This window comes from Halomonas sp. M1 (assembly GCF_029581375.1).
Classification (GTDB): Bacteria; Pseudomonadota; Gammaproteobacteria; order Pseudomonadales; family Halomonadaceae; genus Vreelandella.
On sequence record NZ_CP121119.1, the window covers coordinates 690,690 to 747,265 of the forward strand.

The 56,576-nt window shown below is 53.5% G+C and carries 55 protein-coding genes (2 of these 55 cut by a window edge); 27 read left to right on the top strand and 28 right to left on the bottom strand.

Annotated features, from left to right (window positions below; genetic code table 11):
- Positions 1-556: the 5' portion of an acetate--CoA ligase gene (locus tag P8S54_RS03125; protein WP_281443189.1), read on the bottom strand. Its footprint begins 1,622 nt before the window's first position; 556 of the gene's 2,178 nt are visible here — the first part of the coding sequence; its start codon is at positions 554-556; its stop codon lies beyond the left edge, outside the window.
- A gap of 35 nt (positions 557-591) precedes the next feature.
- A complete protein-coding gene (locus tag P8S54_RS03130; RefSeq protein WP_281443190.1) occupies positions 592-1,401 on the bottom strand; it encodes an enoyl-CoA hydratase/isomerase family protein in 810 nt (269 codons plus the stop codon).
- Between the two features lie 180 nt (positions 1,402-1,581).
- Between P8S54_RS03130 and P8S54_RS03135 the strand changes: the two genes are divergently transcribed.
- Positions 1,582-2,478, top strand: coding sequence for a MurR/RpiR family transcriptional regulator (locus P8S54_RS03135; protein WP_281443191.1), 897 nt, complete (start codon positions 1,582-1,584; stop codon positions 2,476-2,478).
- 80 nt (positions 2,479-2,558) lie between these two features.
- On the opposite strand, the gene P8S54_RS03140 is transcribed toward P8S54_RS03135, so the two are convergent.
- Positions 2,559-3,536 carry an NADPH:quinone reductase gene (locus P8S54_RS03140; RefSeq protein WP_281443192.1) on the bottom strand — a complete coding sequence of 326 codons (978 nt, stop codon included), beginning with the start codon at positions 3,534-3,536 and terminating at the stop codon, positions 2,559-2,561.
- Positions 3,537-3,696: 160 nt separating this feature from the next.
- On the opposite strand from P8S54_RS03140, the gene P8S54_RS03145 reads away from it, so the two are divergent.
- On the top strand, positions 3,697-4,464 hold the full coding sequence (locus P8S54_RS03145; protein WP_281443193.1) for a glycerophosphodiester phosphodiesterase family protein: 768 nt from the start codon (positions 3,697-3,699) through the stop codon (positions 4,462-4,464).
- An 8-nt stretch (positions 4,465-4,472) separates the two neighbouring features.
- Positions 4,473-5,333 (top strand): deoxyribonuclease IV, encoded by an 861-nt coding sequence (nfo, locus tag P8S54_RS03150; protein ID WP_009099494.1) that lies wholly within the window; start codon positions 4,473-4,475, stop codon positions 5,331-5,333.
- Here the strand turns inward: nfo and P8S54_RS03155 are convergent.
- Positions 5,303-5,890 (bottom strand): helix-turn-helix domain-containing protein, encoded by a 588-nt coding sequence (locus P8S54_RS03155; protein ID WP_281443194.1) that lies wholly within the window; start codon positions 5,888-5,890, stop codon positions 5,303-5,305. The two genes, nfo and P8S54_RS03155, sit on opposite strands and share 31 nt — an antisense overlap.
- Before the next feature lie 159 nt (positions 5,891-6,049).
- Here P8S54_RS03155 and P8S54_RS03160 point away from each other — a divergent pair, with 159 nt between their 5' ends.
- Entirely contained in the window at positions 6,050-7,468 is a 1,419-nt protein-coding gene (locus P8S54_RS03160) for an amidase (RefSeq protein WP_281443195.1), read from the top strand.
- A 116-nt stretch (positions 7,469-7,584) separates the two neighbouring features.
- On the top strand, positions 7,585-8,808 hold the full coding sequence (locus P8S54_RS03165; RefSeq protein WP_281443196.1) for a benzoate/H(+) symporter BenE family transporter: 1,224 nt from the start codon (positions 7,585-7,587) through the stop codon (positions 8,806-8,808).
- Positions 8,809-8,921: 113 nt separating this feature from the next.
- Here the strand turns inward: P8S54_RS03165 and P8S54_RS03170 are convergent, their stop codons facing one another.
- Entirely contained in the window at positions 8,922-9,356 is a 435-nt protein-coding gene (locus P8S54_RS03170) for a hypothetical protein (protein WP_281443197.1), read from the bottom strand.
- Between the two features lie 266 nt (positions 9,357-9,622).
- Here P8S54_RS03170 and P8S54_RS03175 point away from each other — a divergent pair, with 266 nt between their 5' ends.
- Entirely contained in the window at positions 9,623-11,356 is a 1,734-nt protein-coding gene (locus P8S54_RS03175; protein ID WP_281443198.1) for a proline--tRNA ligase, read from the top strand.
- Between the two features lie 48 nt (positions 11,357-11,404).
- Complete coding sequence (locus P8S54_RS03180) at positions 11,405-11,941, top strand: transglycosylase SLT domain-containing protein (RefSeq protein WP_281443199.1); 537 nt, start codon at positions 11,405-11,407, stop codon at positions 11,939-11,941.
- Here the strand turns inward: P8S54_RS03180 and P8S54_RS03185 are convergent.
- Both P8S54_RS03185 and P8S54_RS03190 read right to left on the bottom strand, forming a co-directional pair.
- Positions 11,938-13,167: a PqqD family protein gene (locus P8S54_RS03185; RefSeq protein ID WP_281443200.1), complete on the bottom strand. Its 1,230-nt coding sequence runs from the start codon at positions 13,165-13,167 to the stop codon at positions 11,938-11,940. The two genes, P8S54_RS03180 and P8S54_RS03185, sit on opposite strands and share 4 nt — an antisense overlap.
- 9 nt (positions 13,168-13,176) lie before the next feature.
- Complete coding sequence (locus P8S54_RS03190) at positions 13,177-13,512, bottom strand: hypothetical protein (protein WP_281443201.1); 336 nt, start codon at positions 13,510-13,512, stop codon at positions 13,177-13,179.
- Positions 13,513-13,733: 221 nt separating this feature from the next.
- On the opposite strand from P8S54_RS03190, the gene P8S54_RS03195 reads away from it, so the two are divergent.
- Genes P8S54_RS03195 through P8S54_RS03210 form a run of 4 tightly spaced genes read left to right on the top strand, consistent with a single transcriptional unit; the run spans position 13,734 to position 18,180 of the window.
- Positions 13,734-14,414, top strand: a complete 681-nt coding sequence (locus P8S54_RS03195; RefSeq protein WP_281443202.1) for a Cupredoxin — start codon at positions 13,734-13,736, stop codon at positions 14,412-14,414.
- A 38-nt stretch (positions 14,415-14,452) separates the two neighbouring features.
- Positions 14,453-16,798 (top strand): EAL domain-containing protein, encoded by a 2,346-nt coding sequence (locus tag P8S54_RS03200; protein ID WP_281443203.1) that lies wholly within the window; start codon positions 14,453-14,455, stop codon positions 16,796-16,798.
- Between the two features lie 18 nt (positions 16,799-16,816).
- Positions 16,817-17,674 (top strand): DUF3034 family protein, encoded by an 858-nt coding sequence (locus P8S54_RS03205; RefSeq protein WP_281443204.1) that lies wholly within the window; start codon positions 16,817-16,819, stop codon positions 17,672-17,674.
- 41 nt (positions 17,675-17,715) lie between these two features.
- On the top strand, positions 17,716-18,180 hold the full coding sequence (locus P8S54_RS03210; RefSeq protein WP_281443205.1) for a group 1 truncated hemoglobin: 465 nt from the start codon (positions 17,716-17,718) through the stop codon (positions 18,178-18,180).
- On the opposite strand, the gene P8S54_RS03215 is transcribed toward P8S54_RS03210, so the two are convergent.
- The 4 genes from P8S54_RS03215 to P8S54_RS03230 form a co-directional block, all read right to left on the bottom strand.
- Positions 18,164-19,315 carry a GGDEF domain-containing protein gene (locus P8S54_RS03215; protein WP_281443206.1) on the bottom strand — a complete coding sequence of 384 codons (1,152 nt, stop codon included), beginning with the start codon at positions 19,313-19,315 and terminating at the stop codon, positions 18,164-18,166. The two genes, P8S54_RS03210 and P8S54_RS03215, sit on opposite strands and share 17 nt — an antisense overlap.
- A complete protein-coding gene (locus P8S54_RS03220) occupies positions 19,309-19,821 on the bottom strand; it encodes a hypothetical protein (RefSeq protein ID WP_281443207.1) in 513 nt (170 codons plus the stop codon). The genes P8S54_RS03215 and P8S54_RS03220 overlap by 7 nt, the downstream gene beginning before the upstream one ends.
- A 195-nt stretch (positions 19,822-20,016) precedes the next feature.
- Entirely contained in the window at positions 20,017-20,142 is a 126-nt protein-coding gene (ccoM, locus tag P8S54_RS03225; protein ID WP_257790892.1) for a cytochrome c oxidase subunit CcoM, read from the bottom strand.
- A gap of 204 nt (positions 20,143-20,346) precedes the next feature.
- On the bottom strand, positions 20,347-20,865 hold the full coding sequence (locus tag P8S54_RS03230) for a peptidylprolyl isomerase (RefSeq protein ID WP_281443208.1): 519 nt from the start codon (positions 20,863-20,865) through the stop codon (positions 20,347-20,349).
- Positions 20,866-20,992: 127 nt separating this feature from the next.
- On the opposite strand from P8S54_RS03230, the gene P8S54_RS03235 reads away from it, so the two are divergent.
- The gene (locus tag P8S54_RS03235) at positions 20,993-22,360 is read left to right on the top strand and encodes an MFS transporter (RefSeq protein ID WP_281443209.1); all 1,368 of its coding nucleotides are present in this window, start codon (positions 20,993-20,995) and stop codon (positions 22,358-22,360) included.
- Between the two features lie 7 nt (positions 22,361-22,367).
- Here P8S54_RS03235 and P8S54_RS03240 read toward each other — a convergent pair whose 3' ends face one another.
- Complete coding sequence (locus P8S54_RS03240) at positions 22,368-24,188, bottom strand: SEC-C domain-containing protein (protein WP_281444054.1); 1,821 nt, start codon at positions 24,186-24,188, stop codon at positions 22,368-22,370.
- 98 nt (positions 24,189-24,286) lie between these two features.
- Positions 24,287-25,534: an AarF/ABC1/UbiB kinase family protein gene (locus P8S54_RS03245; protein WP_281443210.1), complete on the bottom strand. Its 1,248-nt coding sequence runs from the start codon at positions 25,532-25,534 to the stop codon at positions 24,287-24,289.
- Between the two features lie 227 nt (positions 25,535-25,761).
- Here P8S54_RS03245 and P8S54_RS03250 point away from each other — a divergent pair, with 227 nt between their 5' ends.
- The 9 genes from P8S54_RS03250 (at position 25,762) to P8S54_RS03290 (ending at position 36,820) form a co-directional block, all read left to right on the top strand.
- Positions 25,762-27,741, top strand: coding sequence for a DNA topoisomerase III (locus P8S54_RS03250; RefSeq protein WP_281443211.1), 1,980 nt, complete (start codon positions 25,762-25,764; stop codon positions 27,739-27,741).
- 81 nt (positions 27,742-27,822) lie between these two features.
- Positions 27,823-29,418 (top strand): type I restriction-modification system subunit M, encoded by a 1,596-nt coding sequence (locus P8S54_RS03255; RefSeq protein ID WP_281443212.1) that lies wholly within the window; start codon positions 27,823-27,825, stop codon positions 29,416-29,418.
- A 1-nt stretch (position 29,419) separates the two neighbouring features.
- The gene (locus P8S54_RS03260; protein WP_281443213.1) at positions 29,420-30,460 is read left to right on the top strand and encodes a PDDEXK nuclease domain-containing protein; all 1,041 of its coding nucleotides are present in this window, start codon (positions 29,420-29,422) and stop codon (positions 30,458-30,460) included.
- Complete coding sequence (locus tag P8S54_RS03265) at positions 30,457-31,647, top strand: restriction endonuclease subunit S (protein ID WP_281443214.1); 1,191 nt, start codon at positions 30,457-30,459, stop codon at positions 31,645-31,647. The genes P8S54_RS03260 and P8S54_RS03265 overlap by 4 nt, the downstream gene beginning before the upstream one ends.
- A 1-nt stretch (position 31,648) precedes the next feature.
- Positions 31,649-32,593 carry an anticodon nuclease gene (locus P8S54_RS03270; protein WP_281443215.1) on the top strand — a complete coding sequence of 315 codons (945 nt, stop codon included), beginning with the start codon at positions 31,649-31,651 and terminating at the stop codon, positions 32,591-32,593.
- Positions 32,569-32,868, top strand: a complete 300-nt coding sequence (locus P8S54_RS03275) for a hypothetical protein (RefSeq protein ID WP_281443216.1) — start codon at positions 32,569-32,571, stop codon at positions 32,866-32,868. Before P8S54_RS03270 ends, P8S54_RS03275 begins: the two co-directional genes overlap by 25 nt.
- Positions 32,868-32,993: a hypothetical protein gene (locus P8S54_RS03280; RefSeq protein WP_281443217.1), complete on the top strand. Its 126-nt coding sequence runs from the start codon at positions 32,868-32,870 to the stop codon at positions 32,991-32,993. The genes P8S54_RS03275 and P8S54_RS03280 overlap by 1 nt, the downstream gene beginning before the upstream one ends.
- A gap of 156 nt (positions 32,994-33,149) precedes the next feature.
- Positions 33,150-33,725 (top strand): hypothetical protein, encoded by a 576-nt coding sequence (locus P8S54_RS03285; RefSeq protein WP_281443218.1) that lies wholly within the window; start codon positions 33,150-33,152, stop codon positions 33,723-33,725.
- A complete protein-coding gene (locus P8S54_RS03290; RefSeq protein ID WP_281443219.1) occupies positions 33,722-36,820 on the top strand; it encodes a type I restriction endonuclease subunit R in 3,099 nt (1,032 codons plus the stop codon). Before P8S54_RS03285 ends, P8S54_RS03290 begins: the two co-directional genes overlap by 4 nt.
- Before the next feature lie 46 nt (positions 36,821-36,866).
- On the opposite strand, the gene P8S54_RS03295 is transcribed toward P8S54_RS03290, so the two are convergent.
- The 5 genes from P8S54_RS03295 to P8S54_RS03315 form a co-directional block, all read right to left on the bottom strand.
- Complete coding sequence (locus P8S54_RS03295) at positions 36,867-38,909, bottom strand: M48 family metallopeptidase (RefSeq protein WP_281443220.1); 2,043 nt, start codon at positions 38,907-38,909, stop codon at positions 36,867-36,869.
- A gap of 24 nt (positions 38,910-38,933) precedes the next feature.
- Positions 38,934-39,530: a LemA family protein gene (locus P8S54_RS03300; RefSeq protein ID WP_281443221.1), complete on the bottom strand. Its 597-nt coding sequence runs from the start codon at positions 39,528-39,530 to the stop codon at positions 38,934-38,936.
- A gap of 92 nt (positions 39,531-39,622) precedes the next feature.
- Positions 39,623-40,030, bottom strand: a complete 408-nt coding sequence (locus P8S54_RS03305) for a DUF2784 domain-containing protein (RefSeq protein WP_281443222.1) — start codon at positions 40,028-40,030, stop codon at positions 39,623-39,625.
- A gap of 81 nt (positions 40,031-40,111) precedes the next feature.
- A complete protein-coding gene (locus P8S54_RS03310; RefSeq protein WP_281443223.1) occupies positions 40,112-40,351 on the bottom strand; it encodes a hypothetical protein in 240 nt (79 codons plus the stop codon).
- Positions 40,352-40,434: 83 nt separating this feature from the next.
- The gene (locus tag P8S54_RS03315; protein ID WP_281443224.1) at positions 40,435-41,748 is read right to left on the bottom strand and encodes a S8 family serine peptidase; all 1,314 of its coding nucleotides are present in this window, start codon (positions 41,746-41,748) and stop codon (positions 40,435-40,437) included.
- A 384-nt stretch (positions 41,749-42,132) separates the two neighbouring features.
- Between P8S54_RS03315 and P8S54_RS03320 the strand changes: the two genes are divergently transcribed.
- The 4 genes from P8S54_RS03320 (at position 42,133) to P8S54_RS03335 (ending at position 47,072) form a co-directional block, all read left to right on the top strand.
- A complete protein-coding gene (locus tag P8S54_RS03320) occupies positions 42,133-42,846 on the top strand; it encodes a Crp/Fnr family transcriptional regulator (protein ID WP_281443225.1) in 714 nt (237 codons plus the stop codon).
- A 101-nt stretch (positions 42,847-42,947) separates the two neighbouring features.
- Positions 42,948-43,952: an AI-2E family transporter gene (locus tag P8S54_RS03325; RefSeq protein WP_281443226.1), complete on the top strand. Its 1,005-nt coding sequence runs from the start codon at positions 42,948-42,950 to the stop codon at positions 43,950-43,952.
- Positions 43,953-44,347: 395 nt separating this feature from the next.
- Complete coding sequence (locus P8S54_RS03330; protein ID WP_281443227.1) at positions 44,348-46,102, top strand: AMP-binding protein; 1,755 nt, start codon at positions 44,348-44,350, stop codon at positions 46,100-46,102.
- Between the two features lie 73 nt (positions 46,103-46,175).
- Positions 46,176-47,072: a bile acid:sodium symporter family protein gene (locus P8S54_RS03335; protein ID WP_281443228.1), complete on the top strand. Its 897-nt coding sequence runs from the start codon at positions 46,176-46,178 to the stop codon at positions 47,070-47,072.
- A gap of 165 nt (positions 47,073-47,237) precedes the next feature.
- Here the strand turns inward: P8S54_RS03335 and P8S54_RS03340 are convergent, their stop codons facing one another.
- The 6 genes from P8S54_RS03340 to P8S54_RS03365 all read right to left on the bottom strand — a co-directional run bounded on the left by P8S54_RS03340 (position 47,238) and on the right by P8S54_RS03365 (position 50,246).
- Positions 47,238-47,639, bottom strand: coding sequence for a GFA family protein (locus tag P8S54_RS03340; RefSeq protein WP_281443229.1), 402 nt, complete (start codon positions 47,637-47,639; stop codon positions 47,238-47,240).
- Positions 47,640-47,734: 95 nt separating this feature from the next.
- Positions 47,735-48,028 (bottom strand): HigA family addiction module antitoxin, encoded by a 294-nt coding sequence (locus P8S54_RS03345; RefSeq protein WP_281443230.1) that lies wholly within the window; start codon positions 48,026-48,028, stop codon positions 47,735-47,737.
- Complete coding sequence (locus tag P8S54_RS03350; RefSeq protein ID WP_281443231.1) at positions 48,028-48,306, bottom strand: type II toxin-antitoxin system RelE/ParE family toxin; 279 nt, start codon at positions 48,304-48,306, stop codon at positions 48,028-48,030. The genes P8S54_RS03345 and P8S54_RS03350 overlap by 1 nt, the downstream gene beginning before the upstream one ends.
- 85 nt (positions 48,307-48,391) lie before the next feature.
- Positions 48,392-49,090: a hypothetical protein gene (locus P8S54_RS03355; RefSeq protein ID WP_281443232.1), complete on the bottom strand. Its 699-nt coding sequence runs from the start codon at positions 49,088-49,090 to the stop codon at positions 48,392-48,394.
- A gap of 88 nt (positions 49,091-49,178) precedes the next feature.
- Positions 49,179-49,766, bottom strand: a complete 588-nt coding sequence (locus tag P8S54_RS03360; RefSeq protein ID WP_281443233.1) for an SEC-C metal-binding domain-containing protein — start codon at positions 49,764-49,766, stop codon at positions 49,179-49,181.
- A gap of 78 nt (positions 49,767-49,844) precedes the next feature.
- Complete coding sequence (locus P8S54_RS03365; protein WP_281443234.1) at positions 49,845-50,246, bottom strand: hypothetical protein; 402 nt, start codon at positions 50,244-50,246, stop codon at positions 49,845-49,847.
- Positions 50,247-50,660: 414 nt separating this feature from the next.
- Here P8S54_RS03365 and P8S54_RS03370 point away from each other — a divergent pair, with 414 nt between their 5' ends.
- The gene (locus P8S54_RS03370) at positions 50,661-51,704 is read left to right on the top strand and encodes an IS110 family transposase (protein WP_281443235.1); all 1,044 of its coding nucleotides are present in this window, start codon (positions 50,661-50,663) and stop codon (positions 51,702-51,704) included.
- 470 nt (positions 51,705-52,174) lie between these two features.
- Here the strand turns inward: P8S54_RS03370 and P8S54_RS03375 are convergent, their stop codons facing one another.
- Positions 52,175-52,636: a hypothetical protein gene (locus tag P8S54_RS03375; protein WP_281443236.1), complete on the bottom strand. Its 462-nt coding sequence runs from the start codon at positions 52,634-52,636 to the stop codon at positions 52,175-52,177.
- Positions 52,637-53,179: 543 nt separating this feature from the next.
- On the opposite strand from P8S54_RS03375, the gene P8S54_RS03380 reads away from it, so the two are divergent.
- The gene (locus P8S54_RS03380) at positions 53,180-54,100 is read left to right on the top strand and encodes a 2-dehydropantoate 2-reductase (protein ID WP_281443237.1); all 921 of its coding nucleotides are present in this window, start codon (positions 53,180-53,182) and stop codon (positions 54,098-54,100) included.
- Between the two features lie 27 nt (positions 54,101-54,127).
- Here P8S54_RS03380 and P8S54_RS03385 read toward each other — a convergent pair whose 3' ends face one another.
- The 3 genes from P8S54_RS03385 to P8S54_RS03395 form a co-directional block, all read right to left on the bottom strand.
- Positions 54,128-54,754 (bottom strand): glutathione S-transferase family protein, encoded by a 627-nt coding sequence (locus P8S54_RS03385; protein ID WP_281443238.1) that lies wholly within the window; start codon positions 54,752-54,754, stop codon positions 54,128-54,130.
- Between the two features lie 112 nt (positions 54,755-54,866).
- Positions 54,867-55,766, bottom strand: a complete 900-nt coding sequence (gene mmsB / locus P8S54_RS03390) for a 3-hydroxyisobutyrate dehydrogenase (RefSeq protein ID WP_281444055.1) — start codon at positions 55,764-55,766, stop codon at positions 54,867-54,869.
- A gap of 36 nt (positions 55,767-55,802) precedes the next feature.
- Positions 55,803-56,576, bottom strand: the 3' portion of a protein-coding gene (locus P8S54_RS03395; RefSeq protein ID WP_281443239.1) for an enoyl-CoA hydratase/isomerase family protein. The gene runs 342 nt beyond the window's last position; only the last 774 of its 1,116 coding nucleotides appear in the window; its start codon lies off the right edge, out of view; the stop codon is at positions 55,803-55,805.

Here is a 56,576-nt window from a genome sequence, read left to right on the forward strand (position 1 = left end):
CGTTGTGCTGCGCTTCAAGCGCGAGCGAAAGCAGCATATTGCCCGATTGGGACACAATCCCGATATCGCCAGGGGTGACGTTATCCAGCGCCAGCAAATTAATGTGGTGGTGAAGGTTAAACATGCCTGAGGTGTTGGGTCCGATAATTCGCACACCGTGGGCGCGGGCTGCCTCCATCATTTCTGCTTCCAGCGCCGCGCCCGCCTCGCCAGTTTCACCAAAGCCGCTGGCGAGAATGACCGCCCCTTTTACGCCTCGGCGGCCACACTCGGCGATTAGCGCCGGCACCGTGGCGGCAGGGGTACACAGCAGCGCCAGCTCAGGAGTGCCTGGCACTTCACTGATAGAGGGCCATGCTTTCACGCCTAAAATCGTGTCAGCTTTAGGGTTAACGGGGTAAATAGTGCCGCGATAGCCACCTTTTACCAGCCCCACCATGGCTTTATAACCACGCTTGGTAGGGTCAGCAGAGGCGCCGACGACGGCAATGCCGGTGGGTGCCAAAATAGCGTGTAACGGGCTGCGTAACGGGAGATTGCCTTCAATGGTGTTCACGGTGTCACCTGTCTAAAAAAGAGTAAGAGGACGAACTATTTGCCTTGGAAGTTCGGTGCGCGCCGCTCAGCAAACGCATCGACACCCTCTTGCCAATCCTCGGTGGTAGAACAGGTAAACACCGCGTCTAATTCCTGCTGTAGCTGGCTCTCTAGGCTGGTGTGGCCACCACGGTTGACCAAAGGCTTTAACATGGCCATGGAAATCGGCGCCTGGTTGGCAAGCTTTTCCGCTAACGCCAACGCTGCTTGCCGCAAATTTGCTTGGGAGTGGCTGGCTAGCGCCAGGCCAATGGCGGCAGCCTCAACCCCGGTAATCTTTTCGCCTAAATAGAGCAGCCGCCGAGCCTGGGTTAGCCCTACCAGTTGAGGCAAAAGTTTAGAGACCCCGCCCCCTACACAGGTGCCAATACTGGTTTCAGGGAAGCCAAGCTGGGCATCATCTGCCATCACGATAAAATCGCAGGAAACCGCCATTTCTGCCCCGGCGCCTAAGGCATAACCGTTCACTGCAGCGACCACGGGCTTGTTAAGCTTAATGATTGCCTCGCACACGTCGTTGCCTAGCTCTAAATACGCACGGCGCTGGAAAAGCGTGCGCGCCGCTCCGCCATGGGCTTTCATATCAGCCCCCACGCAGAATGCCCGACCCTCACCGGTAAGTACTACCGCTCTTACATCGGGCGTTTGGGCAGCGTACTGCAGCACATCTAATAGCTCACGGTAGAGCGCTTCGATCACCGCGTTCAGCCGCTCCGGTCGGTTAAAGCGCACTTCCAACACACGGTTATGCTGAGAGACCAGCAGCGTTTCGTAGCAGGGCAATGTACGGTCAGCGGAGGACATCGTATTTTTAAAACCTCTAAGAACTGAGCATCAAAAAAGAAACATATGTTCTATTTTTCAAAAAAAAAGAAACATATGTTTTGCCAACAATAGGGTATTCAGTACAAATCAGTCAATACATGCGTATCAAAAACATTTATTATTGGCACAAACGTTTTATATTACTTTTGGGAGCACGCCATGCCTGACCCCCACCACCCACATCCAACGGGCTTGGACGAGATTCAGCAGCGGCTTGCTGAAAGCTATCCCACACTAAGCCCCCAGCTAAAACGCGCGTCCAGCTATGTGCTGGAAAACCCCATGGGCATCGCCTTTCAATCAATCCGCAAAACCGCCGCGGCCGCGGACGTAACGCCGTCAACGCTGGTTCGTCTAGCCAAACGGTTAAATTTTGAAAGCTATGAGCAGTTTCGAGACGTGTTTCAGTCCGCCGTCCAGTCAGCACCCGTTGAGCTAAGCGGGCGTGCCAGCAAGCTAAAACATCAGGCCAACCAGCCTGAAGATGCGCTGTTTGTTGAGGTAGGTGATGCCGCTTTCGATAACATTGGCCGCCTATTTACGGCTGATAATCAGGCGCGCGTTAAGGATGCCGCCCAGCGAATCCTGGCGGCTCGTCGGGTCGCGGTCGTCGGGTTTCGGGATACGTTTGCCTGCGCCTATCACTTTGCCTACGTAGGGCGGATTGCCATGCCTGACGTGGTGTTAATCCGAGGATTAGAAGGCGGCTTGCTTACCGAACTAGATCATTTCAATGAGCAAGACATAGTGGTAGCGTTTGGCTTCGAACCCTACTGCGCAGAAACAGTAAAAGCACTGGAAGTGACACGCGCTAACGGCGTACAGGCCATCGTAATTACCGATACGCTGCGCTCACCCCTGGTACCCGGTGCCAGCGTTACCTTTACCGTTGCCAACGCCACGCCGCACTTTTTCCCCTCGATACTCTCGGCGATTACCTTAAGCGAAGCGATATTGGCAGAGTGCGTGGCCTTTGGCCCGGACCAACTGGTTGATAACGTCGCCAGTTTTGAGAGCCGGATGCGCAAAATGGGGGCTTACGTGGAAGTGGAATAAAGAGGTAATCACCCAGGGCAGCCGCTCCCATAAGAAGCGGGTGCCGCTGAGTGCTAGGAGCGCATGCCCATCATGGACGGCTAAGGAAGCAGGATGGTTGAACCGGTCGTTTTACGGCTCTGCAGCGCATCTTGCGCTTTACCCGCATCCTGTAACGAGTAGCGGTTTGCAATATCAATCTTAAGCTTGCCACTCTCAATCATGGCAAAGAAGTCTTCACACATCATCTCTAGGCGTTCGCGGGTATCGGCGTAGCCATTCAGGCTTGGCCGAGTCACAAACAGCGCGCCTTTTTGGTTAAGGATGCCGATATTCACCCCATCCACAGGGCCAGAAGCATTACCAAAGCTCACCATCAGTGCGCGGGGTTTTAAACAGTCCAGCGACATTTCCCAGGTATCTTTACCTACAGAGTCATAGACCACATCACACATTTCGCCGTTAGTCAGCTCGCGCACCCGCTCCACGACGTTCTCTTCGGTGTAGTTAATCGTCGCCCAGGCGCCGTTCGCCATAGCAAGATCCGCTTTCTCTTGAGAGCTAACGGTGCCGATTAGCTTAACGCCTAACGCTTTAGCCCACTGACAGGCAATGGAGCCAACACCCCCTGCCGCCGCGTGGAACAAAATGGTTTCACCGCCTTTTAACGCGTAGGTTTGGCGAAGTAAATACTGCACGGTTAAGCCTTTCAGCATGCTGGCAGCGGCAGTCTCAAAATCAATAAAGTCCGGTAGCTTGACCACTTTAGCAGCAGATAGCGTATGTACCTCAGCATAGGCGCCCAGCGGTCCTTGGGCATAGGCAACTCGGTCACCCGCTTTCAGGTGCGTCACGCCTTCGCCCACCGCGTCTACCACGCCCGCACCTTCAGTGCCTAAGCCTGAGGGCATAGACGGCGCGGGATACAGCCCGGTGCGGAAATAAATATCAATAAAGTTAAGCCCTACCGCCTTGTTGGCAATACGTACCTCACCGGCACCAGGCGCTGCGGGCTCAACATCTACCCATTCCAACACCTCTGAACCACCCGTCTTTGAAAACTCAATGCGCTTAGTCATACTCAAAGCTCCTTTATTATTCATTGGCCGTACCTTGTGTCGCTATCCAACCGCGTCACAACCGATAAATCAAGCAATAGCCCATCTGTGGAGAAACATCCGTGTCATGCAGCCATGCTAAACTTCGCTATCTAATCGGTCACTTTTAGAAGGCTGTTGTATGATGCATCCCACAATCAACTTGCCCACTCTTATTGCTCACCGTGGCTATTCAGCCGCGGCGCCAGAAAACACCTTAACGGCGGTTCGTGCCGCCTATGATGCAGGCGCCACCTGGGTAGAGTTGGATGTTCAACTGCTTGGCGATGGTACACCGGTTATTTGGCACGATAGCGATGTTAGCCGCTGCTCAGACGGCCGTGGAGAGCTTGCCACGATGACCTGGCAGCAAGTCCAGCACTTTGACGTTGGCAGTTGGTTTGGCGATGGTTTTTCTGGGGAGAAAATGGCCAGCCTAGAGGCGATGCTTGCGCTACTTAACGAGCTAAACATGGGGGTGAATTTAGAGATTAAGGTCAATAAAGGCCGCGACCCCATCGCCCTCGTCGACACCGTAATGCCGAGTGTATTGGCGGCGTTACCCGCCGAGCGATTAATCGTCTCATCATTTGATCCCGCTGCCCTGACCCACTGCCGCCATTTTGCGCCTAAAGAAGCGCTTGCGCTTGGGGTGCTGTTCGGTAGCACACCAAAAGAGTGGCGCGCCCAATGCGAAGCGGTAGAAGCCTTTAGCATTCATGCACATTGGCCGCATTTAAAGCGCTCCCAGGCCGACGCCATGCGAGAAAATGGCTATCAAATTTTGTGTTACACACCCAACGACCCCAGTGCTTTTGATAGCCGCTGGGCATGGGGAGTCGCCAGCGCTATTACCGATGAACCCGCCGCCTTCCAGCGCTACCTTAATAACCGACGCCAGCACGGCTAAGGAAAACGATGAAATACCTAGGCGCCCACGTCAGTGCCGCAGGCGGTGCTGACCAAGCCGTTACCCGTGCTGTGGAAATCGGTGCAACGGCGTTTGCTCTGTTCACTAAAAATCAGCGTCAGTGGAAAGGCAAACCGCTTACCGACGAGGCCATTTCGGCGTTTAAGCAAGCCTGCAAAAGGCACGGCTTTGGCCCCGAGCAAATTTTGCCCCACGACAGCTACCTGATTAACCTTGGCCACCCGGAAACAGAGGGGCTGGAAAAATCCCGCGCTGCGTTTTTAGACGAAATGCAGCGTTGCGAGCAGTTGGGGCTCACGCTGCTCAACTTTCACCCCGGCAGCCATTTAAATAAGATCAGCGAGTCCGATTGCCTCAAGCGGATTGCTGAGTCGCTCAACGAAGCGCTAAGCCATACTCAAGGCGTCACAGCAGTCATCGAGAACACCGCAGGCCAAGGTACTAACCTTGGCTGGCGTTTCGAGCATCTCGCGGAAATTATCGAACACGTCGACGATAAAACCCGGGTTGGCGTCTGTATTGATACTTGCCACGCCTTCGCTGCGGGGTATGACTTACGCACCGCGGACGCCACCCAAGATACGCTGAATGAGCTTGGCAAGGTGGTGGGCTTTGAATTTTTGCGGGGTATGCACCTTAACGATGCCAAAAGCACCTTTGCCAGCCGCGTTGACCGCCACCACAGCCTGGGGAAAGGCAATATCGGATTAGCTGCGTTTACCACTATCATGCAAGACGCACGCATTAGCGGCATTCCCATGATCTTAGAAACTGTTGAACCTGACATTTGGGCCGATGAGCTTAACTGGCTGCGCGCTCAGGCGCCGGAAGCGGCCCCTGGTAGATAGTGAATCACATCGTGAAAGCGTAGCCGCGTGGCGGCGTTATTACGCATGGCGTGGGGCCTGTCGGCAAAAAAGCGCAGCCCCTCGCCAGCTCGAAGGGTTTGCCAGTGCTCATCAATGCGCAGCTCCATTTCGCCTTCCACCACGACGATGTGTTCCACGACCCCACTGGCGTGAGCAGATGACTCACTGATTGCTCCGGGTGCTAGCTCAATCATAAACATTTCAAAGCCCAGTAGCGGATCGTAAGGGAAGAGCAACCGCGCCTGCATCCCCACGCTATCCTCCCCCCATACCGACTCCCAACCATCCCTATGCAGCTCCCCCAGCGCGGGCTTATCACCATCAAATAACCTAGAAAACGAGACTTTAAAACCGCTGGCAATTTTCCAGAGGGTAGACACCGTCGGGCTAGATTCCCCCCGTTCAATCTGACCCAACATCGCTTTGCTTACTCCGGTAGCCCCAGCAGCACGGTCGAGGCTCCAGCCACGCTCTTTGCGAAGCTGTTTAACGGTTCCTGCGATATGTTCAGCAATAGTATGGGGCGCGCTTGCCATTGGGCTCTCCTTTAATGAGGTTAGTTAGTTTACCGACTACTTGCCCTTACAGCATGGCCCGATTGGCAACTTGGTTTTCGCCCCTATTTTGCAGACTCACGCCTGCTTGCCTAGGCTTACATGAGGTTTATTGTATTAACGAAACGCAAGGAGCGATTAATGAGCGATACCGACCTAGGCCTAATGGACGCCCGCTCGCTAGCCAAACTCTACAAATCCCAGCAGGCCTCACCCTTAGAGGCAACCCGAGCGGCCCTTGGGCGCATTGAGCAGTTTAACAAACAGGTAAACGCTTACGTATATGTGGATACAGAAGGCGCTGAAAGCGCTGCCAAGGCTTCAGCAAGGCGCTGGGGGCAAGGAAAACCGCTGAGCCCTATCGACGGTGTACCCATTTCTATTAAGGATCTTACCCAGGTAGCAGGAATGCCCTGCCGAGAGGGGTCGCTCACCACCTCAGATGCGCTCTGCGATACCGACGCACCACCCGCCAGAATGTTACGAGAAGCAGGCGCAATTATTCTTGGTAAAACCAACACCCCTGAATTTGGCTGGAAGGCTGTCACTGATAACCGGGTCTTTGGCGCTACCGTTAACCCTTGGGATACACGACTAACAGCGGGCGGCTCTTCCGGTGGGGCCGCTGCGGCGGCAGCGCTAAATATGGGCGTGCTCCACCAAGGGGGTGACTCTGGAGGGTCTATCCGAATTCCCGCGGCATTTACCGGCGTTTTTGGTTTTAAGCCCACGTTCGGCTGGACGCCCCAATGGCCGCCTTCTAAAGAACCCAGCCTTTCCCATTTAGGGCCACTTACCCGTTCGGTGAAAGATGCGGTCAGCATGCTCAACGTTATGGGCCGCTACGATTATCGCGACCCTTACGCCACCCGAGGCCAGCCAGCGTGCTGGGGTGAGGACTTGGATAAAGGCCTGGAAGGTTTGCGTATTGGCTTCTCAAGCGACTTAGGCTATGCCCAAGTTGACCCGCAGGTAGCAGCACGGGTGCGTGAGGCTGCCGATAAACTAGCGGCACTTGGCGCGGAAGTGGTTGAGGTAAATCCGGGGTTCGAATCGCCGCTGGATACGTTCCGCAAGCTATGGTTTACCGCTTCACTGGAACAGTGGTCACAAATGAGTAGTGCCCAGCGGGAATTACTTGACCCAGGCTTAGTCGCCAATGCTAAAAAAGCGGAAAGCTGGTCAGCGGTTGAGTTATTTCGCGCCCTTGCCGACCGTGCCACGCTCACCCAGCGGCTGGAGTATTTTAATCAGCAGTACCACCTATTGATGACCCCCGCCGTCACTCTTCCTGCGTTTGATATCAATCATGAAGTTCCCCCGGGCAGCAACATGCGCGACTGGGAAGAGTGGGCAGCGTTTAGCTATCCGTTTAACTTAAGCCAGCAACCCGCCGCTTCGGTGCCCTGCGGTTTTACCGAACAAGGCTTACCCGTAGGTTTTCAACTAGCAGGCGGTAAATATGACGATAAACGCGTGCTGAGAGCGTGCCACGCCTATATGCAGGCGCATCCACCTCGCTTCCCTAGCATCCCGAACCCCGCTCACTTCGCAAGCTAATCGCACCTAGCCGCCATCAAGCTTCCAACACTGCCATTGTGCGTTATGACGCACAATGGTAGCCTTACGCTTTGTGCGCTATAGCGCACATTTATGCGCGTAAGTGAGGTCCCCCAATGGAAGCGCCAAACACCACTAAGTCTTCAGCTATTACCACCCCAAAAACCGCATTTTGGCGCGACGTGAGCCTGTCGACCGTTACCGCCGGTTGCGTAGCGGTCATTATTGGCTATACCAGCTCAGCGGCGATTATCTTTCAGGCAGCGGCGGCTGCCGGTGCTAGCGCTGCACAAATTAGCTCTTGGCTATGGGCCTTGGGGGTGGGTATGGGGCTTACCTCATTAGGGCTTTCGCTCCGCTACCGCATGCCGCTGCTCACCGCTTGGTCTACTCCGGGGGCTGCCTTTTTAGCCATCAATTTACCCGGCGTGCCCATTGAAGAAGCTATCGGGGCGTTTCTATTTTCCGCGCTGCTACTCACACTTTGTGGAGTCACTGGGGTGTTTGAGCGCTTAATGCGACATATCCCTGGCGCTATTGCATCCGCGCTGCTGGCGGGTATTCTGCTGCGCTTTGGGTTAGAGCTATTTAACGTTATGGAGAGCCAGTGGCTGCTACCTCTCACTATGCTGGCCACGTGGGTAGCTGGCCGACGTTTATGGCCGACGCTCGCGGTGCCTTGTGTGCTGCTAATCGGTGTGCTGATTGCCATGTTTCAGGGGCAAATAAATGTACAGGGGCTTCCGCTCACTCCTACCGCCCCGGTGTTTACCGCGCCCGTTTTTAACCCTGCGACGTTAATAGGGATTGGCATACCGCTCTTTGTGATTACCATGGCCACCCAAAACTTACCTGCCATAGCAGTCTTAAGGGCAGCAGGTTATAAGCCTAACAGCTCACCCTTAATTAGCTGGACAGGTGGCGCAACTCTGCTTCTGGCACCCTTCGGTGGCTACGCACTTAACATGGCCGCTATTAGCGCAGCGGTGTGTATGGGGCCAGATGCCCATGCTAACCCACAGCGCCGCTATACCGCAGGCGTCGCCGCTGGCGTGCTCTACATCATAATGGGCATTTTCGGCGCAACAGTCACCGGCATATTTAATGCCCTACCTAGCGTTTTAGTGATGGCACTGGCGGGTATCGCACTCCTGAGCACATTAGGTAGCGGCCTGGCAGGTGCTTTTGAGAAAAGCGAACAGCGCGATGCCGCTATCGTGACGTTTTTGCTAACCGGGTCAGGCATTTCACTACTGGGGATTGGTGGTGCTTTTTGGGGGCTGTTGGCAGGCTTAATCGTGCTGAAACTTACCACTTTCAAGAAAAAGAGCCTTGGATAACGTGCTTTAAACTGAAACGCCCCCAGGCGCTCATTAACGGCAGGGGGCATTTCAAACAAAGGGAGAGCTCAACGAGGTGGGCCTACCCTGTATTAATCTACGTAGTGATGCGCTTACATCGTCGAAAGACGCTCTTCATCCAACACGCCAGACATCCTTACCATCGCTAGCGCTTCGTCTAAGCTGTCCACCTCTTCGATCATGACCAGCTCATTTTCCAGGCTAACGGGCTGACCGGCTTTATCTGACAGCAACTTTTCTAGTGATGCGACGTCCATGGCATCATCCAGTTTATGCACATCTACTGATGCGCTGCTATTGCTAGGCAGATAGATAGTGCCATTAGAGAAGTCGACCGCGTAAGCAATGACGCCCGGCACAATAAAGAACAGCAAACCAACGCTGTTGGCGATGGCCACTACGGGATCTACATCGCCACTTAACTGCCCTTTTCGCTCAGGATAAAAAAGCGTTCCACACCCACTGAGTGCTACGATGGAGACACCCACCATCGCCCCCGCTAGCCAACGGCGCAATGCTTGCTGCATGAAGGTTCCCTCATTGTTCCAAAGTACCGATAGCCGGTGGCAATGCCACGTAGAGTTTGAATTAACAGACGCTATCGACCCACAAATCCCGGCAAGTTTAGCACAATTCAACCTAAGCGCTGCTAAGCAAATAGCGGCAGGATTTTGCCGCGTTAACCGCTTCACCGTACAATGCCGCTTTAAACGCACATCAACGTGCTAATGTCAGCGTTAATGACGACCCAACAAACCAGCGTTACCCCTACAACCAAGGAATGCTCACGCCCATGCGCGCCAGCCAATTATTGATTGCGACATTAAAAGAAACCCCGGCCGACGCTGAAGTCATCAGCCACCAGTTAATGCTGCGCGCCGGGATGATCCGCCGTCTTACGTCGGGCCTTTATACTTGGCTACCCCTTGGCCTGCGCACTCTGCGCAAGGTGGAAGCTATTGTGCGCGAAGAGATGAACCGCGCCGGCGCCCAGGAAGTCTTAATGCCTGCCGTCCAACCTGCCGACCTGTGGCAGGAGTCTGGCCGCTGGGAACAGTACGGCCCTGAGCTTTTACGCTTAAAAGATCGCCACGACCGTGACTACTGCGTTGGCCCCACCCATGAAGAAGTAATTACCGATCTGGTGCGTAAAGAGATCGCCAGCTATAAACAGCTGCCGATTAACTTCTACCAAATCCAAACTAAATTCCGTGATGAGATCCGCCCTCGTTTTGGCGTGATGCGCTCACGTGAATTCATTATGAAAGATGCCTACTCGTTCCACCTGGACGAAGCCTCCCTCAAAGAGACCTACCAAGGTATGTACGATGCCTACACGCGCATCTTTACCCGTCTGGGTCTCGATTTCCGCCCTGTCATCGCCGACAACGGCTCCATTGGTGGCACAGGCTCCCACGAATTCCACGTGCTGGCCGACTCGGGTGAAGACGACATCGTGTTCTCTAACGAATCCGATTACGCAGCCAATATCGAAAAAGCGGAAGCACTGCCTGCACCGCTGGGCAGCAACCCTGAACGCGCCGCTCCTAGCGAAGAGATGAGCCTGGTCGACACGCCCGATGCCAAGACCATTGCCGCCCTGGTTGAGCAGTTTAAGCTACCCATTGAAAAAACCGTTAAAACACTCATGGTACACGCAGCTGAAGGTGGCCTGATCGCCCTGTTGGTGCGGGGCGACCACGAACTTAATGAAGTGAAAGCGGAAAACCTGCCCCAGGTTAAAGCCCCCCTGACCATGGCCAGCGAAGAAGAGATTCGCGCGGCCGTCGGCGCAGGCCCAGGCTCGCTTGGCCCGGTTGGGCTCAAGCTCCCGGTGATTATTGACCGCAGCGTCGCGCTAATGAGCGATTTTGGCGCCGGCGCTAACGTCGATGGCAAGCACTACTTCGGGATTAACTGGGAGCGCGATGCTGCCCTTCCCCAGGTGGCCGACCTGCGTAACGTGGTAGAGGGCGATCCTTCCCCCGATGGTAAAGGCACCCTCTCCATCAAACGCGGCATTGAAGTGGGCCATGTTTTCCAGCTTGGCCAAAAGTATTCCCAAGCGATGAATGCCAGCGTGCTGGGCGATAACGGCAAAACCAGCCACCCTTGGATGGGTTGCTACGGCATCGGCGTAACCCGCGTAGTAGCCGCCGCTATTGAGCAGAATCACGATGAATCCGGGATCATCTGGCCCAACGCCATCGCTCCCTTTCAGGTCGCACTCGTTCCCATGAACGCACATAAATCCCAGCGGGTGCGTGAAGAGTCTGAACGCCTCTACCAGGCGCTCACCGCGGCAGGCCTAGACGTACTATTAGACGACCGCGACACGCGTCCAGGCGTTAAATTTGCAGATTTAGAGCTTATGGGCGTGCCTCACCGCTTGGTCATTGGTGACCGCGGTTTGGACAACGGCGAACTGGAGTACAAAGGCCGTCGCGACAGCGAAGCCACCATGATTCCCGCCGAGAAAATCGTTGATTTTCTGCGCGAACAAGCGGGCTTTAGCAACGCACAGTAACCGCTTACGACTATGTCGCTGAGCGCAACAATAGGCCGTTTGCAGCGGATGCTAAAGTGGGCACTGGCCGTCGTATTCGTCGCCTCGCCACTGCCAAGCGCAGCAGAGCAACCGCTGCGCTTAACCTTAGAAGCCAGGCACCAACAAACCGCCTATCATCAGTGGCAGCTGGAACAGTGGCGCAGCCGAATGGATGCGCCACTATCTCGTTTTATCAGCGATCCAGACCGGCGCTATGCGCTGTTAACACGCCTCTACCACGAAGCCCACCTAGCGGGGCTGCCCCCCAACTTAGTATTAGCCCTCATTCAAGTGGAAAGCGCCTTTAAAGCAGACGCGATGTCGTCTGCCGGTGCCGTCGGCTTAATGCAGATCATGCCCTTTTGGGTAGAAGAGCTTGGCCTACCCATTGATGACCTCACCGAACCTAACCGCAACTTACGCTATGGCTGTACTATTTTGGCCCACTACTTAGCCGTTGAGCGCGGCGATTTCACCCGTGCACTGGCGCGCTATAACGGTAGCCTTGGGCAAACTTGGTACCCTGAACGGGTGCTGAAAACATGGCGTGACTATTGGCGCTAAGCGGTGGACAACGACTCGCACGCCTCATGAATTAAACCGACGTGATCAAGGTTAGCCAGCAGCTGCGCCATATCACGCTTTATCTGCATCAACCCCACCCCGCCAAAGAACTCGTCAAGCGTTTCACTCACATCTTCCAGCGTCATCGGCTCATGTTTAAGCAGCTCCCAAACGGCACGACTGGTCGCGTTCATACGGTGAACATCTCCTCCCGATTGCCCAATGACAAACAGCTCATCGCCAACTAGCCACTCGCATGCCGCCGCGCTCGTTTGCCAACGACGCGCGTCACCAAGTGAGAGCGCAGCGCATGCAGAATGACGACTCTCGGCGCTAAGGGACGGGGTTGCAGGCGTATCAGCTTGAAAGGATTGCCCTTCCCACCGCTGAGTTAGCCAGACTGCTGCCTCATAAGCATCGGGATAGCGTAGTAAAAAACAGGGCAGCCTCTGTAGAAGAGGAAGAAAGCGCTCAATCAACGCTTGGTCCGACTCGTGTTCCGCAAAATTCTGCTGCAACAGCTGCCAAAGACCATCCCCCGGCTGCAAGCGCGTTAACTGGGGGCTTGATAGTGAGTGGTCACGATCAATCAACAAAATAGCACCCAGCGGGCGTTTATCACCATGCGCGGCTAAACGAGAAGCAGGCAGCCGCAAATAGCCATAGCGCTCATCAAAGGGGCCAAGATGGCAGGCCACAAAGTGCTGAAAGTCGGTAGCCAGCGTTTCAGGCAGTGGCAGCCGAAGCCGGGGCGCAATCCCCAAAGCAATACCCTCGCCCTGTTGGTTGAGCGCCAGCACATCGTCGCCAAACACGCGGTAGCCAGCGGCTGCAAACGCGGATGTTAATGTGCTCTTACCCGCCCGATGAGCATCTGGAAAAATCACCAGCTGGCCGTTAATCTCCACAGACCCGCAGTGCAGCCCAACGAGCTCTGAATGCTTACGTAAATATGCGCCCGCGACATCGGCAATGACACTACACGCAGTCCCTACCGATGTATCCAGCAGCATGCCTTTAGGTAGCGCTGGCGCTTCCTGCCAATACCCCTCTGGATGGCGCCAAACACAAATATCAGGCGTCGCTTTCTGCGTCGCACAAGGCATGAGAGGCCAGCCCGGCATTGCTTGACGAAGTGTAGTCAGTAATGGCTCGGCCTCCACTAAGCGTAAACAGGGGCCAAGGCTTGCCAAGGCATAGTCGTTGAAAGCGGCTGATTTAGGCATAGCCTCCTCCTACCAGCGTGGCAATAAGCGGCTAAGGCGAATTTCGATCACCCCACCACTGTCGAAGCGCGAGGGCCGGGGACGATCATAGCGGGAGTAGCGCGAACGTTTATGCCGTGGCCGAGAGTAGCTCGGGCGAGAATAACTAGGGCGGGAATAGCTAGGCCGTGAGTAGCTAGGACGAGAATAGCGGGGGCGAGAACGTCGGTAATCGCGGGCCTCTGCTTGGTTCAAGGAAAGCAGCGTAGGAGCAACATAAAGCGCAGCAGCGCCTAGCCCTAAACGTGCCAATACCTGACGGCGCGAACGGCGCTTTGTTAGTAGATCATCCGTCTCGTTACTCATGATGTTTCTCCAGTCTCAGCTAGTCAACAGATTATCAAACACTGTTTCTTAAACAACTTTAAGCCCTGCACTGGAGAAGACACCATGGGGTTGAGACGACTTCCCTATTTTTTACTCTTTTTTGACCCTCTGTGAGTACATCGTTAATGCGATAACATGACTTTTCAGTGCAATAACGACATGATGAAACGCCTCAGTTGACGTTAATTAGGTCTACCGCTATGCCCCTGTTGCGTAAAAGTGCTGGTCTACGCCATTTTGCATGGCCGCTAAGTATTCTGGCTACGTTGCTTAGCGTTCAAGCTCAGGCTGCCACAGTAAGCGTTACAGATACTGAGGGCACCCCTTTAGAGCATGCTGTTGTAGAGTTATATATTGAGGGTACAGCCACCCCACCAGCCACCGATAAAAACATTATCCAACGGGATGCTGCCTTTCACCCTACCGTCACAACAGTCCCTACTGGCAGCCATGTCGCATTTCCAAATGAAGACACGACGCGACACCATGTCTTTTCGTTTTCTCCAGCTAAAGTCTTTGATCTGGAACTTTTTTTAAATGAAACGCCGCCGCCTATTCACTTTGATCAAGCGGGTGTGGTGGTATTGGGCTGCAATATTCATGACCAAATGCAGGCGTTCATCGTGGTAAGCGATGCCCCCTACGCTGCGCTCACTAATGCTGACGGTACTTTAGACGTCCCTGAACTCCCAGAAGGCCGTCACCGCATGCGGGTATGGCACAGCCGCATGGATGACCGCCAAAACGTTTGGTGGGAAGGCGATATCAGTGATGCAGACACAATAACCGTCAGCCTTGAGCTCAATGCCCTCACACCAGAACCTCCCACGCTGTCGCCACTGCAGCAGCGCTTTCGTAATGCCACGCATACTCAGCAGTAGCGGGCACTGCTGTTCACATCTTAGGTACTGAGGTAACGATGCGTTTTCGCACGCGCTTAATGCTAGTGCTTTTGACAGTGGTGATCGTTTCGCAGCTGGCCACGGGGGTGGCTTTTTTGCGTGCCACCCAAAATGATGCGTTAGCGAAGGGAAATCAGCGCCTAGAAGTAGGCGCTCGCGTGCTGGAACAGCTGCTTGATATCCGCGGCGAGCAGCTGCGCGATAACGTGGCTATCTTGGCCGACGATTTCGGCTTTAAGAGTGCTGTCGCTACCCAAGACACGGCTACGCTCTACTCGGTATTGGCCAATCACGGTGATCGAGCCAGTGCCGACATGGTGATGCTCAGTGATTTAAACGGTAACGTGCTGGCCAGCAGCCACCATGAGCAGCAGAGTGCAATACCTTTTCCCGAGCTATTTCAACGCGCTCGGCAAACGGGGAGCGGCGTTGGCGTAGTGATTGACGAGGGCCAACCCTATGAGTTTGCGCTGCTACCGGTGCGTGCCCCTAACTTAATTGGCTGGGTTGGCATGGGGTTTTTAATTGATGAAGAGGTGACACAAGAAATCAACGTCCTTACCGGGCTAGATGTCAGCATCGTAACCTACGATGCCTCTGGTGAAGTGCGCTATCTGGCAAGCTCCTACCATCAACAGCTAGCAATGCAGCTGATGGACGACAGCGAGGAGCAACTGAGGAGCGGCAGCTATACCAACCGTAGCCTGATGAGCGACGATAATCGCTATTTATCTTACTCACTGCCCCTGCTCACCGACGACCAGTATCAATCTTTTGCATTCATTCAGCTTTCCCGTGATGAGCTGCTAGGCGCTTACAGCCGTCTACAATGGCAACTATTGAGCATTGTTGCCCTTATGCTGATTCTAACCTTAGCGGCGGCTATGTGGAGTGCTCGCAGCATCAGCAAACCACTGATTGCGCTGGCCCAGGCAGCCAAGCGCATTGGTCAGGGTGAGCGTATCGAATACATTCCTGAAGGCTCAACCGTCGCTGAAACCAAACAGCTCGCCACCACGCTACTCTCCATGCAGCAGGACATCGCCAAACGCGAGGCCACCCTGCTGCATCAGTCCCGTCACGACCTATTAACCAACTTACCCAACCGCATGAGCGCGTTTGAGGATATCGAGCAGTTTATCCACCAAAGCCGAGCGTTTACGCTACTGCGCTTCTCTATTAACGACTTCCGCGATATCAACGACACCTTTGGCTATGAGCTAGGGGATCATTTGCTCATCACGCTCGCGAAACGTGTGCAGGCGTTGCCAGCCCCCATCATGAAAGCCTATCGACTAGATAGCGATGAGCTCATGATATTGATTAGCCAAGCATGTTTTGATGACGCCCAGCGCGAAGAGATGCTGGCGCTGATTGGCGGCCCCGTCAGGTTAGATAAATCACTGATCACGCCTTCTCTATCAGCGGGTGAAGTAAGCTACCCAGACCATGGTGACACCGCACAATTACTGCTGCGGCGTTCCGATATCGCGCTTGATAAGGCACAGCGTCAACACCATAGCCACAAGCGTTACGAAGAGGGCCAGGAAGAGCAGCACCTGCGCCAGCTCATGTTGATCCGGGATTTGCAGGAGGCCGTTGATAAAGATGAACTATGGATGGCTTATCAGCCCAAAGTAGACACAACAACAGGCCGCGTTTGCCAGTTTGAAGCGCTAATGCGCTGGCGGCACCCAACGCTTGGGTTTATTCCGCCGGACGAGTTTATCGAGCTTGCCGAGCGCTCAGGCAATATTGGTTTGCTCTCAAAATGGATGATGGCCCACGTCTGTGAGCAGCTACATCTATGGAAATGTGCCGGTCACCACTTATCGGTAGCTATAAACCTTTCCGCCAGCGACGTGATTAATGGGGCGCTTCCCCAACTCATCAACGAGCTGTTCGAAAGCTACGCTCTAACCCCCGACCAGCTTGCGCTGGAAGTCACTGAAAGCGCCGTGATGCAAGATATCGAAGCCGCTATGGAAACGCTCATGGCGCTCAGCCAAATGGGCTTAACCATTGCCATCGATGATTACGGCACCGGCTACTCATCCCTAGCGCAGTTAAAACGCCTGCCCGTGGATGAGCTAAAAGTCGACAAGTCGTTTGTACTTAAACTCGATTCCCAAGAAGAAGACCTCACCATCGTGCGCTCCACCATTGAGATGGGTCACAACCTAGGCCTTAAAATTGTTGCAGAAGGCGTTGAAAATCGCGCAAGCGCTGAGCTGCTTAGCTTTTTGCATTGCGACTACCTCCAAGGCTACTGGATTGCTAAACCGATGCCCGCCGATGAGGTTACCCACTGGCTAACGGCATTCACACCGCTCACCCTTGCCTCCCCTATGTCAGACCACTAATTAAAAAAAGGGAACCACATGCGTAATACCGGCTCATCAATGCGGCTCGCCATTGTAGCTGCCGCCGCGCTGGGTGCTTTCTTAGCAGCGATACCCAGCATGGCAGGCAGCCGCATTCTAGGCACTGGGGCAGTCAGTGCAATTGAAGGCGCGGCAGGTGGCGGTTTGTCGCCTTGGGCTGTTCTCGCCAGCACCGCCAGCGACGATGAAATCGGCATTACTGCCTCCGCTACCCGCGCCTGGCTCGACGATTACCGGCTTACCGTGAAAGGTGCCAGCATTAACCTACACGATCGGCTGGAATTCTCTATTGCTCGCCAAACCCTTGAACTCTCTACACTAGGCGGCGAGCTGGAACAGGATATTTACGGGGCAAAAGCACGCCTATTCGGCGACGTTCTGTATCACCCGCTAGGTATTTGGAGCGCAGGCGTTATGAATAAACGCCTTGTTGATGGCAGCGTACCCACCGCGCTGGGGGCTCATGACATTAACGGCACTGATGCGTACCTAAGCGCCAGTAAACTGCTGTTTAACGCTTTTTTTGGCCGCAACGTGCTACTGAACGGCACGCTGCGTAATACAGCCGCCAATCAAGGTGGGTTGCTTGGGTTTGGCGGAGACCAGGGCGGGCGCTCGTGGATGGCAGAAGGCAGCCTAGGCGTGTTCGTTACCCCGAACTGGGTAGTGGGCACAGAGTATCGCCAAAAACCTGACAACCTCAGCGTAGCCCAGGAAGATGATTGGCAAAGTCTCTACAGCGCCTACTTCTTCAACAAGCACGTATCGGTGACAGGGGCGTGGCTCGATTTAGGCGATATTGCCGGCCTGCCCTCCCAGCGCGGCGGCTATATCTCGTTACAGGCGGCATTTTAAACCGCTCATGCCCTTCAACAAGGCTACTAAAGGAAACCGCCATGGGACGATTTAGAGTGATGTTTAAGCTGACGCTGCGCCGCCAATTCATTGCGGGCGTATTGACAAGTACGCTGCTGCTGACGGGCTGCGCCCAGCACAACTCGCATACCACGCTTTATGAGCGGATGGGCGGTCAGCCCACTATTGATGCCGTAGTAGACAACTTGCTTTACCGCATTGCCGATGACGACGAAGTAGTGGTCTACTTTGCCAACAGTAACATTGATTTATTTGCCGCATCCCTGGCTACTCAGCTGTGCGAAATCAGCGATGGCCCCTGCACCTACGACGGCCCACCCATGGATCGTGCCCACCAAACCATGGGCATTACAGACGCGCACTTTAACCGCGTGGTGGAATATCTTGATGCCGCGATGCAGGAAGAAGGGGTAACGCTCGCCGCCCGCAATGACATGCTAGGCCGCTTAGCCCCCCTCTATAAAGAAGTTATGCGCTTGCGCTAATTTGCCAGCCATCACGTCCAGCAGTTTTTACGCGATAAAGCGCTTTATCGGCAACTTCATAGGCATAGGCGAAGGTTGTCTCAACCGCCACAAAACGCACTGCTCCAACACTCAGCGTGACGCTTTTATTATCCGGGTGGGCAGGATGCTTAAACTGCTCTGCCGCGAGACGTGACAGCAACGACTCGCAGTGCTGGGTAAGGACGGGATCATTGGGGCACGGCAAAACGGCAGCAAACTCATCGCCTCCCAGCCGATATAGTTTGGCCTCTGGGCCTAACTGGTTTTGCAGCAGGTTAGCCAAGCGGCCTAATAGTTGATCGCCTTCAGGATGGCCCAGCGCATCGTTGTACTGCTTAAAAAAATCGATATCAACCAAGATCAGCCCAAGGGATTCGTTTGCCCTTGCCATAACCTCTTGGTGAAGTGCGCTGCGGTTGCCAATCCCGGTGAGCGGGTCACGCATGGCACGCTTCATCCAAGCAAGCTTTTGCTCAGTAGCAAGCTCGGTGCGGCGCAGTTGACGCTCATGCATCAACCAAAAAAGAAGCCCCATTATAAAAATCACCATGCTTGTGTAGGTAAGCACTTGGTTATGGCGGCGGGTACTTTCTGAGAAGTTATTGATCGCCATGCCGCGGCGATCTAACTGATCCATCTCAATGTGCGTTAGGCAGTTAATAGGCCCTAACAGCTCCCTGGAGGCAGCAAACGCTGAAATGTCACCCTGTGATAGACGCGGCGCAAGGGAGCCAACAATCGAAATACTAGGCGCCGTGCAGGCGTATTCTTGATGGTAGACACTCACGTCCATTAGCCCATACGCGAGATCCAAATCCAACGAAACAGCCTCAATGTTTTCCACGCTCGTTGTCTGCTCGTTAAGCAGTGTTTGCTGGGCACGCTGCAGGTAGGCGCGGGAACGAGTGGCCAACTGCTGGCCTGTTAAGCTACCCGTCTGGCTGAAATAGGCCTGAATTTCTGGATACACCCAGCGCGATTCGTAAATAATCAGCATCATCAGCGCCATAAAGCTCATCAGGCTCAATGAAAGCCAGGTTATATAGTGCCGCTTTTCCCTGCTTCGCTTTTCCGCAGAAGCCGGGGGGTCGAAAGGCTCATTAGCACTCACCATCTAGCCTCGATGCTACGAATCATCCAAACCCAGTCGTTAAATTCGCGCAGTGAATTGACATCGCGCGCTCCATAGTCTCGCTCTACCAGGCGCAGCGGCCCGCGGGAGCGAAGGGTCAGTGGCTCGCCATCCTCTTCTAAGATCATGTACCAATTGGGGTCGTCCCACCCGCTCAGCGTGACGTCATAGTCATCCCAAGCAGTGAAGTGCAGCCCAGGTGGTATCTCGCCAAACTGCTCAATCAGGAAATCGCGAAATTCAAAGCCTCGCATTTCCACGTCTCGCCCCTGGTATGGGTCAAAAAGGGTGAAAGTGGTATCTGCCTGTTGGATTAGCGAAGCGGTAGGGATCTGACGGGTGTCATCGCCATTGATGAGGGTTAATTCTCGTGCATGTACACTTGCTAATGGAAAACTGACTATCAGTATCAATAGATACGCGAAGCCCGTTTTTACCTGCTTTTTGAAACGTTGGGCATACGCAACACGTAAACTAGCAGCGTTCATGGCAGAGAATCCCTAGTGGTAAGCACTTATTATGGTAAAAGCACTATACCAGGGCATGAACACACCTGTTTTCAACGCATATTAACTTAAGACGAAAAGACGAAAAACAAAAAAGCCGACCCAAATGGGCCGGCAACAGGAAGCTTACTGATAACAGTAAGCCCCCTCCCCTGACGATGGTAACAACCGATTGCGCTAAGGCTTTTTTCGCTCATCTTTACGAAGATGATCGCGAATAACAAAGCCTGCCCAGCCGATCATAAAAGCGATCACTAACGCGATAGTGACTAAGCTAAAAATGACAGTATCATCCCAGTACATGGCTTCCCCTCCCGCCGTGATGTATGAATTCATCATACTGGGTAAGCGTTAGGGGAAACTGACCTAGATCAAGCTTTACAAGTAGCCAAAACCGGGCCGGTAAAGAACTTGATACATGTCATTTTTTAGGATGCTCATCGCTTATTATCGAGGCAGTCGTATTCGTGGAGGGGGCTTTTAAGTTGCAAACTGAACGTCATACACTCACAACACTTTGCGATCTTCTACCTTGCTATGCTCTGTTCCGGGAGGAAGCGGATGTCCTTTAGCCAGTTCAGCCCGGGTCGCTTCTCTTACGTCTAACACGGTTACTTGGTAGCGAAGGGTATGACCTGCTAAGGGGTGGTTGGTATCCACCGTGACTTGGTCACCGTCAATACTCAGCACAGTTACAATTTGCGGGCCTGCCTCTCCTTCGGTTTGAAAGCGACTGCCAGGCGCAAGCTCAGCGCTACCAAAAGACGCCCGGCTCACCTCTTGCACCAAATCTTCATTGCGCAGCCCGTAAGCCTCAGCGGGGGCTAATGTCACGCGAAGCTCTGTGCCTGCCTCTTTTCCCTCTAGCGCGCGTTCTAAACCGGGTAAGATATTATTATGGCCGTGCAAGTACTCCAGCGGCTGACTGCGCGCCTGGGAGTCATCCAACACGTGGGTACTACCATCGTGAAGTACGTCGCTAAGTACATAGTGTAAGGTCACTACCTGATGTGCCGTAATCGACATGGAAAACTCCTCTCCGGTAAGCTGTCGGCGTTGTCATGGATGTTTGGCCTAGTCTATCACTGACCGTTTTTATAGCGGGCCTTTTTACAGCAGGCCTTTGTCCCGATTTTCTTGGAGTTTATGTAACATGCCCACCCCCACGCCCCAGCGCAGTTGGCTTGCTGCGCTTGCTATATATTTGCGTGCGCCTGTCATTACCATGCTGTTTTTGGGCTTTTCTGCTGGCCTGCCTTTTCTGCTGGTTTTCTCCACCCTTTCAGCGTGGCTGCGAAGCGACGGCGTCGAAGTAGCCGCCATCGGCTTTTTTGCCTGGATTGGCATGCTCTACTCCATCAAGTTCTTTTGGGCACCGATTGTGGATCGCCTAGCGCTACCACTGCTGACCCGGACCTTTGGACAACGGCGCGGCTGGATGCTGCTGGCCCAGGGGATGATTGCCGCCGGGCTGATTGGCTTGGCGGGCTTAAGCCCCGTGGGCAACCTGGGCTGGGTAGCGGCATTTGCCTTGCTGGTGGCGTTTGGCTCTGCAACGCAAGATATTGCCATCGACGCCTACCGGATCGAGTCTGCTGATGACGATATGCAGGCCGCCATGGCCTCTACCTATATTATTGGTTATCGCGCGGGCCTACTGGCGGCCGGTGCCGGGGCGCTCTACGTCGCCTCAGCGGTTTCCTGGAATGTCGCCTACCTCACCATGGCGGCGCTGGTGGGCATTGGCGTAATTACCGTGCTGATTCGCCCTGAGCCAAAGCGCGCCTCACTCTCAATTCAACTTATTCATGAGCCTAAAGTGCGGGCCTTTATCCGTGCCAGCCGCGGCAAACCCAAAGTGCTGCGCCGCTTTGGTGCCTGGGCAATCGGCGCTATCGTTTGCCCGTTCACCGATTTTTTCCGGCGCTACGGTGTAAAAGCCCTGGGCATTTTAGTGTTTATTGCAATGTTTAGAATTAGCGATTTGGCCATGGCGTCCATGGCTAACCCACTGTACATCGATTTAGGCTTTTCCCTGGCGACCATCGCTAATGTGACTAACGTATTTGGCATCGCCATGAGCATCACTGGGGGCATTCTTGGCGGGCTGCTGGTTGCACGCTATGGCATCGGGCCGCTGCTGGTCTTCGGCGCTGCGGTCGCTACCCTCACAAACCTACTGTTCGCAGCGCTAGCGCTTGCTGGTCAGCAACTGCCGATGCTGGTCATGGCCATTGTCGGGGATAACTTGGCTAACGGCTTGGCGAGCGCGGTGTTTATCGCGTTTCTCTCAAGCCTTACCTCGCGCGCGTATACCGCCACTCAGTACGCCCTGTTCTCATCGCTAATGACGTTACCCGGCAAGTTTCTCAGCGGTTTTGGCGGATTAGTCGTCACCGCTCAGGGATACGCCACGTTCTTTGTAGTGGCTACCCTGCTCGGCCTACCCGCGATCGCTTTAGCCATCTGGATAAGCCGAGACAAGCAATTGGTACCCGCTCCCCTGGTAAAAGCAGGCTAACGGGCGGCTAGCGGTGATTATTCAGCCACTCCAGAGCGCCTGGGGTGGTGCGCCACTGGTCACGCATTAGCGTGCGGTATTGCCATGCTTCTGCCCGGGAGCCAGGGTCAACCTGGCCATCGGCGTAAGGCAAGGAGGGCCGAGGGCTTTCGGCACAAATCAGCTCCAGGGCGTGGCGATTATGGCCAACCACCTCGGTTAGCGCTGCTTCGGCGGCATCGTGTTTTTCAAGGCGGTAAAGTGCCAAGGTACGCCCCATCAGTAACCCTAACACGAGCGAGCCGTCGTCTTTATGGGGCTCCTCGGTAAGCGCCAGTGCTTCTTCGTTACGGTCATCCCGCAGCAGTTGGTCAAGCACCAGCTCTTTTAGGCCCAGGCTATCTTCTTGATCTATTGCGAGCAGCTCTTCGGCTAGCTCGCGGGAGTGCTGGCGCGCGCCGCGCTCCATACCCACCACTAGCGCCAGCCCTGTTCGTAGCAGCATGGCGTTATCCGCATCATCCCAGCACAAGCTACCGTCACCCGCAGCACGTGCCTGCTCCAGCCAGCGAGAAAGGCGAAGCGCCAGCGGCGCTAGCAGGCTTGGCGCCATCCACGGCAGGCTGCCAAAGCGACTGGTGAGCGCAAGGGTTACGTCTTGCACCACCTGAGGGGCATCCAACCACTCTGGATGGGCACAAAGCGCCGACATCCACTCGATGGCATTGCCCCAGGGGTCGTCCCGAAACCCTAACGCTACATCTTCATCCACCAACACCTGAAACTGCTCGTGCCAAGCGGCAAACAGCGTCTCTTCTCGTGCGGTGGTGGTGTAGAGCAGCCTACCGGTTTCGCCATCTTGTTCAAAAGAGAGCTTAGGGGCAGTGGGCAGCGCGGCCAAGAGCGCCTGCAACGACACCAGCGGTGTTGCCATGTCCTCTTCAGCGCTAAGCAGCTGGTCGGCCAGCGTTGCGCCAGGGTTTTCAGCCAATGCGGCAAGAAAGTCGAGCTGTTCTTCATCCAAATCGCCCTGACGCACCAAACGACGATACCAAAAATCAGCGCGCTCTTTGGCTTCACTCTCATGCCCTTCATGCAGCAGCAGCATCGCTTCAATGTAAGCTAGCGTCGGGGAGTCCGGCAGCGCCTGCTGGGCTTTCACAAAGGCACCACGGGCGCTATCCAGATCGTCATTGTCCAAATGCATGAGGCAGAGCCGTTCAAGCGCCACGCCGCGTAAAAACAGCGGCCCGCGCTCCATTACCTCGTCAAGCAGATCGGCACGCTTGCGGGTAAAGCCCCGCTCTTGATAGATATCCAAGAGGATTTCAAAGGCAGGCTCTGCCTGTTCCGGCAGCCGCGACCAGTCGCTGCCATCAAACAGCGACTCAAGAATCTGCATTGAACGTCCGGTTTGGCCACTCTCGGCAGCAATGAGCCCTGCTTCTAGAAGCGCCTGGGGAGGCGCCTGCTGGCTCTCTAGCGCCGCTTTTAGCGTTGCTCCTTTCCACTCGCGAAGTGACAGCATCCACATCATCTGTTCGGGGATATCTGTTGGGAACTCAACGCGATAGCAGCACTGCTTAAACTTGCGACCGGAATCGCACCAGCAGGGCTCGTTACGGCCAGGGGTGGCCAAGGGTTCACTGGCAAAGTCCAACCGCTCTAACGGCGTTTGTGACCATAAAATGGGCGCTAACGCCTGAGCGGTGGCGACATTCCCATTAAATGCCTCCGCGCCTTTGCCACGTACCCAGGTCATAAAATCGGGGTAGTGCTCCTGCTGCCTGATTGCCGAGAGTGCCCCAGAGGCAAATCCCAGCAGTTGATCGACCCATACCGCCAGCATTGCCGTCTCCACTGTCTTCAAGACTATTAATCTTTATAACCCAATTGAAAAGCGCAATAGTCTAGCATGGCTGGCGGCGCTCTCGCAGCGGCAATCGCTTAGGGCTTACGCGCCCATTCAAGCAGCGGTTCGGTGCGGCTATACATATCCAGCCGCGCTTTAAGGCGCACCAAGTTCCAGTAGTGACCGTTTAGCGCTCGGGAAAGCAGCAGCGTATCGGCAGGGGGTTGAAGGCGATCCATGGCGGCCCACACTTTAGGGGTTAGCTCACGCAGGCGGCGGTGAACCCGTACATCACTAAAGTCTTGCTCGCCGGGGGCGAACAGCGGTGACACGCAATCAGCCGACTCCTTATAGAGCGCCAGCGGCGCACCCTGCCCTTGGCGCCCCCCCATTTTCATTAGCGCGTCGTCCATTGCCATGGGGTCTTTGGTTAACGTGGCATCCAATAACTGCATCATGGCTTTTAGGCGCGCTTCAGGCACAGGGATCACGGCCCCTAAATCGTAAATAACCAGACGGCCCTGGTCATCACAGGCAAAGTTGCCCGCATGGGGGTCGGCGTGAAGCTCTTGATAGGTAAATAGCTCTTCGGTAATCCAGTCGGCCAGTGCCATCGCAACGTTTTGGCGGGTAGTGTCGTCGGCGCTCTCTAAATCCCGTAGCGGTGTACCGCCCACATAGCGCATAGCCAGCACATGCTGGCCGGAAAGCTCGAACAGTGGCTCAGGGATCACCAACTGCGGGTTATTCTGGTAGCGCTCGCGATAGCGGGCCAGCGCTTGGGCCTCTGCATGGTAATCAAGCTCTTCACGCAGGCCCTGTGCCAACTCATCAAATAGCGCATCTAATCGCGCTTGAGGCACTTTGAACCAGCGGCCCAAGCTCATGATTCTCTTTACCTGCTTTAAGTCACTTTCCAGCACATCTGCCAAGCCAGGATACTGCACTTTCAGTACCACGGTTTCTCCGCCATGAGTGACCGCTTTGTGCACCTGCCCCATAGACGCGCTGGCAAAGGGGCGCTCTTCGATGTCGCTAAAATAAGTATCAATATCGCCATACTGCAACATCAGCGCTTCGCGAATACGCGGCCAGGGCATGGGTTCTGCCTGCCGCTGCAAACGCGCCAACTCGTTGGCTAAGTCAGGCGGCAGCAGGTCATCCCACTGGGACATAATCTGCGCCAGCTTCATCGCGGGGCCTTTTAATTCAGAAAGCCCTTCAAATAGAGCTTCACCCAGTGCCCGCCAATCAGCCTGACCGCCTAAGCGGGTTTTTAGCAGCGCCCCGCCCGTGCGGGCGCCCAACCCTAATAAACGTCGTGTTCTACCGCGCTCGCGCATGGAAACCGCCTCGTTGAATACGTTCAGACAGCTTACTCAATTCGCAAAATTTATACAAAAACTATACGAATAAAGTATCAATGCTATCTTTCAAGCCAATTATTTAGCGCTACTCCGCAATAACAGGCCCCAACATAGGCCGCGCGATATCCGCCTTACGGGTTCTGCTACTATAGTGGCCGTTTGCACCTTATCACTTGCTACCACTCGCTAAGGCCTTTGACTGCATGCGCTTGATTATCGCCGAAAAACCCAGCCTTGCCCGCGCCATTGCTGACGCGCTGCCCGGCAGTGCAAACCGCCAGGAAGGCGCAATTGTGTGCGGCGATACCACGGTGACCTGGTGTCTTGGTCATTTGCTTGAACAAGCGCCACCAGAAGCGTATGACCCCGCCGATAAACAGTGGCGGCTGGATCGACTTCCCATTGTTCCCCAACAGTGGAAACTGATGCCCCGGCCCAAAGCACGTAGCCAGTTGGCAACCATACGCAACCTGATTAAGCAAGCCACCAGTGTCGTGCACGCTGGTGACCCAGATAGGGAAGGCCAGCTGCTGGTACAAGAGGTGATCGAGCACTTGAAGTACCGTGGCCCGGTGCAGCGGCTATTGATTAGCGACCTTAACCGACCAGCCGTTAGCCGCGCGCTGGCCAGCTTGCGGCCGAATACCGAGTTTCAGCCGCTATTTCAGGCCGCCCAGGCGCGCTCTCGGGCCGATTGGCTGTACGGGATTAACCTCACCCGCGCCTGGACCCTAACCGGCCGACAAGCGGGGCACGACGGCGTACTTTCTGTGGGCCGCGTTCAAACGCCGGTACTCGGGCTGATTGTTCGCCGGGACAACGCCATACGCGATTTTGTACCCCACCCGTTCTACCCGCTATGGGTGGATCTACAGCTTACTCAAGGTCAGCTGCGCGCCTGGTGGGCGCCCAAAGAGCACGAACCGCTGGATGATCAAGGCCGCTTGATTGAACGTACCCCTGCTGATGCGCTGGCCGCGAAGCTTCCCGGCGCAACCGGCACGCTGACGACACTCGACCAACAGGAAAAACGTCAAGCGCCCCCGCTGCCCTACGCGCTTTCTGCCCTGCAAGTCGATGCCGCCCGCCGCCACGGCCTTTCCGCCCAGATGGTGCTGGATATTTGCCAGCGGCTTTACGAGCAGCACAAGCTGATTACCTACCCCCGCTCCGACTGCCGCTACCTGCCCGAAGAGCACCTAGCGCTTTCCCAGCGCAGCTTGACCAGCGCTTGCCAGAATGACGACACACTACGTGGATGGCTCAACGGGGCCGACTTCACTCTGCGCTCGAAAGCCTGGAACGATAAGCAGGTCGGCGCGCACCACGCCTTGGCCCCCACCGGCAAGCCCGCTGATTTCAGCCAACTTTCCGCCACCGAAGGCCACGTGTTTCGACTGATCGTGCGCAACGTCATGGCGCAGTTCTACCGCCCGCTGCGCACCTTTGAAGTGAAAGCTGAGTTCACGCTGCTGGATGAAGCCTTCCGCGCTCGCGGCCAAAGTATTCTCGACCCCGGCTGGAAGCCGTTATTCACCACCCGCGAAGATACCCCGCCGCTGCCACCGCTCACCCAAGGCGAAACCTGCCAGGCACTCGGCGCAGGCGTGGAGGAAAAAGAGACCCGGCCACCAGAACCGTTCACCGATGCCAGTTTAATCAAAGCAATGATGAACATTGGCCGCTACGTGGACAACCCAAACGTACGCCGCACCCTTCGCGACACCGACGGCCTAGGCACCGAAGCTACCCGCGCAGGCATTATCGAAACCCTGGTACAGCGCGGCTATCTGGTGCGAAAGCAAAAAGCCCTGCGCGCCACCAAACTCGGTTGTGCGCTGATCGCCGCCCTGCCCAGCGCGGTAAGCACACCGGAGCGCACCGCCCTATGGGAGCAGCGCCTACGGGCTATTTCAGAGCAACAAGACGACCCCGGCGCGTTTCAGCACGCCCTGCTTGATGACCTCCACGCCCTGCTGCAGCAAAGCGATGCCCACAAGCTGCGCCAAAGCCTACAAACGGCCCAAGGCGAAGCGGGAGGCCCCGCCAAGCGCAGCGGAGCCACGAAGAAAAGCTATACGCGGCGTAAAAGTACTGGAAACAAGAGTACCGGCAGTAAGAAAACCACGGGGAGCCGCAGCAGTACGGCGGGTAAAAGGCGGACAAGGAAAACGACGGATTAAGAGGGCCGCAGTCGATTGAGACGTCACACTGCCGTTATGATATAGCCACCATCACCAACGATTTAAAACGAGAAAAGAGTCATGACAAGCACCCAACAACGCGCCGCCCTGCAACGCCAAATTTGGGCCATTGCCAACGATGTGCGTGGCTCAGTGGATGGCTGGGATTTTAAGCATTACGTGCTTGGCACCTTGTTTTATCGCTTTATCAGCGAAAATTTTGTCAACTACATCGAAGCCGGTGATGATAGCGTCAACTATGCCGAGCTGCCTGATAGCGTGATCACACCCGCCATCAAAGATGATGCCATCAAAACCAAGGGCTACTTTATCTACCCTAGCCAGCTGTTCGGTAACGTGGTCAAAAGCGCCAATACCAACGAAAGCCTAAACACCGACCTGGCGACTATTTTTTCGGATATTGAGAATTCTGCCAACGGCTACCCTTCAGAAGCCGACATTAAAGGTCTGTTCGCTGACTTTGACACCACCAGCAACCGGCTAGGGAGCACCGTAAAGGACAAAAACACACGCTTGGCCCATGTGTTAAGAGGGGTCGCCGGGCTGGATTTTGGTCACGCTTTTTTTGAAGAAAGCGCAGGCAGTCAAATTGATCTGTTCGGTGATGCCTACGAGTTCTTGATCTCCAACTATGCCGCTAATGCCGGTAAATCAGGCGGTGAGTTTTTTACCCCGCAGCATGTTTCCCGGCTGATTGCTCAGCTGGCGATGCACAAACAAACCAGCGTCAACAAGATTTACGACCCCGCAGCGGGCAGTGGCTCGCTGCTGCTGCAAGCCAAAAAACACTTTGATAATCACATCATCGAGGAAGGGTTTTACGGTCAGGAGATCAACCACACCACCTACAACTTGTCCCGTATGAACATGTTCTTGCACAACATTAACTACGACAAGTTCGATATTCAGCTGGGCAACACCCTGACCAACCCGCACTTTGGCGATGAAAAGCCGTTTGATGCCATCGTGTCCAACCCGCCTTACTCAGTGAAGTGGATCGGCAGCGATGACCCCACCCTAATCAACGATGACCGCTTTGCGCCCGCCGGAGTGCTACCGCCCAAATCCAAGGCCGATTTCGCCTTTGTACTCCATGCACTTAACTACCTTTCCAGCAAAGGCCGGGCGGCGATTGTTTGCTTCCCCGGCATTTTTTACCGGGGTGGTGCCGAGCAGAAGATCAGAAAATACTTGGTCGATAACAACTACGTGGAAACGGTGATCTCACTGGCACCCAACCTGTTTTTTGGCACCACCATTGCGGTAACGATTCTGGTGCTGGCCAAAAACAAAACCGACACCAACACCCAGTTTATTGATGCCAGCGGCTTATTTAAGAAAGAAACCAACAATAACGTCCTTACTGATAATGAAGACGAAAAAAATCCGGGCCATATCCAGCAGATCATGGCGGTGTTTGATAGCAAAGAAAACATCGACCACTTCGCCCGCTCCGTGCCCCTGGAAGAAATCGCTGCTAATGATTACAACCTCTCCGTCAGCAGCTATGTGGAAGCCGAAGACACCCGCGAGAAAATCGACATCACCCAGCTCAATGCCGAGCTGAAAACCACCGTGAGCAGAATTGAGCAGCTGCGCTCAGAGATCGATGTGATCGTGGCAGAGATCGAAGGAACGCAGGTTAAGGGGGCTTGAAATGAGCAACCAACCCATCGGCTTGACCGAACGCCCAGAGGGCTATGCCAGTTGGTTGACGGAGCTGAAAACCCGCATTCACCAGGCCCAGCAACGCGCTGCCTTGGCGGTGAACCATGAACTGCTGCTGCTTTACTGGCAGATCGGCAGGGATATTTTAGAGCGCCAAGCCCAGCAGGGCTGGGGGGCGAAAGTCATCGAGCAGTTGGCGCAAGACTTACGCCAGCACTTCCCTGAAATGAAGGGCTTTTCTCGTGCGAATCTGATGTATATGCGCTCTTTCGCACAGGCCTGGACAAAAGATGAAGTTGTCCAACAACCTGTTGGACAATTACCCTGGGGGCATAATTTAGCCCTTCTGAGCAAGCTCAAAGACCCTCAAAAGCGCCTGTTCTACGCCAGCAAGGCCGTTGAAAACAACTGGTCGCGTAATGTGCTGGTGATGCAGATTGAAAGTGGCCTGCATCAACGCCAGGGCAGTGCCATCACCAACTTTGAACAACGCCTGCCCAAAGCCCAGTCAGACCTAGCGCGTGAATCCCTCAAAGACCCTTATCGCTTTGATTTTCTGAACCTGGGGCAAGAAGCCCAGGAGCGCGATATTGAAACCGCACTGATGCAGCATGTCACCGAGTTTTTACTGGAACTGGGCGCTGGTTTTGCCTTTGTCGGCAGGCAGGTGCCTCTGGAAGTAGGCGGCGATGATTTTTATCTGGATCTGCTGTTTTACCACCTGAAGCTGCGCTGTTATGTGGTGATTGAACTGAAGGCCGGTGATTTCAAGCCCGAACACCTGGGGCAACTAGGCTTTTACCTCACCACCGTGGATCGCCAGATCAAAAGCGAACACGACCAGCCCACCCTTGGCCTCTTGTTGTGCAAAAGCAAAAACAAGGTCGTGGCGGAATACGCCCTCAGCGACAAAAGCCAGCCGATGGGCATCGCCGAATACAAGCTACAGCAAGCCCTGCCGGAGCAACTGGAAACCAACTTACCCAGCATTGAGCAAATCGAGCGGGAATTGCAGGGAGAAGACCAATGAACGAACTGAATTTTATGGACAAACTGCTGGATGGGGTTGAGGTGGAGTGGAAGGCGTTGGGCGAGGTGGCCGTGTATTCGCCGACAAGAGTAGATGCTGACTCACTTGATGAAAGTACTTTCATCGGTGTAGACAATCTTGTCGCCAACAAAGGTGGGCGTGTTAATGCAAATCATCTACCGAATACGGATCGCTTAACGGCGTATGAACCAGGAGATATTCTCATTGGCAATATTCGACCGTACCTAAAAAAGATATGGCGAGCCACAAACTCTGGTGGATGTAGTGGTGATGTTCTTGCCGTGCGCATACGCAATGAGAATAAAGGATTCATTTCATCGGAATTTCTTTACTACCTGTTATCTGCTGAAAGTTTCTTCTCGTACAACATGCAGCACGCGAAAGGGGCAAAAATGCCGCGTGGGGACAAGTCAGCAATTTTGAACTACCAAATCCCCATCCCCTGCCCAGACAACCCCGAAAAATCGCTGGAGATTCAGGCCGAAATCGTGCGTATTTTGGACGCATTCACCGCCATGACCACCGAGCTGACCACCGAGCTGACCACCGAGCTGACCACCGAGCTTAGCCTGCGTAAAAAACAATACAACTACTACCGTGATCAGTTGTTGAGTTTTGAGGAGGGGGAAGTCGAGTGGAAGACGCTGGGGGAGATATGCGACAGAATTTCATCAGGAAAGAACAAAGACAAATCGGAGCTTGGTAAATTTCCTGTTTATGGATCAACTGGAATCATTGGAAGAACAGATAATAAGGTTTATGAAATTAAGCAAATTTTAGTTGCAAGGGTTGGCGCTAACGCCGGGCGAGTGAATATTGCAAGCGGTGAATATGATGTTTCCGACAATACGCTAATGCTGGAATTAAAAGATGAATACAATTTAAATTTTCTTTATTATTATTTTGTTAGTTTGAACTTGAATCGATTTGTCAAAGGTGCAGGTCAACCTTTGCTCACAGCTGGCCAGTTGAAGGCTATGGTTATTTCAGTTCCAACGCCAGAAGAACAATCTCGCATAGTCTCTATATTGGATAACTTCGCTGCCATCACAAACTCCATCAGCGAAGGCCTGCCCCGTGAAATCGAGCTGCGCCAGAAGCAGTACGAATACTACCGCGATCTGCTGCTGAGCTTTCCCCGACCAGATAACGAGGTGGCAGCCTGATATGAGTAAAACTTTAGAACAGGTTGCTCAGCAACTGAAAGGTGCTAACAAAAAAGTTCAGCTGATCTATGCCTTTAATGGTACAGGCAAAACCCGCTTGTCGCTCGCCTTTAAGAAAGAAATCGCTCCTAAAAGCAGCGATGAAGAAAGTGGAGAAGAGACTGAGTTATCTCGTAGCAGAATTCTGTATTACAACGCCTTTACCGAAGACCTTTTCTATTGGGATAACGATTTAAATAACGATAGAGAACCAAAGCTGAAAATACAGCCGAACACATTCACCGACTGGATTCTGAGGGAACGAGGCGATACCGACATTATAAAGAATTTTCAGCGCTACACTAACGATAAGCTAATGCCGCTATTTCATGAAAGTGATGTCATCAGATCGGGAAAAAAAACAGGTGAGAAAACCTACCCCGAGGTCACTTTTTCCTTTGAAACGGGGTCTGAAAGTTCAGGAAAGTTGAAAATATCTAAGGGTGAAGAGAGAAATTTTGTCTGGAGTATTTTCTATACATTATTGCAGGAAGTAATCTCAATCCTTAGTGAGCCTCAACCTGACAAACGAGATGATGATCAATTTGATAAATTGGAATATGTGTTTATTGATGACCCAGTGAGTTCTCTGGATGATACTCACCTGATTGAACTCGCTGTTGATCTGGCCAATCTAATAAAAAGAAGCCACTACCATGAGGGAAAAGGCTTAAGGTTCGTCATCACAACGCATAGCCCTTTGTTTTATAACGTCCTTCACAACGAGCTGAATAATGACATTAAAAATCCAGTCCAGGACGGGATTCCTGCGTGGTTATACAAGCGGGGCCAATCAGAAAAGTACAGGTTGGAAAAACAAGCTGACGGCACCTTTGAGTTATTTACTTCAAATGACCACCCTTTCTCTTACCATTTTTTTTATTGTCAGAAGTGCGTAAGGCTATAAAAGACCAGGAAATCAGCAAATATCATTTTGCGTTTTTAAGAAACATCTTAGAAAAAACAGCCACCTTTCTAGGCTATCCGCGTTGGGAAGACCTTCTTGAAAAAACAGACGAAGGCTTGCCAAATCCATTCGCTAGTAGACTTATGAATCTTTCTAGCCATTCTGCTCATGCAGGTGAAGAAATCACAGACATTGAACAGAGAGACAAAGAAAAACTGGATGAACTAGTGAACTATTTGACCAACAACTATGGTTTTAAGAGGCAGGAAGGGTAATGACCAATTACAAAACCATCGCCGAATCCAATCACTTCATTGTGCTGGACAAGTACACCCAGGAATGGAAGGTGGCTGAAAGCTACCAAAGCGAAGCCGGATGCAGAGACGGCGGCCTGATATGAGCTACCAACCGCCTTTCATCATCAGTGAAATCCTGAGTGGTTTGGCACAAAACACCCTTGTAAATGCCTCTGTAAATGCCCCTGTAAATGCAGAAGGATGTTCGCATCATCAGCAGGCAGTCCAGGCACGAGCACACGAGCGATAGGAGGCAAGTAATGGATAAAATCAGCCAGGCCAAACAACTGGTCAGTGAAATCAATCGCCTGCACGCGGATTTTTCCAGGGATTATTTTGAAACCGGACAAATCGCCAAACTCAATCTTTCCAGAACCATCCGACAGGTTCCCGTCGCCCACATTTATCAATACCGCCTCACCCTGCATGAAAGCATTAACGACTACCTGATGGCGGCAGAAATCGAGATCAAATACTTTTATCGCGTAAAAACCCGCGAGAGTATTGATGACAAGATCGAGCGTTTTTCCAGCCGCGAAGATCAGTACCCGGTGAATAACTGGCTGAATGATATTTTTGGTGCCCGCATTGTGCTCACCGCCGATGAAATCAGCCAGGTGATGGAGTTGCTGGACGACTGGCAAGACGAACTGGGCTTGAAAAACTGGTATTTGCGCGACAAAGAGGGTTATCGCGGCCTGCATGTTTACTTCAAAAACAGAAGCAACTTTTACTTTCCGTGGGAACTGCAAATCTGGGATGAAACCGATGTTCGCAGCAATATAGAAAACCACGAAAAATTCAAACGCCATTTCATGCAGGGAGAGCCAACGTGACGCATTACACCCCCATCGCTGAATCCAATAACTTCATTGTGTTGGAGAGGTACAGCAAGGAATGGAAGGTGGCTGAGGGCTACCAGAGTGAAGATGCCCTAGAGCGGGAGCTGATTCAGGATCTGGTCAATCAGGGCTATGAGTACCTCCCCAGCCTCAACAGCCCCGAGGCGCTGCTCGCCAATGTGCGTGTGCAGTTGCAGGCGTTGAATCAGGTGCAGTTTTCAGAAAGCGAATGGCGGCGCTTTGTCGAAACCTACATGGATAAGCCTAGCGACAGCAGCGTGGATAAAAGTCGCAAGATTCACGACGACTACATTCATGATTTTACCTTCGATGATGGCCGCATCCAGAATATCTACCTAGTCGATAAAAAGACGATTGCCCGCAATAAAGTGCAGGTCATCAAGCAGTTTGCCCAAACCGGCAGCCACGCCAATCGTTATGATGTCACGGTTCTGGTCAATGGCTTACCACTGGTGCAGGTAGAGCTGAAAAAACGCGGCGTGGCCATTCGTGAAGCATTCAATCAGGTACACCGCTACAGCAAGGAGAGCTTCAACAGTGAGCACTCCTTGTTCAAGTATTTGCAGCTGTTTGTGATCAGCAATGGCACTGACAGCCGTTACTTTGCCAACACCACAAAGCGCAACAAAAACAGCTTCGACTTCACCATGAACTGGGCGCAGGCAGACAACACCTTGCTCAAAGACCTGAAGGACGTTACAGCCACTTTTTTCCAGAAAAACACTCTGCTGAATGTTCTGCTGCATTATTCGGTGTTTGATATCGACAATACCCTATTGGTCATGCGCCCTTATCAGATTGCCGCTACCGAGCGCATTCTGTGGAAGGTGAGAAGCTCGTTTGAAGCTAAAACCTGGAGCACGCCTGAAAGCGGTGGGTATATCTGGCATACCACCGGCTCAGGGAAAACCCTAACCAGCTTTAAAGCGGCACGCTTGGCCACCGAGCTAGAGTTTATCGACAAGGTGTTTTTCGTGGTGGACAGGAAAGACCTGGACTACCAAACCATGAAGGAGTACCAACGCTTTTCGCCTGACAGCGTAAACGGCTCAGACAACACGGCGGGCCTGAAGAGGAACATCGAGAAAGACGATAATAAGAGCATCGTCACCACTATCCAGAAGCTCAACAACCTGATGAAGAGTGAAGGCAGCCTGCCCCTTTACAAACAGCAGGTGGTGTTCATTTTTGACGAGTGCCACCGTAGCCAGTTTGGTGAGGCACAGAAAAACCTGAAAAAGAAATTCAAGCGGTTCTATCAGTTTGGCTTTACCGGTACGCCCATCTTTCCGCAAAACGCGTTAGGCGCGGACACCACCGCCAGCGTGTTTGGCCGCGAGCTGCATTCGTATGTCATCACCGATGCCATTCGGGATGAAAAGGTGCTCAAGTTCAAGGTGGACTACAACGATGTACGCCCCAAGTTTAAGGCGATAGAAACCGAGCAAGATGAGAAAAAGCTAAGCGCCGCCGAGAACAAACAGGCGTTGCAACACCCGGATCGCATTCGGGAGATTTCTCGCTATATTCTGCACCACTACCGCCAGAAAACGCACCGCCTGCAGGGTAACAACCAGGGCTTTAATGCCATGTTTGCGGTGAGCAGCGTGGAAGCCGCCAAGCTCTATTATGAAGCGCTGAATGAGCTTCAACAAAACAGCGACAAACCTCTGAAAATCGCCACCATCTTCTCGTTTGCGGCCAATGAAGAGCAGGATGCCGTCGGCGACATTCTGGACGAAAGCTTTAATGTGTCGGCGATGAACTCCAGCGCTAAGGAATTTTTAAGTGCTGCCATCGACGACTACAACGCTTACTTTAAAACCACCTACAGCGTGGACAGCAACGGTTTCCAGAACTACTACCGCGATCTAGCCAAGCGGGTAAAAGCCAAGGAAATCGACCTGCTGATCGTGGTCGGCATGTTCCTCACCGGCTTTGACGCACCTACGCTGAACACTCTGTTTGTCGATAAGAACCTGCGCTATCACGGTTTGATGCAGGCCTTCTCGCGCACCAACCGCATCTATGATGCCACTAAAGCGTTTGGCAACATCGTGACCTTCCGCGACCTGGAAAAGGCCACGGTGGATGCCATTACCCTGTTTGGGGATAAAAACACCAAGAACGTGGTGTTAGAGAAAAGCTACAAAGAGTATATGGAAGGCTTTACCGACTTGGTAACCGGGCATGCAAGGCGCGGTTTCATGGAGGTGGTCGCCGATCTGGAGCAAAACTTCCCCGACCCTGCGGCCATCGAAAAGGAAGCAGACAAAAAAGCCTTTGCTAAGGTTTTTGGCGAGTATCTGCGCGTCGAAAACGTGCTGCAAAACTACGATGAATTTGCCAGCCTAAAAGCCCTGCAAAACCTGGACACCAGCGACCCTGAAGCGGTAGCGGCGTTTAAAGCAGAACACTACTTGGACGATGAAAAGCTGGCGGAGCTGCAAACCATACGTTTACCCCCCGAGCGCAAGGTTCAGGATTACCGCTCGACCTATAATGACATCCGCGACTGGCAACGCCGCCAAAAGGCCGCTGAAGCAACTGATACGTCTACTATTGACTGGGATGATGTGGAGTTTGAGGTAGACCTGCTGAAGTCCCAGGAGATCAACCTGGATTACATTTTAGGGCTGATCTTCGAGCACAACAAAAAAACCAAAAGCAAAGCCGATTTAGTGCAAGAGGTGCGGCGCGTTATTCGAGCCAGCCTAGGCAATCGTGCGAAAGAGGGCCTGGTGGTTGATTTCATCAACCAGACTGACCTAGACCAGATCGGTGAGAAAGCCAACGTGATTGAGGCCTTCTTTACCTTTGCCCAGGCTGAACAGCAACGCGAGGCCGAGGCGCTAATTGAATCAGAAAATTTAAAGGCAGAAGAAGCCCGGCGCTACCTCACTACCTCGCTCAAACGGGAATATGCCAGTGAAAAAGGCACTGAGCTCAACAGCCTGTTGCCGAAAATGAGCCCGCTGAACCCGCAATACCTCACCAAAAAGCAGAGCGTGTTTCAGAAGCTTGTTGCGTTTGTGGAGAAATTCAAAGGGGTAGGAGGGAAGGTTTGATCAATAGACATAGTAAGATGATAACCTTAATGCCCCCCAACGCTTTTCAGCACGCGCTACTGTAAGACTTACGCGCTATATTTTTCTGCCGCGTTGCTAAGCGCGGGGGCTTAAGCCCTTCTGAAAGCAGCGGCGGCATGGGGCAGTCGAGGATATCGGCCATTGCCCGGAACAGCTCAGCCTCGGCAGGCAGAATGCGCCCGCTATGCTCAATACAGCGCGCCATAGCCTGCAGCAACGCTGGCTTGTGTAATGGTTTAAGGCGCCGCAAACGCTCAACAGCAAGGCTTAGTGCCTGCATGTCGCTGGCACCCTCTACCTCAGCCAAGTCAAAAGGCAGTTCATTCCCAGCCGCTGTCAGTGCGGCGCTAATCTCTGCGGGGTCATCCTGCCCGGCGGCAGCCAGCACCGCGAGGAGCTGCTGGCACTCCCCTTTAAGGTCGCTTAACTTGAGGTTAGAAGGACCGCCATGCTGCTCACCCAAATTGTTTAACACAAGCTGGTAGAGCGTCCATTCAAACAGGCTAACCTTGCCATCCGCATCAATCAGCCGCTCCATACAGAGGCGAAAGTGCTGACCCTGCTCGGTGGAAAGTGACTGTAACGCGGGCAGTGTCAGCTCGATCAGCGGCAACCGCAGGTGTACATCCAGCCTTGAGACCTCAGGCCCACACGCCAGTAATGCTTGGTACACATCGGGCAGGGCCGCTTGCTCTAACGCCTTTAGCTGATGCTCTCGCACCGCCTGCTCATCGCTTAGCAGCAGCGCATAGATCAGTGCACGAGCGGTATAAGGCTCATGGGCAGCTTCTTTTATCGGCGCTGGCAAGGCGTTGAGCACTGACTGCGCATGCGCTAGGTGGCGTTGATCGAGCTTGCCCATGGCGCCAATGGCGGTTTGAGCAGAAGCGCCGGTTAATATAGCCGAGATGACGCCCGCACCGGCCATATCAGCATCTTGCATGCCTGTTCGAATACCCGCTCTAAACCCTGCTCCCGGCTGTGCTTGGCTTTCTGCGCGTGAGGTGTCACTTTCGGCTTGTTGCGGGGGCGGTTCGACCTCGAAGCGGCCGTCCCAGTCAGGCATTACCCGCTGGACACGGTCGTTAAGTGGCGGATGGGTCGCCATCATTTGCGTAAACCCTGACCGCATCCCCTGGCCGAATAGCAGATGGCTGAACTCTGCCGTATGGGCCGCTTGCAGGTTAGATCCTTGCGCATGTGCGCCAATCTTCACCAGTGCGTTTCCGATGCCTTTGGGGTTACGGGTAAATTGCACGGCAGAGGCATCCGCCAAATATTCACGCTGACGGCTGACCGCTGATTTAATCAAATTACCAAAAAAGGTGCCCGCGTAGCCGATCAGCATTAGCGAGGCCCCAAGCGCCAGCACCACCATTGCCGAGTTATCACGCTTGTTGCCTCCCACTCGACGAAAACGCATGCTGCGCAGCAGTGTTCCGCCCAGCAACCCAATCAACAGGATGCCGTGCAGTATGCTCACCAGGCGAATATTCAGCCGCATGTCACCATGCAGAATATGGCTGAACTCATGGGCGACCACGCCTTGAAGTTCGTCGCGGTTTAAGCTGCGAATTGCCCCACGGGTAATACCTATCACCGCATTGCTGGGCCGATAGCCTGCCGCAAAGGCATTAATGCCCTCCTCCTCTAGCACGTAAACCAAGGGCACCGGCGTTCCTGAGGCAATGGCCATCTCTTCTACCACATTGAGGATTCGGCGCTCGTCAGCATCGCGAGTATTTAGATTGATCTCGCGCCCACCTAGCGCTTCCGCCACTGCCCGGCCACCACGGCTTAATTGGTGCTGCTTGAACAACCCACCTAACACCACAACAACAATCACCGCCGCTGCCACACCCGCCACAAGCTCGAGGGATAAAGCGGACATTACTCCGTCAACCGAGAGATCCGTTTGGACAGCAGATTGCTCTCCCCCCATAAAATGCAGTGTAAGGACAACGACCAGCGTGGTGACAATAATCAGGGCGAGCACGGCGAGTATGAGTAAAACAACCAAGTGCCCGGTTTTGCGGCGAGCGTGATCCTGTGCAGTAAAAAAATCCATTAGCCCTATCCACTCCGCGGTTACTTAGAACGACACCTTAGGCGCCACCTGAATTTGGGCGCTGTCTTCAAACTCTAGCAACGCAGCATCTTCGCCATGGCCGAACATACCGGCCACCGCCACCTGGGGGAAACTCTGCTTGTAGATGTTGTAGTGCATTACGGAGTCATTAAATGCTTGGCGCGAAAACGCCACTTTGTTTTCAGTGCTGGTGAGCTCTTCAGAGAGCTGCTGCATGTTCTGCGAGGCTTTCAAATCTGGGTAGGCTTCCATCACCACATTAAGCCGTCCCATGGCTTGTGTCAGCGCGCCTTCAGCGCCGCCTAAATCGGCAATTGCCTTGGCACTACCCGGGTTTGCAGCGGCCGCTTTCAAGCCCGCCGACGCCGTATTACGGGCCTCAATGACCGCCTGCAGAGTTTCCCGCTCATGGCTGAGGTAGCCCTTTGCCGTCTCTACCAGATTAGGAATCAGGTCGTGGCGGCGCTTCAGCTGCACTTCAATCTGGGCAAAGGCGTTCTGAAACCGGTTTCGCAATGCCACCAGGCGGTTGTAGATGGCAACGATATAGAAAACAACAGCCGCGAGAATCGCTAAAACAATGATGAGCGTAATCGTCATGATCCTTCCTTGTTGGGAGATGGGAGCGAGAGTGCAGCAAGCTGCATTTCATCTAATAGCAAAAATAGTAGCACTTAAGCGCTTTAAACGTATTAGTGATGGCGCGGACGGGGGCGAGGCCGTACAACAAACCAACTCGCCACCACTAAGCTACCAAACAGGGTATACACCAGCATAAACACCCACTCCGGCGCGGTGAAATACAAAAGGTTATGCAGCCAGTACTGAATAAAGGAGCCTCCGTAGGTGTCTACGCCCGCCTTGGCCCGCAGCGCCATCTCCCAAATCGTCAAAGGGCACACCATGCCTAACCAGGATTGCACGACGACATAGACAATGGCGCATAGATGCGTAATGCGGAAGAAACTGTTGCGCACCCACCGCCAGCCCAGAAAATACCCCGCATAGATGGCCACCAAGCCAAGCACCACAAACGCCACAAACAGCACGTGGATTAACAAAATGGCATCAGCTAGCAGGAGCAACAACTGCGGGGACATGGACACTCACCCTGGGCAACTAATAATAAGTGGCGTGTTTTTTGAGATACTGACAGCCTTCCCATACGGGCATCAGTGGGCTTACCAGGTTTCTCCAGCGTCTGGCGGCCCAATCTCGATTGGCATATCGGGTGCAATATCCACAACGCCTTCAATCTTCTTTAACCGATCCGCCGTGGCGGTATCTGCTGATCCGGTTATGCAGCCAATATCCTCAAGTACATCCCTGATGGTTAAGCCTTCTGCGCTAAGGCGCGTGGCGATTTCCCTGATCGATTGATCGCTTGAAATCGTAATAATCCATAGCTCTATACCTTGCATTAATTCGCTCTCCGGCGTTCATACATTGAGCATTACCTTGAAAACTAACCAACATGACAGCCCCCACTGATAATGGGCTCAGTTTAGGGCGCTTGCACCACCCCCGCCCCTACACGGTCGTCGGGAAAAGGCAGGCGCTGTGCTGAAGCCAGCAGTCGTCTCCACAGGTTCATTCCGCGCAGCGACGCATCGGACTCAGCCCAAAGCGCGGCGCAACCCGCAACATGTGGTGTGGCCATACTGGTACCGCTAATCGTCTTAAAATTAATCGGCCGGGGCCATGACGAAAATACATCGCGCCCTGGTGCCGCAATATCGACCTTCCCAAAGTTCGAAAAGCTGGAGGGCCTTAAGTTCGGGTCAAGCGATGCCACCGACATAATCGTAGGCGAATTAGCAGGCGCCCCCGTTTTCATCGACGCATTACCCGCGGCAGCAATAATCAGGCACTCATGACGAAGCGCCGCCGCACCCGCGTGGTTGTAGGCCACCTGCGCTGGGCTCTGGCTACCCAACGACATTGAGATAACCTCGCACCGGTTGGCAATCGCCCAATTCATCCCTGCCAGCACCCCAGCGCCTGTGCTACTACCTGAATTCGTAAGCACTTTCCCAACGAAAACCTGCGCATCGAAAGCGACGCCATAGCCAGGTGTACTCCCAGCAGAAGCCCTTGGCCCACAAGCAGTGCCAATACAGTGGGTCCCGTGCCCATTGATATCTTGCACCGGTTGCCCTACGAATGATCGGCAGTCAAACGGCCTATCGGCAAAGTCTGGATGCCCGCAATCCATTCCCGTATCAAGCACGGCTACCTTAATGCCAGCACCACTCCAGCGACTTTGTGGAACCTTGCACCGTGCCAAGCCCCAGGTCGCTCCTAGCACCTCATCACGCAGCTCCTCTTCAGCCTCACCCATCGCGCAATCAGCGCCAAGATCGTGCGCAATAGTACTTGCTGCCCGCAAGAAGCCCCGCAGGTACTCTGAGTTTTCTGAGAAGGCAAAATACTCAGGCTCAATGATTTCTATCGGCCCCTCCGTTAAAACAGCATCGTTCATGCTCATCCCATGCTGCTGCAAGGCATCACCGCCCACCAGCGCGACGCCAATCTCGGGAAACACCATTACCTCAGCATCCCCAGCGTCTTCCAAGCTGACCGCTTGGCCTGCAAAGTCACGGGCATCGGCAACTCGAAACTTCCGGTCTTTCAGTGTTTTGATGCCCTCTTCTAACATTCCCTCACGATAACTGATCAGGAAACGCCCTGTTTCAAGGCAGTGGCTACCGCGTTCCAGTGCCGCCAATAACAGCTGTTCGGCCCCGCATGAAACAGAATTGAGTGACGCATTGGCACCCGTACGCTTATTGCCGCTGCCGTTAGGTTTTGTCGCCATTGTAAATTCCTTCTCGTTTGGCTCTGTGATGCGTTTGGTTGCTTGGGATTGCTAGGCTTTGTGCACGCCAGCAGGGGCGTCAATTGACCCGTTGTTAAAATATGGAAGAAAGCGTTTGATTCGGCCAGGAGCCTCCGCAGTGAGTGACCCCTTGCTGAAAGATAAAAATGTGGCAACGTAATCGCTGCGCCTGAACCAAGACAGCAAACATAATCGCGAAAATTATTAACACGTTATGTGCGCTAGCGCGCCGACGCATAATAGAGTCAGTGCCAACATGCATAGTTATCGTTTGCTATTTATCTAACGGCAGCCTGCAGCCAGCATCAAAGTGATGATTATCGTATGGTGCCGTTTGCCTGTTTTTTATGACCGGAGAGGCGCATGACGACTACGTTGCAAGTTCGCACTACCAATCAGCTACTTACTGCGCTACCAGAGGTTGAGCGTAATGCGGTAATGGCTGACTGCGAAACGGTGGAGCTTGCTTTTAACGAGGTACTGCTCCAGCCCGGCGATCCGATCATCTACGTTTATTTCCCTATTGATTGCTTTATTTCACTCATTGCCGTCGTCGACACTGACGACCGCTTAGAAGTCACGATGGCAGGCCGAGAAGGCATGCTGGGCACTTCCGTAGTGCTTGGCATTGAAGACACAGCGCTGCTCTCGCTTGTTCAAGGCGCGGGGTCTGCCCTACGCATCAGTTCAGTTCGCTTCAGACAGCTACTTGAGATATGCCCGGTGCTGAATAAGCGGATGAGAGGGTATGTCTATGTGGTGATGAACCAACTGGCGAAAACAGCCGCTTGTAACCACTTTCATGGGATTGAGGCGCGCCTCGCCCGCTGGCTACTGATGACACAAGATCGCGCGGGGTCTGACCAACTGTACTTAACCCATGAGTTTCTAGCCATGATGTTAGGCGTTCGTCGGGCAGGCGTTACGCTTGCCGCAATAGACCTGCAAACCCGCGGGTTGATTGGTTATCAACGTGGCGAAATTGATGTGCTTAATCGGTCGGGTCTGATCGAAGCCTCTTGCCAATGCTATAAAGAAGACTCCGCGCTTTATGCCAGGGTGTTAACGTCATTATGAAAAAACAGCCCCAGCCCTAACCTTTGGCGTGTTCACGTTCGTCGGTGCGACTCTTCATGTTGTTGTATCTTGTGTAGTGGCGACAATGGAGAGAGAAACGCATGGAATCAAAACGCTTGATCAGAACCGACACGATACTACTGACAGCAGGACTTATGTTGATCGGCTACCTCCTCGGGGAGGTACTCCTTCTTGTGTTTGCTGCCGTTCTGCTTGCGGTCGGTTTAGACGGGCTCGCGCAGGCAATCGCAAGGAAGCTGCCTTTCTCTCGCGGGTGGGCGCTTGTCGGCGTTGCGACCGGCATCACAGCGATCCTCATCGGCTCACTGGGGCTTACGGCGGCAAGCCTCGTGCAGCAGTTTAGAGAGCTAGGCGAGACGGTGGTCGATTTTGGTGAGAAAGTGCAGGCTTGGCTCACGGAGCACACCGACATAAACATAATGGAGGAGATGAACGCCGAGGACGGCGACCTTGCCGATGCCGTAGGCGAAATAGCAGGTCATGTCATGACGGCGGTCGGCGCCTTAACGAGCCTCATCATCCTGGTCATACTCACGCTTTTCTTGGCGGCCAAACCGGCGCTTTATCGGCGGGGAGCGGTGCGCCTTGTACCACCCAACAGCCGGCCACTAGCAGAAGACACACTATCCTCGCTCGCCCATGCCCTTCGCTGGTGGTTTCTAGGGCAACTCGTGTCAATGGCGCTCCTTGGGGTCACCGTTGGGCTCGGGCTATTCCTGCTCGGCATCGAGCTCTGGTTTGCGCTCGGGGTCTTAACGGCGCTGCTTACTTTCATCCCGTTCATCGGCCCACTTATTGCGGCAGTGCCCATCGTGGCGGTGGGATTTACAGAAGGAATGCAGACAGGGTTGATTGTGCTGGTGGGTTACATCGTGATTCAAAACATCGAGGGAAACGTCTTGGTGCCAATGATTCAACACAAGGCGGTCGAACTCGCCCCTGCGCTTCTCATCACTGTGCAAGTACTCCTCGGCCTTATCTTCGGGGCGGCTGGGCTAATACTCGCCGCACCGCTCGCCATCGTGGCGATGATCACGGTTCAAAAGCTCTGGGTGGAGCATACGCTGGGAGATAAAGTGACGTAGGGAATTGCTGATGTAGCCGCCCACTTAAAGGCTGTCAACGCGGCTACCCAGCTCCCCGCATTGCTCGTTGACCATAAACATCAATGCCAAATGTAAATCATTGAAACCCTCGCCCCACTTTGCAAGCCTAAGATCGCGAACCATGCCACCACCGAATGCTGGCTTTGATCTTCTCGACGGCCGATTGCTTGGCATTCCACTTCTTTCGTGCTTCGCCCGCTTTTAATAGCCACCTCATTAAACACCTCGCCTACTCAGAGCATAAATTAAAACGGTTGACTTAAACTGAGTAGCTGCGTTATTCCATAAAGATGCCAACCCGTGAAATACGCGTGTAGGCGGCTAATAAAAACAACGGCCACTTTCGTTAAAGGGCCCCAACGAAGAGAATGTGCATGTCAAATGATCACGTCTATGACAGCGCGCCGTGGGCACATCTTTATGGCACCACTAATAACGCGACTAAGGATCAAGCGCAGCAGCAACGCTTTGCGAATATTCCCGCCATGATCGTCGCGGCGGCCAAGCAGTTTGGCCCTCATACAGCCTTCACCACCTGCATGCCTAACGGCATGAATGGCACGCTTACGTACCAGCAAGCGGACACGCTCTCCGATGCCTTTGCGGTTTACCTGCGCGAGACCCTAGGCCTTGCCAAAGGCGACCGCGTGGCGGTGCAAATGCCCAACTGTTTAGCCCTACCTGTGGCCATTTTTGGCATTCTAAAAGCGGGCTGTGTACTGGTGAACGTCAATCCGCTCTACACACGCCGGGAAATGGAGCACCAGTTCAACGACGCTGGCGTGCAGGCGCTGGTGATCATGGATATGTTCGCCGATAAACTAGAAGATGTGCTCCCCAACACCCAGATTAAGCACGTGGTGCTGGCCTCACTCTCACAGTGGTTTTCACCGGTGGTTCGCACAGTATTGGATGCCGTGCTGAAGTACTGGAACAGAGCCATCCCCAAGCACTCTTTAAGTGCCGTTCAGCTCACGCAGGCCATTCAAACGGGCCAAGCCACCCAAGCCAAACAACATATTGATGTGGCCAGTTACTGGCAGGACATCACCCGTGAAGACACCGCGCTGCTGCAATATACCGGGGGCACCACTGGCGTTAGCAAAGGGGCGGAGCTTGCCCACGGCAACCTGTTGAGCAACTTAGAACAGGTGGATTTGGTGGTTGGTAGCCATATCGAAGCTGGCAAAGAGTGCGTTCTCACCGCGCTACCCATCTATCACATCTTCGCGTTTACGGTGAACCTGCTGGCGTTTTACAGCAAAGGGGCGCACAACGTTCTGGTCCCCAGCCCCCGCCCTATTCAAAACTGCCAGCGAGCCTTTGATAACTACCCAATCTCCTGGATTTCGGGGGTTAACACGCTGTTCAACGCCCTGCTAAATGAAGAGTGGTTCACGGTGTACCCGCCTAAAAGCATGAAAGTGGCGATGGCGGGCGGCACCGCGCTGCATAAATCCGTCGCTGAGCGCTGGCGCAGCGTAGTGGGCACGCCCATTGCGGAAGGCTACGGCCTGACGGAAAGCTCGCCGGTTATCTGCTTCAACCCCATTGGGCACGAGCGCGCTAACAGCATCGGCATCCCCGCACCGTTTACCCAGGTGCGCATCGTCGATGAACAAGGCATCACCGTGCCACAGGGAGAAACCGGCGAAATTATCGCCCGGGGCCCGCAAATCATGAAAGGCTACTGGAATAACCCTGAAGAGACGGCCAAAACCTTGAAAGATGGCTGGCTCTACACTGGCGATATTGGAACCATGACCGAAGATGGGCATTTCCAAATCGTCGACCGTAAAAAAGACATGATTCTGGTCAGCGGGTTTAACGTCTACCCCAACGAGGTAGAAGACAGCATTGCGCGCTTACCCCAGGTGCAAGAGTCTGCGGTAATTGGTATCCCCGACGACCAAACCGGCGAAGCGGTGCACGCCTACGTGGTACTGCGTGAACAGGGGCTGAGTGCCAAGGACATCATCCGGCACTGCAAAACAGAGCTGGCTGCCTACAAAGTGCCCAAAAAAGTCGTGTTCTGGGATGAGCTACCGAAAACACCTGTTGGGAAGGTGCTGCGCAAAGAAGTTCGCGCCACTGTTCAGGCCAGCCGCGCAGAGGCTAAACAACAATAATCGCGTAACAATAATAACCGCATAACAACAGCGGCCGGTCACGGAGTTACAGCACTATGTTGAGTACACTACTATGTTGAGTTCACTGGAAGAGAATTTATTGTCGATCATGATGGTGATCATTATGTTCGGCATGGGGGCATCACTCACCTTTAAGGACTTCAAGCTCTCCATGCGCCACCCCCAGGCCATAGGGGTCGGCTTCTCATCGCAATATTTGCTGATGCCTTTTATTGCCTTTGCCCTGGCGCGCCTTCTTAACCTATCGGTTGAACAAACGGTTGGCCTAGTACTGATGGGCTGTATGCCTGGCGGCACCACCTCCAACATCTTTGCCTACTTCTCACGAAGCTTGCTCAGCCTTAGCATCATGATGACCATCTGCTCTACGCTGGCGGGCTTTATCCTGGTGCCGCTGTGGATGGCGTTTTACACCCAAGGGATTGATGACGCCTTCCGTATTCCCCCCGACCAGATTGCCCGCCTGCTGTTTGTGCTGCTTATTCCGACGCTGCTAGGCATGTGGATACGGCGCAAAAATGCCAATATTGGCGCCGTGATCGAGCTGGTAGGCGGCGTACTGGGTGCCATCGTGATTGTGTTTCTGGTAGTGACGTGGGCGCCGCGCAACTGGCGCTTGCTGATGGAAACCAGCTGGCAAGTATATGCGGCGGTGATTCTGCTGGGTTTAGTAGGCTTCCTGTTCGGTTACCTGTTCTCCCGCGTACTTAAGCTCAACCCACAAAAAGCCCGCACGGTGTCTCTTGAAACGGGGATTCAGAACGGCCCGCTGGCCGCGTTAATCGTGATCATGACCTTTAGCGGCGAAACACAGCAGTTAATCCTACTGATACCCGTCATGTACTCGCTGTTTATCGTCCTGAACTCCACCGCAGTAGCGGTACTTTATCGCAAGCTAACCAAACAAGAAGAGCTTGCCCGCGACCAAGCCAAGGTCGAACCCTCATAGGTAGTTATTTCAGCCATGGCGACAGCGGGGCTACTCACAGCCCCGCTGTATTGTTTAAAGAGGAAAACGCTGCTTAATGCATCATAAACTGGCCGTTGCGGCATTTTAACGGTCAACCATGGTCTCTCAGGCGGCACGGCTGTAGTGCAGATGCATGCGCTTTTACTATGACGTTGGCAGCTCAGGGAATGTTGGCAGGTCATCTGCCAACTCAAACCAATCCGCTTTCGAGGATACCCATGCGTGGTAACGCTTACTTGACAGCACGGGGGTATCCAGCGTGCCAAGCCGTAATCGTTTCACCTCAGGACGATCATCTCTCGCGCTGTACAGTGGACTGCCACACTCTGCGCAAAACACCCGCGACTTATTGGGGCTGGCGCGAAACTCCTTTAAATAGGAAGCCCCTTCGGTAATACGGAACCCTTCTGACAGGATGGGCGCAACGGCCACAAAAGCGCTGCCCTGCGCCTTCTGGCACTGTTTGCAGTGGCACATGGACACCTCATCAATGCCACCGCTGTACTCGTAGCGGACGCCCCCGCAAAGACAACTGCCTTTATGCACCGAACTCTCCATTGTTCTTGATCGTGTAACGCTTGGCACACGTGCTGTTTCGGAGCTGCGACGCAGCGGAAAAGCGGTCACCGTGCTGCCACTGGTTAAGCGGCCTCGAAATCCAGGGGCTCAATACCGTCCAGATTAACCGTGCTGCGGGCCACCCAGAGATCATACATATCTTGCATCGCCAACCAGCTCTCAGCGGTACGCCCAAGAACCTTGGACAGACGAAGAGACATTTCCGGGCTAATACCACTATCCCCTTTGATCAATCGGGACAAAGTGGAAGGTGAAACGCCCAGACTGGAAGCAAGCTGACGGGAGCTGATTCCGAAAGGTGCCAGATACACCTCCCGGATGAATTCACCGGGATGCGGCGGATTATGCATAGTCATCAGTGATAATCCTCATAATCAAGTATGTAGGCGTTGCCGTCCTGAAATTTGAACGTCATGCGCCAGTTTCCGTTTACCCAAATCGACCACCGCCCTTTGTCTTCGCCCTTCAATGGATGAAGCCGAAAACCGGGGATATCCATGTCTTCCACTGAAGTGGCAGTATCTAGAGCAGCAAGCTGCATGCGCAGCTTCTTGGCGTGATCAGACTGTATGCCAGCCATGCTGCCAGTCGAGTAGAACCGCTTCAGTCCTTTGTGACGGAATGATTTAATCATGAGGGCACTCTAGCATGTTGCGCACCACGCAACAACAGAGCTTAACGACTTGCTCACCGCGCGAGCGATAGCGAGTCCGGTCCAGCTACTTGTTAACTTTCGATTCATGGTGCTTGTAATATGCTGAGCTACCTGCCCAATTTGCCACAGCATTACCCTCGATTTTTCTAATGAGCATATCCAATGCTGGAGTCGTGGAGCGCTTTTCGTTCTTCTTGACTACACCGCCAGAGACAAAAACATAACCTTTTTCGAACATATCATCACAACCTGCCTTACACATTAAGGCAGCGATATTGTCAAAATCGAGTTTCTCTGACTTAGAACCCTCCGATCTTTTCTTAATGTGCGCAGCGACCAAGAACTCTAAAGGGTACTCGTTCTCACAAAGTACACACTTTGCTTGCGATCGTCCGCCCGAAATGTGCGCTCGAAGGAGTGCTTGCTCCTTTCTTGATTTGGTAATCGAGTCAATATCTAGGTTCACTTGCTCGCTCAGTTTGGGAAGCACAGTTTTTGCCGTGACCGGAGGCGAGCTTGAATCAGTGAACTTGATGCTATCGGCAGTAATGAGAGATGCTGCCTGTTTGATGTCAGGACTGGACATTCTTGCCCCTAGGCCAGACCGCACTAATGCTTCGAGCTCTTCTTCCGTATCTACATAAACATAGTCAACTTCAAAACGAGATGGGCTCGCCACATAAGTTCCGTCTTTATGTTTGTGCGGATATATAGGCTGGCCTTTGTGTTCGCCTCTGGACTTGTAAGCTTTCAATTTACTCACGCACTATTCCTGGAAATTTAACGCCCGCAACACCGGGCAATTTGTAGCGCAGCGGAAAATTGATCCGCTTGATTGCGCTTGTTAACTTTTATGCCGACAAATAACAGCACTTTTTATATTTAACACCACTTCCGCATGCGCACGGATCGTTTCTCTTTTGCTTCTGAGGTGTTGTTGGTCTAGTTGGAGCTAATTTTTGAATTGATTGCTCGATAGAGCGCTCGATAATTTTTTCTATTTCTCTTTCCGGCACGGGATCGTCTTTGAAAGTACTGTAGGCCGCAATCATTAACCCAATAGCTGTCAATATAATTCCGATGAAACCGTACAATTCAGACCTTGTTTGCGGCAGTACAGAAGCGAAATTCTTTAACTCAGGAACTGTTTCTTGTATGTTTGCTTGGACTTGTTCTTTCGAAAGGTTTCTCTTTTGCGCTTCAGCCAGTACAGCCGATAATTTCTGTAACTGCTGAATTGTCTTAATACTTCCTTGCAGTAACTTTATTGCGTTGCCAGTGATGTCGTAAACGCCATCAGGTACATGGCCCGTGCCTCCGCAGTTTGGGCAAGGACCTACTCGATTTCCGCTTAGAGTTACATTCCTACAATTTTCAAAAACGAAACCAGAACCAAAAATAGCTCCACAGTTATCGCAAAATGCTGGCATCTCTGGCATGGTGCCTCCTTGAAAGTTAACGCCAAAATATGCGGCGCCTGACGCAGGAAGGCGTCTGGCGCGTGAAACGCGCGTACATCATTTGCTTGTTAGCATCTTTGCCATACGTTCTAAGTCTGTTGCTACCCCTTCCAACACAAAAAAGTTAGTAGGATGTTCATATAGCATATCGTGAGTCATCGGGTCGGGCTGATATTCGGAAAGCCTCGACCTCAGCTCATCCCGCAACATGATCGCATCGACTTTATACTCCCGCGAGTACTCACCGAGAGCCGTTCCCATAACCCGCATCAAAGGGTCAGCAGCATCCTCGCGCCATTTTTTATCATCATCGCCATGTCGGTCTTGCTGCCCTCTACTAACGTTCGAGATAGCCTCCTCGTAGGCCGACTGATGTTTGTCTTTGACATCCCGAATACCACGAACCACACTTAGCGCCTTTTCCCGCAGGGCATCCTCTGTCGTATCCACCACTGCCATATGCTTATTTTCAAGCTGCAGTGCGCGAGAGCGGTACTGATCAACCTATTCATCCTTCAAATGAATTCTTTCTCGTAGAGTCTCATTAGTCGCACGAAGTTGCTCAATAACAGAGCCGTATCGCCACCGCGCCAAAGCATAAGCAGCCATAAAAACCAGTACGGCAAGGATCATGAAAGCAAGCGGCGCCTGCGAAAGCGCATCCCATTCACTTGATAGGTGGTCGATTAGTCTATCCATTAACTCACGATACCCTTGCTAACGCTTGCAGCACGCGCAACCTTGGAATGGAGCCGAAGGCGCCATGCAAAGGGCGTCGCCGTGCCTGCACTTGATACTCATTGAGCCTTCTCCCCCAGCTCAGCCCGTTTGGCTAAGCTGAAAAGGCGACCAAACCTAACAGGAGAAGACTCAATGAACTTTTACAATAGCACTCACCGTCACTACTGTGGAATTGATCTGCATGCCCGTAGCTTATATGTCTGCATCCTGGATCAGCAGGGCGAAACCCTTCTGCATAAAGAGATTCCAGCCAAACCAGAACCTCTGCTTCATCTGATCGAACCTTACCTGGACGATCTGGTCATCGGCACCGAATGCATGCACTGCTGGTACTGGATCGCTGATTTCTGTGAAGACCAGGGCATTACCTTCATTCTCGGCCATGCCCTTTATATGAAGGCCATTCATGGTGGTAAAACCAAGAATGACCGCGTGGATTCTTACAAAATTGCGGCGCTTATTCGAGGCGGTAATTTTCCCCTTGCATATGTCTACCCACGCAGCATGCGAGCTACCCGTGACCTGCTTCGCCGTCGAACTGGACTCGTTCGCCACGGCGCGGATCTCAAAGCTCATGTGGTCAACACCACGAGTCAGTACAACCTGCCACCCAACAAGGTCAATTTAAAAAATGTCAGTGCCAGAGAGCAACTAGGCAGAACCTTTGATGACCCGCTCGTTCAGCGCAATATCGATCTAGATATGGCCGTTTTAGAGTGCTACCACCGGGAACTAAGCCAGGTGGAATGGCTATTGGAAAAGCAGGCCAAAAAGCATCAGCCGACCTACTACCACTTATTAAAAACCATTCCCGGCGTTGGCCGTATTCTGGCCCTCACTATTCTGTATGAAGTGGGTGATATTCGACGTTTTGAATCTGTCCAGAAGTTCGCCTCCTATTCCCGACTGATCAAGTGCAAAGCCGAATCGGCCGGTAAGACCTATGGCACCCAGGGCAACAAGATTGGTAATGCCCATCTGAAGTGGGCTTTTTCTGAGGCTGCGGTGCTTTATCTGCGCAGCAATCCAGGCGCACAAAAGCTGTTGCAACGCTTCCAGAAACGCATGAGTAAAGCCAAAGCGTTATCAGCTCTGGCCCACAAGCTCGGGCGTGCGGTCTATTTCATGTTAAAGAACGAGAAGGTGTTTGATGAACAACGCTTTTTAACGAGTTAGTCACGCAGCAGGCTGATGATCAACGTCTAACTGGATCATCATGGAGTGTGCTGAAATAGGGTGTCTGTTGACTGATTTTGAGATCTGAACCCCGACTTCTACACCCAACTCGAAGCCCGTCGCTTTGATTATCCATCCTGCTGGCGTGCACCAATACCCTGAGCGAGTGGGCTTACACCGGCGCTGAACCTGAAACTAACTGGGACTGTAAAGTAACCCGCTTTTTGAATAGGACAGAGGCTGGTTAACCGATGAATGTCTAGTGCCCCAGACCCACCTGCAAGGAGCAACCCGGTCTGGCAGTGGTAAACCACCACGTTAAGAGAGCCTCAATAGGTGTTTGCTGTAAGCCACTCACAGCCAACGATGACAGATGAAGTAGGATCACTAGCTCAGGGACTTGCCATTGGCCGCTGACGCGGCCAATAAAAAACACTGCGGCCTATTGACAGAGAGAAGGCTCATAGGTGTTAGCTTGAGGCATTATCTCGCTTCTCAAGTCGCTTCATTTCTACTTTCTTCCACTCGTTTATTGGGTCAATGGCTTCCTGCCCGTAGTGCTTCAAAAGCCACTTAAAGAATCTGGCTTTTCTATCAATCTCCAGCTTCAAATCTCTCAATTGCTGGCCTACCTGCCCCGATTCCTCAAAATGTTGATGCCAGTCTTCTTGAGATACCTCTTGCCCGTTGATCAAGTATCTTGTCTTGTCATCATCAAACTCAATCTTGCTCTGCCCCGCATACTCATTGTTCCACTTATGGGCGAGCTGGACATACTGAGTTACCTTCCGCTTCAGGTCGTCATTCAGGATATAGACTGATATAACCCGCCATAGAACATAGTCCCTAGCGATCAACACAGCAGGCAGAAAAATGTAAGTCACAAGGCCGGCAAGCAGAACCTTTCCTATCGCGCCCCAAGTCACATCCATAAACCTAATACCTTCAAGCTAACAGTTTATTAATGCGCATGCGCGTTTCCCTGGAGAGCCCAGCCTCACCACAAACTTCCAATCTATTGATAGAAAAGGGAAAATCATCAATTTCATTCTAAAGCTCGCTAGAAAAATGCGCATGCGCGTTATCATTCTTGATCGTCTTTATGAAATGCGTATAAACATACGCACACCCCTCTCAACCTATTGTTTTAAAGCATTTTTATAAAAATCTTCCGCAAAATTGAGCACGCATTCCATTGGGCGTGCCAGAAAACGCGCATTCCTGGCTGAAAATCCCTATTCATACTGCATAGCACTTCGTTGCCTCTACGTTTGCTATGCGTACCTGCCCTACCTTTTGCACTGAAAACTCATCAATCTTAACAAAATATGCTTAGCCTTAACGCTAGCAGATTATGCTTAGTGCCGTCACTATCTATTAGCCGCCCCTCTGGGCATTGTTACCCTCGCCTTCATTTCCTTGTGACGAACACGGTAAGCTAGGCAGCACTCTCGCTGCTGATTAAAGACCCAACAATGACTACCCACTGGATACTTGGCCCCGGCGCCATTGGCCGCTTGCTGGCCCATTCGCTTGCACCGCTTAACGAGGTTGCTTTGATTAGCCGCCGGGCGCTGCCTGAGCAGCAAGTGCTTACCACACCCGAAGGCGAACAACACTCGCAGCGTCTTAATGTGTTCACGGTTGATCAGTTAGCTTCTAACACACTTAAACCGCCCGGTTTTGTGCATATCACCACCAAGGCCATGGCGGCTGAGGCGGCGCTTGAAAGCCTTTCACGCGTTATCCCCCCTACTACGCCTCTGGTGCTGTGGCAAAACGGCTTTTTAGCGCAGCCGCGCATTACCCAGGCGTGGCCGGGGCCAGTGCTGTGTGCCACGACTACCCAAGGCGCCTACCTAACGGGGGATGAGGGCGTGGTGCACGCGGGGCGTGGGCCGACATTTATTGGCGACCTGAATAACCAACACGGTGCGCTGTCGGAAACACTCGCGCAGACATTAGGTGAGGCAGGCTTTACCGCCACGCCGGTAGGCGATATTCGCCAACGCCTGTGGCAAAAGCTAGCGGTGAATGCAGCGATTAACCCGCTGGTGGCGCTGCATGGCGTGCGTAACGGCGAGTTGCGGGAAACAGCCTATGCAGGCCTCGTGGCAGCGGTAGTAACGGAAGTCGCGTCGATTTTGCAGGCTGAAGGCATTCAACCGCCTACGGGCAGGCAAGGTAAGGAAGCCTGGTTGGCATTGGTGTGGCAGGTAGTGGAGAACACCGCGCACAACAAGGCATCGATGCTGCAGGACGTTGAAGCCAAACGCCCCACCGAGCGCGGGGCGATTTTGGGGCCGTTGATTGAAAGCGCCCAACGCCATGGGCTGGCGCATGAGGTACTGCAAGCGCTTGATGCCGAGCTAGCGGCCCTGGAAGCACGCTTTTAGCTATCGGTTTGGCTTCAAGCGCCCTATTTAAGAGACAGGAATCATCACGACGTTGCGGTAGGCGGGTAGCTCAGCAAGCTGCTTAGACCAGCGCTCTAGATGCGGGCGGGGTTGCCACGTTATGCCGCTATTGCGCAGGTTATAAACGAATGGGGCCAGGGCTATATCGCCAAGACCAAACGCGTCACCAGAGAACCAGGGCTGATCGGCAAGGGCGTTGTCCAGTTGTGCAAATAGCTTTTCGCAGGTGGCGATGATGGGCTCTAGGCGGGCGGTGTCGCGCTGCTCTGCGGGGGTTCTTACATAGCCCAACAAGAGTGCACGGTGTGGCGGTGTGAGCGCACTGGTTGACCAGTCCATCCACTTTTCCATTTGGGCACGCTTGGCGGGTTCGTCAATCCACAGCGACCCTTGGCCATACTGGGCGGCTAGGTAGCGAATAATGGCGTTGGACTCCCAGAGTACGGTGTGGGTGGCGTCGTCTTTTAACAGCGGCACCAGCCCGTTGGGGTTCATCGCCAGGTATTCGGCTGTGTTATTAACCCCATGCTCCCGACCTGCGGGAATTTGCTCGTAAGGCAGCTCCAGGGTTTCTAATACCCAAAGGACTTTTTTAACATTGGTAGAGTTGTTGCGGCCCCAAAGCGTAATCATAGAAATCCCTTTTTGAGCATAATAAAGAGGTTGAGTTTGCCCGCCCTTGACACCTATAACAAGGGGCGGCATAGCCGCCCTCTTGCTTACGCTTAATCACGCGCTACACCATTTAGGCGCTGTTTTTATCCTGATAAAACGTTAGCAGGCTTGAGAAATCCAGGTTTCCGTTACCGCCTGCTTTATGCAGGGTAAACAGCGAGCGGGCAGCAGACCCCATGGGAACGGGCGAGGCGCTCTGCTGGCTAACATCCATCGCAAGGCCCAGGTCTTTAATCATCAGGTCAACCTGGAAGCCACCTTGGTAGCCCTTAGAGGCCGGAGCGTTTTCCATTACGCCGGGGTAAGGGTTATAAACGTTTAGTGCCCAGTTACCGCCGGAGCTTTGCTTCATAATCTCGGAAAGCACCGCTGGGTCCAGGCCATTTTTCACGCCCATGTTGATCGCTTCGCAGGTGCCTGCCATCAAGATAGATAGCAGCATGTTGTTGCACACCTTAGCTACCTGCCCCGCACCGTGGTCGCCCGCGTGGAAGATATTTTTACCCATCACGTCTAGCACGGGCTTGGCCTGCTCAAACTGGGCATCAGAGCCGCCAACAATAAATGTCAGGGTACCTGCTTGGGCGCCACCTACCCCACCGGACACCGGCGCATCCACAAAGCCAATGCCTTTTTCAGCCCCCGCAGCGGCCACGCTACGGGCGGTATCAGCGTCGATGGTGGAACAGTCGATTACTAAGGCGCTCTGTTTGATCACATCAAACAGTGGCGTATCGCCATCTACATACAGCCCGCGTACGTGCTTACCTGCGGGAAGCATGGAAATAATAAAGTCTGCATCGGTGGCGGCGTCTTTGGCGGATGCCGCCACGTCGCAACCGTGAGACTTGGCGGTTTCCAGGGCCTGTTCAGAAAGGTCAAAGGCGCGCACTTGAAAGCCCGCTTTTGCTAAGTTGGCCGCCATGGGGCCGCCCATGTTGCCTAAACCGATAAACGCGACGGTGGTCATCATTGTTGTCCTTATTAGAGAGTGGTCGAAAATGCGTTAGCGAAGATCCGCGAGGGGGCTCTCCTCCCAAGGTGACGCTAGCAGCCCATCGATAAACGATGACTCTACGGAGGCGACATCCGGGTACGTCCAAGCTGGCTGGCCATCTTTATCTACCAACAGGGCACGCACACCTTCTGGGAACTCACGGTGGCGGCAGCACTGCACGGAAAGCGCCAACTCCGACTGAAACACTTCCGCAAGCGACATGTGCTTGGCGCGCTTTAACTGCGCATCAATCAACTTGATGGAGACGGAGCTGCCGTGAGCCAAGGTTTTCTGGGCCTTGCTGAACCATTTGTCGTCAGTGTCTACCGCCAAGATCGCCGCGACGACTTGCTCAATAGTGTCGTGATCCATTAACTCGCGGATTAGCGCCGTGGATTTGTAAACCGGGGCGTCAAGCTCGGCAAAGGCACCTTGGGAGGCCTGCTCTAGCTCGCGCAGAATGCTGTTTACGACGCCGTGGGCGTCGGTCTGGCTACCTTCACCCCAGGTAGCTGCTAGCAGCTTCTCGGCCAACGCATCGCGGTACTGGCTGGCAATGGCACGGTCGGCCAAACCCAGGTGCACCGCATCCGGCGCATTGATTTGGCTGCCGGTCATGGCTAAAAAGCGTCCGGTGCCATTGGGCAGGCGGTTTAAGAACCAGCTTGCCCCCACATCCGGGTAGAGGCCAATGGTGACTTCTGGCATAGCAAGGCGGGAGGTTTCAGTGACCACACGGTGGCTGCTGCCGCTTAGCAGCCCCATACCACCCCCCATGACGAT

What these genes read in the sequence shown, in the direction of transcription:
- P8S54_RS03130 (WP_281443190.1), bottom strand. Translation starts at nt 1,401, where the DNA reads ATGTCCTCCGCTGACCGTACATTGCCCTGCTACGAAACGCTGCTGGTC.
- P8S54_RS03135 (WP_281443191.1), top strand. Translation starts at nt 1,582, where the DNA reads ATGCCTGACCCCCACCACCCACATCCAACGGGCTTGGACGAGATTCAG.
- P8S54_RS03140 (WP_281443192.1), bottom strand. Translation starts at nt 3,536, where the DNA reads ATGACTAAGCGCATTGAGTTTTCAAAGACGGGTGGTTCAGAGGTGTTG.
- P8S54_RS03145 (WP_281443193.1), top strand. Translation starts at nt 3,697, where the DNA reads ATGATGCATCCCACAATCAACTTGCCCACTCTTATTGCTCACCGTGGC.
- nfo (WP_009099494.1), top strand. Translation starts at nt 4,473, where the DNA reads ATGAAATACCTAGGCGCCCACGTCAGTGCCGCAGGCGGTGCTGACCAA.
- P8S54_RS03155 (WP_281443194.1), bottom strand. Translation starts at nt 5,890, where the DNA reads ATGGCAAGCGCGCCCCATACTATTGCTGAACATATCGCAGGAACCGTT.
- P8S54_RS03160 (WP_281443195.1), top strand. Translation starts at nt 6,050, where the DNA reads ATGAGCGATACCGACCTAGGCCTAATGGACGCCCGCTCGCTAGCCAAA.
- P8S54_RS03165 (WP_281443196.1), top strand. Translation starts at nt 7,585, where the DNA reads ATGGAAGCGCCAAACACCACTAAGTCTTCAGCTATTACCACCCCAAAA.
- P8S54_RS03170 (WP_281443197.1), bottom strand. Translation starts at nt 9,356, where the DNA reads ATGCAGCAAGCATTGCGCCGTTGGCTAGCGGGGGCGATGGTGGGTGTC.
- P8S54_RS03175 (WP_281443198.1), top strand. Translation starts at nt 9,623, where the DNA reads ATGCGCGCCAGCCAATTATTGATTGCGACATTAAAAGAAACCCCGGCC.
- P8S54_RS03180 (WP_281443199.1), top strand. Translation starts at nt 11,405, where the DNA reads ATGCTAAAGTGGGCACTGGCCGTCGTATTCGTCGCCTCGCCACTGCCA.
- P8S54_RS03185 (WP_281443200.1), bottom strand. Translation starts at nt 13,167, where the DNA reads ATGCCTAAATCAGCCGCTTTCAACGACTATGCCTTGGCAAGCCTTGGC.
- P8S54_RS03190 (WP_281443201.1), bottom strand. Translation starts at nt 13,512, where the DNA reads ATGAGTAACGAGACGGATGATCTACTAACAAAGCGCCGTTCGCGCCGT.
- P8S54_RS03195 (WP_281443202.1), top strand. Translation starts at nt 13,734, where the DNA reads ATGCCCCTGTTGCGTAAAAGTGCTGGTCTACGCCATTTTGCATGGCCG.
- P8S54_RS03200 (WP_281443203.1), top strand. Translation starts at nt 14,453, where the DNA reads ATGCGTTTTCGCACGCGCTTAATGCTAGTGCTTTTGACAGTGGTGATC.
- P8S54_RS03205 (WP_281443204.1), top strand. Translation starts at nt 16,817, where the DNA reads ATGCGTAATACCGGCTCATCAATGCGGCTCGCCATTGTAGCTGCCGCC.
- P8S54_RS03210 (WP_281443205.1), top strand. Translation starts at nt 17,716, where the DNA reads ATGGGACGATTTAGAGTGATGTTTAAGCTGACGCTGCGCCGCCAATTC.
- P8S54_RS03215 (WP_281443206.1), bottom strand. Translation starts at nt 19,315, where the DNA reads ATGGTGAGTGCTAATGAGCCTTTCGACCCCCCGGCTTCTGCGGAAAAG.
- P8S54_RS03220 (WP_281443207.1), bottom strand. Translation starts at nt 19,821, where the DNA reads ATGAACGCTGCTAGTTTACGTGTTGCGTATGCCCAACGTTTCAAAAAG.
- ccoM (WP_257790892.1), bottom strand. Translation starts at nt 20,142, where the DNA reads ATGTACTGGGATGATACTGTCATTTTTAGCTTAGTCACTATCGCGTTA.
- P8S54_RS03230 (WP_281443208.1), bottom strand. Translation starts at nt 20,865, where the DNA reads ATGTCGATTACGGCACATCAGGTAGTGACCTTACACTATGTACTTAGC.
- P8S54_RS03235 (WP_281443209.1), top strand. Translation starts at nt 20,993, where the DNA reads ATGCCCACCCCCACGCCCCAGCGCAGTTGGCTTGCTGCGCTTGCTATA.
- P8S54_RS03240 (WP_281444054.1), bottom strand. Translation starts at nt 24,188, where the DNA reads ATGCTGGCGGTATGGGTCGATCAACTGCTGGGATTTGCCTCTGGGGCA.
- P8S54_RS03245 (WP_281443210.1), bottom strand. Translation starts at nt 25,534, where the DNA reads ATGCGCGAGCGCGGTAGAACACGACGTTTATTAGGGTTGGGCGCCCGC.
- P8S54_RS03250 (WP_281443211.1), top strand. Translation starts at nt 25,762, where the DNA reads ATGCGCTTGATTATCGCCGAAAAACCCAGCCTTGCCCGCGCCATTGCT.
- P8S54_RS03255 (WP_281443212.1), top strand. Translation starts at nt 27,823, where the DNA reads ATGACAAGCACCCAACAACGCGCCGCCCTGCAACGCCAAATTTGGGCC.
- P8S54_RS03260 (WP_281443213.1), top strand. Translation starts at nt 29,420, where the DNA reads ATGAGCAACCAACCCATCGGCTTGACCGAACGCCCAGAGGGCTATGCC.
- P8S54_RS03265 (WP_281443214.1), top strand. Translation starts at nt 30,457, where the DNA reads ATGAACGAACTGAATTTTATGGACAAACTGCTGGATGGGGTTGAGGTG.
- P8S54_RS03270 (WP_281443215.1), top strand. Translation starts at nt 31,649, where the DNA reads ATGAGTAAAACTTTAGAACAGGTTGCTCAGCAACTGAAAGGTGCTAAC.
- P8S54_RS03280 (WP_281443217.1), top strand. Translation starts at nt 32,868, where the DNA reads ATGACCAATTACAAAACCATCGCCGAATCCAATCACTTCATTGTGCTG.
- P8S54_RS03285 (WP_281443218.1), top strand. Translation starts at nt 33,150, where the DNA reads ATGGATAAAATCAGCCAGGCCAAACAACTGGTCAGTGAAATCAATCGC.
- P8S54_RS03295 (WP_281443220.1), bottom strand. Translation starts at nt 38,909, where the DNA reads ATGGATTTTTTTACTGCACAGGATCACGCTCGCCGCAAAACCGGGCAC.
- P8S54_RS03300 (WP_281443221.1), bottom strand. Translation starts at nt 39,530, where the DNA reads ATGACGATTACGCTCATCATTGTTTTAGCGATTCTCGCGGCTGTTGTT.
- P8S54_RS03305 (WP_281443222.1), bottom strand. Translation starts at nt 40,030, where the DNA reads ATGTCCCCGCAGTTGTTGCTCCTGCTAGCTGATGCCATTTTGTTAATC.
- P8S54_RS03310 (WP_281443223.1), bottom strand. Translation starts at nt 40,351, where the DNA reads ATGCAAGGTATAGAGCTATGGATTATTACGATTTCAAGCGATCAATCG.
- P8S54_RS03315 (WP_281443224.1), bottom strand. Translation starts at nt 41,748, where the DNA reads ATGGCGACAAAACCTAACGGCAGCGGCAATAAGCGTACGGGTGCCAAT.
- P8S54_RS03320 (WP_281443225.1), top strand. Translation starts at nt 42,133, where the DNA reads ATGACGACTACGTTGCAAGTTCGCACTACCAATCAGCTACTTACTGCG.
- P8S54_RS03325 (WP_281443226.1), top strand. Translation starts at nt 42,948, where the DNA reads ATGGAATCAAAACGCTTGATCAGAACCGACACGATACTACTGACAGCA.
- P8S54_RS03330 (WP_281443227.1), top strand. Translation starts at nt 44,348, where the DNA reads ATGTCAAATGATCACGTCTATGACAGCGCGCCGTGGGCACATCTTTAT.
- P8S54_RS03335 (WP_281443228.1), top strand. Translation starts at nt 46,176, where the DNA reads ATGTTGAGTTCACTGGAAGAGAATTTATTGTCGATCATGATGGTGATC.
- P8S54_RS03345 (WP_281443230.1), bottom strand. Translation starts at nt 48,028, where the DNA reads ATGACTATGCATAATCCGCCGCATCCCGGTGAATTCATCCGGGAGGTG.
- P8S54_RS03350 (WP_281443231.1), bottom strand. Translation starts at nt 48,306, where the DNA reads ATGATTAAATCATTCCGTCACAAAGGACTGAAGCGGTTCTACTCGACT.
- P8S54_RS03360 (WP_281443233.1), bottom strand. Translation starts at nt 49,766, where the DNA reads ATGCCAGAGATGCCAGCATTTTGCGATAACTGTGGAGCTATTTTTGGT.
- P8S54_RS03365 (WP_281443234.1), bottom strand. Translation starts at nt 50,246, where the DNA reads ATGGCAGTGGTGGATACGACAGAGGATGCCCTGCGGGAAAAGGCGCTA.
- P8S54_RS03370 (WP_281443235.1), top strand. Translation starts at nt 50,661, where the DNA reads ATGAACTTTTACAATAGCACTCACCGTCACTACTGTGGAATTGATCTG.
- P8S54_RS03375 (WP_281443236.1), bottom strand. Translation starts at nt 52,636, where the DNA reads ATGGATGTGACTTGGGGCGCGATAGGAAAGGTTCTGCTTGCCGGCCTT.
- P8S54_RS03380 (WP_281443237.1), top strand. Translation starts at nt 53,180, where the DNA reads ATGACTACCCACTGGATACTTGGCCCCGGCGCCATTGGCCGCTTGCTG.
- P8S54_RS03385 (WP_281443238.1), bottom strand. Translation starts at nt 54,754, where the DNA reads ATGATTACGCTTTGGGGCCGCAACAACTCTACCAATGTTAAAAAAGTC.
- mmsB (WP_281444055.1), bottom strand. Translation starts at nt 55,766, where the DNA reads ATGACCACCGTCGCGTTTATCGGTTTAGGCAACATGGGCGGCCCCATG.